We start from the raw sequence: 57,671 nt of genomic DNA on the forward strand, positions 1-57,671 counted from the left end.
CAAGTGATTATTTTCAGAAGTTTTCAAAGTTTCCCTTGTAACTTCAACCACTTGCGCTTCAGATCTCTCATCAGCGGGAGGCGAATTCTACAGCGTTACACGCTGCTGTCAACACCTCTTTTTCAACCCCCTTTCGGCTTCGATGAACTGAAGCGACCCACTGTCGAAAACTGCGTAACTCGTTGTTTACCAAGGAGTTTTCCGTTTCGACTGCGCCGGAAGTGGGGCGAATTATAGACATCTGAAATCTGCCGTCAAGCAGTGATTTAGGTTTTCTATCGAATGTACAAAAACACTGCTTATATATAGACGCGCTCGCGGTGAATGCGCAGTATATTGCCCAACACAATTAGAAACGACCTTGATTCCTATATTTCGGACGATGCCACGTAATGAATGACCAGCCTCGCAGCCTAGCCTCCACACTGTTCTCGGTCGGGCTGCTACTCATAGCCATGGCGTCGATCCAGTCCGGAGCCTCCCTGGCCAAAAGCATGTTCTCTGTCGTTGGCCCCCAGGGGACGACAACGTTACGACTGATTTTCGCCTGCGTGATCATGATGCTGATACTGCGTCCATGGCGGGCAAAGCTCACCGCCAGATCTCTGCGCACCGTCATCGTCTACGGGATGGCGCTGGGTGGCATGAACTTCCTCTTCTATATGTCATTGCAGACAGTCCCGCTGGGTATCGCGGTGGCGCTTGAATTCACCGGCCCATTGGCCGTGGCAATCTACGCCTCTCGTCGCGCGATCGATTTTTTGTGGATCGCCCTGGCTGCCGTCGGCTTGCTGCTACTGATACCGACGGGAGAGGCGACTGCGGGGATCGACCTGGTAGGCGCCGGTTATGCCTTGGGTGCAGGGGTCTGCTGGGCACTGTACATTTTGTTCGGTCAAAAAGCCGGGGCCGACAATGGCGTGCAAACCGCCGCACTGGGGGTAATGATCGCTGCACTCTTCGTAGCCCCTATCGGCATCGTCCATGCTGGCTCCGCTTTGCTGACGCCTTCATTGATCCCTGTGGCCCTAGGCGTCGCCGTCTTGTCCACAGCCCTCCCCTATACCCTGGAGATGGTCGCTCTGACCCGAATGCCGGCCAGAACCTTCGGCACGCTGATGAGCATCGAGCCCGCCTTTGGTGCCTTGTCGGGCTTGCTGTTCCTTCATGAATACCTCTCGCTGTCGCAGTGGATGGCAATCATGTGCATCATTCTGGCATCCGTCGGCGCAACCATGACCATGGGCACTGCCGCCAGACCAGCAGTAGCGGCAGATTGATATCGGACATAACGAAGGTCTGGTATTTGCCGATCAATTAGGCCATGTTTAGCCCCGCAACCCAAAGTCATACCATGGACGATTTCAGATAGGGATATCGGTAAGCTTCAAGCGAAAGTGAATGCAGCCAGACTCGGGCACAAGATCCGGGGACGCTATAAGGACAGTGATGAAACGATTTTTGATACTGGTCGCCGTACTTGCAATTGCGGGCTGCGCAGCGACCTCGAAAACACAGATCAAGCATGGCAAGAAAGGGCTACATATCAACTGTTCCGGACTGTCTTCGTCCTGGGACAAGTGCTACACCAGCGCCGCCAACTCCTGCGCACCCAAGGGATACAAGGTCGTTGCCAAGTCGGGAGATACCGTGGAAGAGCCCGGCGACTACCCGTTTGGCCTCAATCCTGCGGGCTATACCAGCCGCAGCATGATTGTCATCTGCAAATAGGCAGGGCCGTCGCGTCAGGTTCTCGGACGTGCGATCTGACGGCTAATTTCCTCGTAGCTGGACTTCAGCACTGTGCGCTGAATATCCGGGCTAGCCAGCATGCGCGCCACGACCAGCGCGCCAATGCATTGCGACAGAATTGCCCACGCCAGGCTGTCGCTTTGCAGAACACCCGCCCAACTTTCCTGTAGCCGACAAATCCAGTGCTCCGCCTGTTGACGGACAGTCTCGTCGGAGCGGGCAATTTCCGCCCCCAATGCCGGCAATGCACAACCGGATTGCGGATTCTCGACGTGAGACATGCTCAGGTACTGTTTCAAGCAACGTTCAAGCTTGTCACGGTCCTGCCCTTCCCCCAGTCGCGCCATGCTTTGGCACAACTCACGCTCGACGATGCTTGCAAACAACTCGTCCTTCGACGTGAAGTGGCTGTAGAAAGCGCCACCGCTCAAGCCAATCGCTTTCATCAGGCCGTCCACGCCCACCGTTGAAAATCCCGATTTCTTGGCCGATAGCGCACTGCTTTCCAGCAGCCTTTGCCTGGTTTCCAGCTTATGGCTCGCCGAATAACGCATTGTCCTTCTCCCCTATTTGCTCATCTTGACGCCTGCCGAATCATAGCATAACGTTCGTTTAGTTAACGATCGTTTACCAATAGGGATCTCCCCATGAATAACAACAAGGTCGTACTGGTCGTCGGTGCTGGTGATGCCACGGGCGGCGCCATTGCCAAGCGTTTTGCCCAGGAGGGTTTTGTTGCCTGCGTCACCCGCCGCAGTGCGGACAAGCTTCAGCCACTGGTGGATGCCATCAAGGCCGATGGCGGCGAGGCCCAAGGTTTTGCCTGCGATGCACGCAAGGAGGAAGACGTGATCGCGCTGGTCGAGCAGATTGAGAGCGAGATCGGCCCCATCGAGGCGTTTGTGTTCAACATCGGCGCCAACGTGCCGTGCAGCATTCTCGAAGAAACCGCCCGCAAGTATTTCAAGATCTGGGAAATGGCCTGTTTCTCGGGGTTTCTCAACGCCCGGGAAGTGGCCAAACGCATGGCCAAGCGCCGACGCGGCACGATCCTGTTCACCGGTGCCACCGCAGGCCTTCGCGGTGCCGCAGGCTTTGCCGCGTTCGCCGGCGCCAAGCACGGGATCCGTGCACTGGCGCAGAGCATGGCCCGTGAACTGGGGCCGATGAACATTCATGTTGCTCATGTCGTCGTCGATGGCGCCATCGATACCGACTTCATTCGTGAAAGCTTCCCGGAAAAATACGCGACCAAGGATCAGGACGGCATCCTCAACCCCGAACACATTGCCGAAAATTACTGGTACCTGCACAGCCAGCCCCGCGATGCCTGGACCTTCGAGTTGGACCTTCGCCCCTGGAGCGAACGCTGGTAAGCCCTCCCCCTACAACAATAAGCAGAGCGCACCGACCATGAGCAAAACCGTGGAATTCCTTTTTGACTTGGGCAGCCCCACCACTTACCTGGCATATACCCAGCTACCGGCAATCTGTGAGCAAACCGACAGCCAGTTGATCTACATCCCGATCCTGCTCGGCGGTGTGTTCAAGGCCACCGGCAACGCCTCCCCGGCGACCATTCCGGCCAAAGGCCGTCACATGATTCTGGACCTCGACCGTTATGCCCGGCGCTACGGTGTACCACTGAAATTCAATCCGCATTTCCCGATCAACACCCTCATGCTGATGCGTGCCGCGACCGGTATTCAGTTGCACCATCCCGAGCGTTTTATTGCCTTCATTGACTGCCTGTTCAGAGCCCTGTGGGTCGACGGCCGCAACCTCAATGACCCGGCAACCGTGGCGGCGGTACTGAGCGACAATGGTTTCGATCCCAATGAGGTGCTGGCATTGACCGCCGACGAAACAGTCAAGGCAACGCTCAAGGACAACACCGAGAAAGCAGTGCAGCGCGGCGTATTCGGCGTACCGAGCATGTTTGTCGATAATCAGCTGTACTTCGGCCAGGATCGACTGGACTTCGTACTCGAGGCCCTGAGTTAAATCCCGACCACCAACCGCCCCTTTACCGCTTCCGACATAGAGAAGTACTTGGGCGGTTTCTGCTGTTTGCCCCGGCTACACCAATCAAATAGCCGCAGTGCGGGTATTCAACCACTCCAGCGCTGCACCTTCGACCAACGGGCTCAGACGCTCACGCACTTCGGCGTGGTAGGCGTTGAACCACTGCTTTTCCTCATCCGACAGCAGCGACGTTTCCAGGCAACGCGTGTCGATCGGGCACAGGGTCAGGGTTTCGAACTTCAGGAACTCGCCGAATTCGCTTTTGCCCGCCTCACGGTTCATCGCCAGGTTTTCGATCCGCACACCCCAACGACCCGGACGATAGGTCCCCGGTTCAATGGACGTGATCATGCCGGGTTGCATCGCGGTTTGCGGTGCAGGCGCGGCCTGGTAAGCAATCACTTGCGGACCTTCGTGGACGTTCAGGAAGTAGCCAACGCCATGACCGGTACCGTGACCGTAGTCGACACTTTCCGCCCAGATAGGCGCGCGGGCGATGGCATCGAGCAGCGGCGACAGAATGCCTTTGGGGAACTGCGCGCGGGACAAGGCAATTACGCCCTTGAGCACGCGGGTGCAATCGCGTTTCTGCTCATCGGTCGGAGTGCCCACCGCGACCATCCGCGTGATGTCGGTGGTGCCGCCCAGGTACTGGCCGCCGGAGTCGATCAGCAACAGACCGTCGCCTTCGATCACCGCGTGTTCTTCTTCGGTGGCATGGTAGTGCGGCATCGCGCCATTGGCGTTGTACGCGGCGATGGTGTTGAAACTCAGCGACACATAGTCCGGACGGCGCTCACGGGCGGCGGTGAGCTTTTCATCGATGGTCAGTTCGGTGATGCGCTCGCGCCCCAACGCCGAGTCCAGCCAGGCGAAGAATTCGCACAGCGCTGCGCCGTCCTGCTCCATGGCCTGACGGATGTGTTCGGCATCGGCCAGGCTTTTTTGCGATTTGGCCAGGGTGGTCGGGTTCAGGCCTTCAATCACTTTCACCCCGCTATCGAGGTTGTCCAGCAATCCCGCCGTGACCCGCGCCGGGTCGACTTGCAGGCTCGCGCCGCTCGGTATGGCGCGCAGTGCAGCGGCGACTTCGCTGTAGTCGCGCAAGGTCACGCCGTCCTGTTCGAGGATGGCACGCAACTCGGCGCTGACTTTGCTCAAGGCCACGAACAGCGTGGCCTGTTGCTGATTAATCAAGGCAAAGGAAACGAATACCGGGTTGAACGACACGTCACCGCCACGCAGGTTGAACAGCCAGGCGATGTCATCCAGCGTGGCGATGAAATGCCAGTCGGCACCTCGCGCCTGAAGGGTTTCGCGCAGTTTGGCGAGTTTTTCCCCACGACTGACGGTCGCTTGCGGTGGCAAGTGCTGATAGATCGGCTCGTTCGGCAGGCCTGGGCGGTCGCTCCAGACGCCGCTCAACAGGTCAATGTCGGTGCGCAGGCGGGCGCCGCGCTCTTCAAGTTTGCCGCCCAGGGTCCGTGCCGATGCCACGGCCATGACCGCGCCATCGACTGCCACAACGCCACCTTCGGGTGTTTGCTCGGCCAGCCACTCCAGTGGCCCAGGCTGACCCGGTTGCAGCTTGACCAGGTCAATGCCGCTGCCCTTGAGTTCCTTGGTTGCCTGCTCCCAATAACGGCTGTCGGCCCACACGCCGGCAAAATCCGGGGTCACGATCAGGGTGCCGACCGAGCCATGGAAGCCCGACAACCACTGGCGCCCCTGCCAGTAACCCGGCAGGTATTCGGACAGGTGCGGGTCGGCCGACGGCACCAGCAAGGCATGAATACCTTCCCGGCTCATCAGCTCGCGGGTTTGCGCCAGGCGCTGGGGCACCGATCCATTGATCGAAAGCTGCGTATTCATCGTGTCTCCTGCTAACCACTTCATCATTATTGTTGAGTGCCGATCAGCGTCGGCGCTTCGTCGCCCTACTGCCAGAATGCCGGAGCACTGGCGCAGGCCGCCTTGATCAGTTGAACCGCCTGGTCGATGTCCTGCTCGGTGGTAAAACGCCCGAGACTCAAGCGGATGGTGCGACTGGCCGAGCGGGCATCATGCCCCAGGGCCAGCAGTACATGGGATGGGGTATTGCTCGCGGAATTGCAGGCCGAGGTCGCGGAAAACGCGATCGAGGCCTGCAACGCTGCCGGGTTGAACTCGCCCTCACCGAAGGTCAGGCTCAGGGTATGGGGGATGCGCCGGGTCGGGCTGCCATTGAGCCGCACGCCGGGAATGCTCGACAACTGCTCGAGCAAGCGCTCACGCAAATGCACGATGACCGCTTTCTCTTCATCAAAAGAGTCTGCCGCCAGGGCAAAAGCCGAACCCATGGCGACGATCTGATGGGTCGCCAGAGTACCGGATCGCAAACCACCCTCATGCCCGCCGCCATGGATCTGCGCCTGCAAACGTTGCTGGGCACGCGGACCGACGTACAACGCACCGATGCCTTTGGGGCCATAGAGCTTGTGCGCGGAAAACGACATCAGGTCCACTGGCCACTGCGCGAGATCGATCGCCACTTTGCCCGCGCCCTGTGCGGCGTCGACATGAAACAACGCCCCGCGATCACGCACGACCTGACCGATGGCGGGAATGTCGTTGAGGGTGCCCAGTTCGTTGTTGACCAGCATCAGCGACACCAGGAAGGTGTCCTCGCGCATGGCTTCGCTGACCGCTTGCGCGCTGATCAAACCCTCGGCGTCCGGCACCAGATAAGTCACGGCTACGCCGGCATCCTGCAGTTGCCTGGCGGTATCGAGAATGGCTTTGTGTTCGATCTGGCTGGTGATGATATGGCCACCGCCAGCGCCGCGGGCCTGGGCCACGCCTTTGAGCGCGAGGTTGTTGGATTCGGTGGCGCCTGAGGTCCAGACGATCTGCCCGGGTGTCGCGCCGACCAGTTCGGCAACCTGGCGTCGTGCCTGTTCCACCGATTGCCGGGCCTGCTGGCCGAAGGCGTGGGAGCTTGAGGCCGGGTTGCCGAAATTGCCGGTAAAGCCCAGACACTCGACCATTACCTTGATGACCCGCTCATCCACCGGCGTGGTGGCGGCGTAATCGAAATACAACGGACGTTTATTCATAAAAGACTCGCAGAGCGTGTTCCGGGATCAGGAAGCTCGTGACTGCAAACGGCAAAGCGCAGCCTTGTGAGCTGCGCGCTGTTTTCAGAACGTACCAATACCTGATCGGATGCCGTTAAAGAAGAACTACTTCATTTAATAGTGCGTAGGAACGCTCCTGAAAAGTCAGCTTAACAGGCATCGGGCAACCGGTTGAAGCAATGCGTCAGCTAACGCTTTCGAGCATCAGCGGATACAGCGAGACCACGAGCAACGCGGCCATGCCCCAATTGAACAGGCGTAGCCAGCGACGGTCCTTCAGGACATTGCGCAACAACGTGCCGCAAGCCGCCCAGACACCAACGCTCGGCAGGTTGATGATGGCAAAAACGGCCGCGATCACGATCACATTAGTGAAGTAACCCTGCATCGGCGTGTAAGTGCTGATGGCGCCAATGGCCATGATCCAGGCCTTGGGATTGACCCACTGGAACGCGGCGGCGCCCAGATAGCTGATCGGTTTCGCCTCGCCCTGCTGACTCTCCGACACCGGCCCGGAATGGGCGATTTTCCACGCCAGATACAGCAAATACGCCGCCCCCACATAACGCAGCACGGTATAGAGCAACGGGTAAGTCTGAAACACCGCGCCAAGGCCAAATCCGACCGCCACCACCAGTGCAAAGAAGCCACAAGTGATACCGAGCATATGCGGAATCGTGCGGTTGAAACCGAAGTTCACCCCGGATGCCAGCAACATGGTGTTGTTCGGGCCGGGCGTGATCGAAGTGACGAGGGCAAACAGGGCGAAGCCCAGCAGCAGATCGAGTGAGAGCGTCATGGGTGGCAGTCCGTCAGGGTCGGTCAGGTATTGACCCTACCGCACACCTTGGGCGAAACCCATGGACAGTTACGCAAAACTTGGAGCAGTACAGTTTTGCCTCAGCTCGGACGACCGTGCAGCTGTACAGATCGCCCGGCGTTCATTTCACCCTGGTTGTCGAAGCCGAACGCCTTCTGCGGCTGGCCGAGCAGTTCGGCTTTCTTCGCGTGGTATTCGTCAAAAGACAATCCGCGGCGGTTCAACGCCTCCAGCGCCAGTTCCTTGCTTTCTTCAGCCGTGTAGGGACGAAGCTCCGGGGAAACATGGCTGGCACATCCGGCGAGTACAGAGACGGCGAGCATCAGCAAAGTGGCAATCATCGGTTTCATTTCTGGCGTCCTGGCGACTGGGTTCGAGGCAATGAACACAGGCTACCCGCGCCTCCCGGGCAGCAGAAATCAACGCTTTCAATAGTGGCTATCAGCAAATGGCGATCTTTGTCCTGCCAGCATCAGCCCACCAGGCTGCAATGCAGTGCGTTGTCGTGGCTGCGCTGCAGACTGTGCAGCACCTGAAACGATCCGAAGGTCACCGCCTTCGCCTGATGGGCGCGGATCAACTGCCAGAAATCCTGTTCGCCATTTTCAAAGGCCCGGAACGCGGCCTCCCCTGCTTCTCGGGTTTGCCATTGCAGATAATTGAGTACGCGCCGGCCATCGTCGCTGGCCTGGATACTGGCACTGAGAAAGCCGCGGTGCTGCCGGGCCAGATGCTCGGTCTGTGCCGACAAGGCCAAAACCAGCGCGGGTTGTTGATGCGGCTCGATCTCGAATTCGATCAGTTGGGCAAAGCTGCGATTGTTCTCTGAGGTTTGCATGAAATGTCCCCACTCACATGTAAGGCGAATCTTGCGATCCGAAGGTGTGCAGGGTAAAACCTCTAGTTAACTAGAGGTCAATAGGCAATTTTTAAATGATCACCCCGGAAAACCTGCACAAGGAACTCACCGTCGGCCAGGTCGCAGCGCGCAGCGGCGTCGCGGTCACGGCGCTGCATTTCTATGAATCCAGGGGGCTGATCAAAAGCAATCGCAATCAGGGCAACCAGCGCCGCTATCCGAGGGAAGTGTTGCGACGGGTAGCGTTGATCAAGGTTGCCCAGCGCCTGGGGATCCCTTTGGCGGAGATTGGCGAAGCGCTGAAGAGGCTGCCTGACAATCGGGCGCCGACGGCGGCGGACTGGAAAACCCTGTCGGCGCAATGGAGTCTGGAGCTGGATGAGCGCATCAACCAACTGACCCTGCTGCGCGATCGCCTCAACGGCTGTATCGGTTGTGGTTGCCTGTCGATGGAGGCTTGTCCATTGCGCAATGCCGGCGATGTGCTGGGGGAACGCGGGCCGGGGGCGCACTGGCTGGGGCCGACCTGATGGCATTTGTGTGGCGTTGCTGCTCGTCGGGCGCTCGGTGAGGCGAAAGAGGCTGGCCTATATTTACCCGGTCGTATTGCGGCACAGGCACTTTCCATTCACACAACAAGAACAGGGAGATCCATCATGAGTGTCAAACCCATTCCTGAGGGGTATCACAGCATCACCCCCTACCTGGGCATCAATAAAGCCGCCGAAGCCATCGCCTTCTACAAAAAAGCCTTCGGTGCCATCGAAGTCATGCGCCTGAACATGCCCGATGGCGGTGTCGGTCACGCCGAACTGCGTATCGGCGACTGCCCGATCATGCTGGGCACACCGTGCGATCAAGGACCACTGAACAATCCGGACAATTCGCCGTCCGTGGGCCTGCATTTGTACGTGACGGATGTCGACAAGTCCTACAAACAGGCCATCGATGCCGGTGCAACCGTTGTATCCGAGGTCAAGGATCAATTCTACGGCGACCGTTCAGGCACCTTGAAAGATCCCTACGGTCACCTGTGGTTCCTGGCCACGCGCAAGGAAGACCTGACCCAGGAACAGATTGAGCAACGGGCGAAGGAGATGTTTGCGCAGGGTTGAAATCCTAAGGGTTGGAGCGGGCCTCTTCGCGAGCAGGCTCGCTCCTACAGTAATCCCTGTTGCTGTACACGGTTCATGAACAAACACACCACACTTTGAGCCTTGCTCTCGGCCTCCGAGGATTTCAGGATGGCGGCAACCATCACAGGGAGTCACCCATGTTTGCCGGATTCAGCAAAGACCAGCGCCACGTCAACGGTGTGGACATCGCCTACCGCATTGGCGGTAACGGGCCTGCCCTGCTGTTGCTGCACGGCCATCCACAGACCCATGTCATCTGGCACAAGGTCGCCGGGCAACTGGCCACACACTTCACAGTGGTAGCCGCCGACCTACGCGGTTACGGCGATAGCGGCAAGCCGTCGGCCGACGAGCAGCATGACCACTATTCAAAACGGGAAATGGCCCGGGACGCCGTCGAGTTGATGAAGGCCCTGGGGTTCGAGCAATTCTCGATCCTCGCCCACGATCGTGGTGCCCGGGTCGCCCATCGCCTGGCGCTCGACCACCCCGATGCCGTGCAGCGCATGGTACTGCTCGACATCGCCCCGACCCTGTCGATGTACGCGCAAACCAACGAAGCCTTTGCCCGTGCCTATTGGCACTGGTTCTTCCTGATTCGCCCGGCACCACTGCCGGAAACCCTGATCGAAGCGGATCCGGAGTCCTATCTGCGCAGCGTCATGGGTAGCCGTAGCGCCGGGTTCAAACCCTTTACCGACGAAGCCTTCGGCGAATACCTGCGCTGCCTGAAACAGCCGGGGGCTGCACGCGGCATCTGCGAAGACTATCGCGCCAGCGCCAGCATCGACCTGGACCACGACCGCGCCGACATCGAGGCCGGTCATCACCTGAATCTGCCCCTGTTGGTGTTGTGGGGCGCCGAAGGTACAGTCGGGCGCTGCTTCGAGCCGCTCAAGGAGTGGCAACACGTGGCAACCGACGTGCGTGGCAAAGCCTTGCCGGCCGGCCATTACATTGCCGAAGAAGCCCCTGAACTGTTGCTTGCCGAGGCGCTCGATTTCCTGCGCTGATACTTCGCTCCCGCGCGGGCTCACCGTGCGCGGGTAGCTCCGTCCTCTCCCTCTCTGCCTTGCCCTCGACAACTGCGCGGCCCCTCAAAGCACTTTCGCAAGCAAGCCCTTTCGAGGCTTCGGATAATGCGAAACATTTTCTTTCATTTCCCCCTTCGGGATTTCCCTCGCTCATCCGTCCTACCTAGATGCAGTCCTTTCGCGTAGGCAAAAGCCACGACTGGACTTTCAGGGCGCTCAATCCTGCGAAGCCCGCAGCCGAGCAGCCTCTCATCCAGGCAAGACCTCCAATATGTCAAAGAAGTCCCGTTCAAAAATCTGGTTCCTGGTCCATAGCTGGCTGGCGCTGCCGATCTGGTTTTTCGTGCTGATCGTCTGCGTGACCGGCACCCTGGCGGTACTCAGCCAGGAAATCGTCTGGCTGGCCAACCCGCCCATGCGTGCCAGCCAACCCTCGGACGATGCACCGCTGCTCAGCTACCAGCAGGTCATCGAGGCCATCAACAAGGCCGAGCCGCAGACCGTGGTGCAGAGCATCAGCCGGCCCGACGAGTCGCACTTCGCGCTGGATGTCGAAGTCAGCTATCCCGACGGGCGTTCGGTGGTGATTTATGTCAATCCGTACAGCGGCGTGATCCAGGGTGTCGCGCCGGAGTTCAACTTTCGTGCGTTCACCCGCGCCCTGCACGGTTGGTGGCTGGTACCGTTCACCAATGGTTATAGCTGGGGCTGGTACCTGGTGTCGTTTCTCGGCTTGCCGCTGCTGGCTTCGCTGGTCACGGGGCTGGTGGTCTACAAACGTTTCTGGAAAGGCTTTTTCCGCCCGACCCTGCGTATCCGCCACGGCGCGCGAATTTTCTGGGGCGACTTCCACCGCTTGAGCGGCATCTGGTCGATCTGGTTCATCGCGGTAATTTCCATCACCGGTACCTGGTTCCTGATCCAGGCACTGCTGTTCGATAACCATATTTCCATATCCACGGAAAAGATCATTCCGGCGATGTCCCGTGAAGCGGTGCCGCTGTCGCCAGATGGTTCGCCTGCGCCGCGCATCGACCTGGACCGCGCGATTGCAATTGCCTCGCAGAAGATTTCCGGGCTGGAAGCCAGTTTCGTCAGCCTGCCAGGCAATGCCTACAGCCATCTGGATGTCGGCGGACGCGGCTGGTATCCGCTGATGTTCCAGACCGCGACCATCAACCCGTATAACGGCGAAATCGCCGCCACGCGTCTGATTTCGGACCGCTCGACCCTGGAGTTCGTCACCGAGTCCATGCGCCCGCTGCACACCGGGGACTTCGGTGGTCTGTGGATCAAGCTGATCTGGGCGTTCTTCGGTCTGCTGCTGAGCATGATGGTGCTCAGCGGCTTGCTGATCTGGACCAAGCGCACGGCGCTGGCCACCGCCAATGCCTTCAAGCGCAGCAACAAAAAACCGCGTGGTACCGCTGCGCAACCGGCCACGAACAATGAACCGTCGGAGGTCAACCTGTGAGCAAAGTCATTGCGGCCTCACAGCCCTCGCGCCTGAGCGTTTTCTGGCACAAATGGCGCTTTCACCTGAATGTCCTGTTGCTGCTGATTCCACTCGGTTTCATGCCCAAGTACTTCGCTGACGAAGCGCTGATGCGTGGCGACAGTGGCCTGGGCGAACGCGAAATCGGCGAAGTCCAGGTCGGCCCCTGGAGCCTGCGCCTGGCGGAGCTGCGCAACGCCGCGCCCACGCTCGATGGCCCGGCCGGCTATATGAAGGGCTTCAACGCCGCGCTGTGCGATACCTGCATCGCACAGGTCAAGGCCACTTACCTGCGCATCGGCAAGCCCCGCAGCCTGCGCGCCGCCGGGGTGATTTTCTTCGGCGCCCCGTATCGCATGGGCGCTTCGCTGCCCGTCCCGGAAAAAACCACGGCCGACGCCGAGCTGTGGATCACCATGGAAGGCTGGGACGGCACGATGCATCAGGCATTCATTCCTTTGCGCCAGGCCTCCCCCGCCACCATCGCCTGGCTGAACAAACAAGGAGGCAAACCATGATCCCCCCTCTTCGTCCACTCAAAGCCCTGTTGCTGGTGCTCTGCGCCGGATTCAGCGCCAGCGCCCTGGCCCATAACCCGATGTGCGAATGCAAGGCCATCGACGCCGAGCAGATCAAATGCACCGGCGGTTTTTCCGACGGCAGCGGCGCGCCGGGCGTGACCCTCGATGTGATCGGCTATGACGAAACCATTCTGGTGCCGGGCAAACTCGGCGCCGATTCGACCCTGACCTTCAAGAAACCCGGCGCCGAGTTCTACGTGCTGTTCGACGCAGGCCCCGGTCACGTGGTGGAAATCGACCAAGCGGACATTGAGGCACCATGAGCACTTCAACGACCCAAGTCGTACGCCCGGCCGGTGCCGGTCACGAAACCCTCTACGTTTTGCTGCTATGCCTGGTGATCCTGGCGGTCGCAGGGACTGTGGTGCTCTGGCGCGGTGAATCCCATGAGGTGAGCAGCGTCAACAGCCACCAGCTGGATGCCCGCCGCGACCTCAGTGCGTCCGAGCAAGGCATCTACGCCGATTTGCGAGTGACGCTGGACGAGATTCATTTGCTGCGCCAGGAACAGCAAACCCTGCCGACTCCCCAGGTTCTCGCTGAGGAAGGTTTTGCCCCGTTTGCCCAGGACGCCAGTTCCGTCAGCCGTGGCGGCCATGCCTGGCAATTGCTCAACGCCAAGGCCTACTTCGGTCAGAGCCAGGCGCCGACGGTCGCCGGTTCATTCCTGATGCGCCTGACCGCAGGCGATGACGCTCCGGACATCTGGCTCAACCGCACCGGCACGCTCACGGCTCCGGCCGACCTCAGCGATACCGCGCTCGAAAGCACCGGTTGGCAACAGATCGTCGCGCAATTCGATGCCGGCGTAACCCGCCAGCACCGGCACTGAACCCTCGCCCCACTCGAGAGAAGACCGCTTTCCCATGCCCATTTCATCTCAACGTTCTATCTTGCGCTTGCTACTGGTCGGCCTGCTCGCCTGCCTGCTGCCATCCCTGGCCAGTGCCGACGAAGCCAAGCGCCTGCGCATCGGCATCACCCTGCATCCTTATTACAGCTACGTGGCGAACATCGTCGGCGACAAGGCCGAAGTGGTGCCGCTGATTCCGGCCGGTTTCAACCCGCATGCCTACGAACCCCGCGCCGAAGACATCAAGCGCATCAGCGGGCTGGACGTGATCGTGCTCAACGGCGTAGGCCATGATGATTTCGCCGACCGCATGATCGCGGCCAGCGAAACGCCGAACGTGCCAGTGATCGAAGCCAATGAAAACGTGCCGCTGTTGGCGGCCACCGGCGTTGCCGCCCGGGGTGCCGGCAAAGTGGTAAACCCGCACACCTTCCTGTCGATCAGCGCCTCGATCGCCCAGGTCAACAACATCGCCCGGGAGCTGGGCAAGCTTGATCCGGCCAATGCCAAGACCTACACCGACAACGCCCGCGCCTACGGCAAGCGTCTGCGCAAGATGCGCGTCGATGCCCTGGCCAAACTGACCCAGGCGCCGAACGCCGAGTTGCGGGTGGCCACGGTGCACGCGGCCTACGACTACCTGCTGCGTGAGTTCGGCCTGGAAGTCACGGCCGTGGTTGAACCGGCCCACGGTATCGAGCCGAGCCCGAGCCAGCTGAAAAAGACCATCGACCAACTGCGTGAACTGGACGTGAAGGTGATCTTCTCGGAGATGGATTTCCCCTCCACTTACGTCGAGACCATCCAGCGTGAATCAGGCGTGAAGCTGTATCCGCTGTCGCATATTTCCTACGGCGAATACACCGCCGACAAGTACGAAAAGGAAATGACCGGCAACCTCAACACCGTGGTACGGGCGATTCAGGAGTCCGGCGCATGACATCGAAAGAAACCATCCTGGCCGATGCAGAATCCCCTGTGGGAGCGGGCTTGCTCGCGAAGGCGTCCGGTCAGTCAACATCATCGTTGAAAGACACACCGCAATCGCGAGCAAGCTCGCTCCTACAGGGTTCGGGGCCGACGCTGGAGTTTGCCGATGTCAGCCTGACCCTCGGGCGCACAACGATCCTGGACAAGGTGACCTTCCAGGTCCGTCCCCGCAGCGTGCACGCGCTGGTTGGCCCCAATGGCGGCGGCAAGAGTTCGCTGATCAAGACCCTGCTCGGGCAAATGCCCCATCAGGGCCGCTTGAGCCTGCAATGGCTGGGCGAGCCTGGAATCATCGGCTATGTGCCACAGGCACTGGAGTTCGACCGGGGTTTGCCAATGACCGTCGACGATTTCATGGCCGCCATGTGCCAGCGTCGCCCGGCTTTTCTCGGTTTGAGCAAACACTACGCGGCGGCGATTGGCGAGGCCCTTGAACGGGTCGGTATGCAGGACAAACGCAAGCGCCGCATGGGCGCGCTGTCCGGCGGTGAGCGCCAACGGGTGTTGCTGGCCCAGGGGCTGATTCCGCCTCCTCAATTGCTGGTGCTCGACGAGCCGATGTCGGCCCTAGATGAGGCCGGCATTCAGGTGTTCGAGCGCTTGCTCGGCGACTGGCGAGCGGCGGGCATCACCGTACTGTGGATTGAGCACGACCTGGAAGCGGTCGGGCGCCTGGCCGATCACGTCACCGGGCTCAATCGCCGGGTGCTGTTCGACGCCACGCCGCAACAGGCGCTGACACCGGAGCGCCTGTTGACGCTGTTCTCGACCCACCCACGGAGCCTTGCCTGATGAGTTACGAAGCTTTTCGCCTGATGGTCCAGGGCTGGGCATCGTCGGGTTATCTACCCGAGGCGCTGGCGTATGGATTCGTGGTCAATGCGCTGCTCGCCGGTCTGCTGATCGGCCCGGTGCTGGGCGGCCTGGGTACGCTGGTGGTGGTCAAGCGCTTCGCGTTTTTCTCCGAGGCGGTCGGTCACGCAGCGCTGACCGGCGTGGCCATCGGCATTTTGCTCGGCGAACCCTACACCGGCCCCTACGGCAGCCTGTTCGGTTACTGCCTGCTGTTCGGCATTTTGCTCAACTACCTGCGCAACCGCACCGGCCTGGCGCCGGACACCTTGATCGGCGTGTTCCTCTCGGTGTCGCTCGCCCTGGGCGCCAGCCTGCTGTTGATTCTGGCGGGCAAGATCAACGTGCACATCCTGGAAAACGTGCTGTTCGGTTCGGTGCTGACGGTCAACGGCAATGACCTGCTGGTATTGGCCATCGTCGGTTCGCTGGTGATGGCCCTGGCTTTGCCTTTGTACAACCGCATCATGCTCGCCAGTTTCAATCCGCAACTGGCGGCGGTGCGCGGGGTGGCGGTGAAGACCCTCGACTATCTGTTCGTGATTCTGGTGACGCTGATCACCGTCGCCGCCGTGAAGGTCATCGGCGCGATTCTGGTCGGTGCCCTGCTGGTAATTCCGGCAGCGGCGGCGCGTTTGCTCAGCCAATCGCTGAAGGGCTTTTTCTGGTGTTCGGTGCTGATCGCCACCATCAGCACGCTGTGCGGGATTCTTGCGCCGATCGTCTTCGACCTGCCGATCCCGTCCGGCGCCGCGATCATCCTCGTGGCCGGTGTCGCCTTTGCTCTGGCCGCCCTCGCGCGCGGCGTTGTCCCCAGCCTGAAAGGGAACCTTGGATAAATGATTTTTTCACTGCGCCAACTGACCCTCGCCGTTGCCCTGTGCGGGCTGACTACCGCGACCTTCGCCGCTGACAGCGGCAAACCGCTGCGCGTACTGGCGTCTTTGCCGATTACTTATGGTCTCGGTGAAGTGCTGCTCAAAGGCACCGATGTCAGCCTCGAACGTGCCGCGCCGGCCAACCTGCCCGGCAGCCGTCAGACTGCCTACTTCACCGGGCGTGGTGCCCCGGCGCTGGCCAAACTGGCAAATGATGCCGATGCGGTGATCGGCCTGCGCTCACTGTGGCCGGACGACCCGCTTTACCCGATCTCCCGGCGCAGCAATATACGCATCGTCGAAGTCGACGCCGCCCGACCGGTGGACGGCGCCCTGCCCGGTATTGCCGTGCAACCTGGCAACAAGGTCGACGGGCTCAACAGTCAGCCATGGTTCTCCAGCAACAACATGGGGCGCATGGCCGATGTAATGGCGGCGGACCTCGTGCGCCTGGCCCCCGAGGCGAAGCCGAAAATCGACGCCAACCTGGCAGCGCTCAAGCAACGCTTGCTCAAGCTCAGCGCCACCAGCGAAGCGCGCCTCGCCAATGCGGACAACCTCAGTGTGATGAGCCTGAGCGATCATTTCGGCTACCTGATTGGCGGCCTCAATCTCGAGCTGATCGCCCAGGACCCGCGCCCCGATGCCGAGTGGACAGCCGAAGCGCTCAAGCAATTGGGCACAACGCTCAAGGACAATGATGTGGCGGTAGTACTGCATCACCGGCAACCGTCGGACGCACTCAAAGCAGTGATTGCCGGTTCGGGTAGCCGGTTGGTGGTGTTGAGCACCGATGCCGAGGACCCGGTGGCTGAACTGGAGGGGAATGTGGATTTACTGATCAAGGGGTTGAGCGGCGCGTAATTCTGTAGGAGCTGGCTTGCCAGCGAAGGACGTTAACGATGACGAGTACTTAGTGGTTGAACGCGGTGCCTATGAGTCCATCGCTGGCAAGCCAGCTCCTACAGGTTTTGCGTCACACACGCGCTTCCTGTGCACAAACTCCAGACCTGAAAAAGCCCGCTGACTGTCACCAGTCCAGCGGGCTTCTTTTTGCATGACGAATCAGTGCGCCACAGCCGCCTGCTCATCCATCTTCTGCCGCAAGCTCAACGGACGCATATCGGTCCAGGTTTCCTCGATGTAAGCCAGGCACTCCTTTTTCAGCCCGCTTTTGCCCACGGTGCGCCAGCCTTGTGGCACGGCTTTGTAATCGGGCCAGATCGAGTATTGCTCTTCGTGGTTGACCACGACCTGAAAGAGGATGTCCTCGCGGTCGAATACTGACGTCATGGTGTCTCTCCATCGTTGTAGGGCGGGCCGCGCTGTGTGCGCAGCCGTTATGTAGAAGGAACGTTCCCCGGGGTGGAAAATTTAAGGATTGGCGGTGGCAGCGGCCAGGGCCCGACCAAAAATCTCGGCCACGCGATCGATTTGCGCAGCGGTAATCACCAGGGGCGGCAGGAAGCGCACCACCGCGCCATGGCGGCCACCGAGCTCCAGGATCAAGCCACGCTTGAGGCATTCGCGCTGCACCAGCGGTGCCAGGCGGGCGAAGGCCGGCGGGTGACCCTGGGCATCCAGCGCCCCCGTCGGATCGACCAGTTCGACACCGAGCATCAAGCCACGCCCTCGAATGTCACCCAGTTGCGGGAAGTCCCGCTGCAGGATGCGCAAGTGCTCGGCCAGACGCTCGCCCATCGCGGCGGCATGCTCGCAGACCTTGTATTCGAGCAAATAACGCATCACTGCGGAACCGGCGGCCATGGCCATCTGGTTGCCACGGAACGTCCCCGCATGGGCGCCCGGCAGCCAGGTGTCGAGCCAGTCGCGGTAGACCACCACCGCCAACGGCAGGCTGCCGCCGATGGCCTTGGACATCACCACGACATCGGGAATGATCCCGGCGTGCTCGAAGGCGAACATCTTGCCGGTGCGGGCGAAACCGCTCTGGATTTCATCGACGATCAGCGCGACTCCCGCCTTTTCGGTGATCCGGCGTAAACCGCGCAACCAGTCCAGATCCGCCGGGATCACCCCGCCCTCGCCCTGCACCACTTCCACGATCACCGCCGCCGGCAATTGCACGCCGGCCTCGGGATCGTTGAGCAGGTTTTCCAGGTAACTCAGGTTGGCATTGACCCCTTGCGCACCGCCGAGCCCGAACGGGCAGCGGTAATCGTAAGGGTACGGCATGAACTGCACGCCGCTGCCGAGCAAGGCGCCCAGAGGCTTTTTCGGCCCGAGGCTGCCCATCAGGCTCAACGCGCCCTGGCTCATGCCGTGATAACCGCCCTGGAACGAGATCACAGTGCTACGACCCGTGGCGGTACGCACCAGTTTCAACGCCGCTTCCACGGCATCGGTGCCGGTCGGGCCGCAGAACTGGATCTTCGCTTCAGCGGCCAGGGCAGGCGGCAGCAGGCTGAACAGATCCTGGACGAACTGGTCCTTGACCGGCGTGGTCAGGTCCAGGGTATGCAGCGGCAGTTCATCGGTCAGCACCTGCTGGATGGCCTGGATTACCACCGGGTGGTTGTGCCCCAGGGCCAGGGTCCCGGCACCGGCCAGGCAGTCGATGAACGTACGGCCTTCGACGTCTTCGACGTGAATGCCCTTGGCGCGCTTGAGCGCCAGGGGAATGCGTCGCGGATAGCTACGGGCGTTGGATTCCTGCTGGCTCTGACGGGCGAGCAATGGCGATTCGTTGAACTGATAAAGCGTCTCGGCGGACGTCGCCGGCTGCTCTTCGTTAAGGCTGGTAGCGACTGACATCTCTCGACCCCTCAATAAGGTTTTCCTATTCTGGAAACGCATCAGCGCTTGAGGGATTTAGGCAGTCACACGGAAACCTTTGTAGGAGCGAGCTCTGCTCGCGATGGACTCAAGAACACTGCGTGCATTCAGAAAGCACGCGTTATCGATATCGACCATCGCGAGCAGAGCTGAACTGGCCTAATTATTCCGGACACCTCTTAAGGGCGATATGATTTCGCCAACTTGGAGGTTCCATGAACGAAAGAAAGGTCTACACCCGCGAGTTCAAGCTTCAGGCTGCCAGCATGGTGCTTGATGATAACTGTCCGGTTCCAGATGTTTGTGCATCGCTGGATATTGGGCCCACCGCTTTACGGCGCTGGGTCGATCAGGTTCGCAAGGAACGCGAGGGACAGCCAGTCAAAGGCACCAAGGCGATTACCGAGGATCAGCGCCAGATCCAGGAGTTAAAAGCCAAGATCAAGCGCATGGAGATGGAAGCCGAGATCTTAAAAAAGGCTACCGCTCTCTTGATGTCGGATCCCGATCGTTTTCGATGATTGCGGAGCTTAGAGAGTCATTCCCGACCGCCTTGCTGTGTCGTGTTTTCGATGTGAAGCGCAGCAGCTTTTATGAGTGGCTTCAGCGGCTCGCCAAGCCGCAGGTCAGACGCGAGGAGCTCAAGCTGAAAGTGGTTGAGCTTCACAGCGAAAGCCGTGAAGCCATGGGCTCCAGGATGATCAGCAAGGGCCTGAATTCGCAAAACATAGCGGTCGGAAGGAGTCTTGTCAGAGCGCTGATGAGGGAGGCAAACATTGTCAGTAAACAACGCCAGCCGCATCCATTCAGGTCCAAGGGGGTTGAAGCATTTGTTGCGCCTAATCGACTCAAACGCAACTTCAAACCGACTGCTGTTGATCAGGTCTGGTGTGGCGACGTTACCAGTTTGATGGTGGGCAAGCGCTGGGTTCACCTGGCCATCGTAATTGACCTGTTTGCTCGTCGAGTCATTGGCTGGGCATTCTCTCTAGTCAATGACGCCAACTTGGTCAGCAAGGCGCTACGCATGGCGACAGAGGTACGAACCTGCCCGCCGGGGCTGATGTTCCACTCGGATCAGGGCTGTCAGTACACCAGCCGCAAGTTTCAAGAAGAACTGGCCCGCCACGGCATTTTGCAAAGCATGAGTCATCGCGGACAGTGCTGGGACAACGCTCCAACAGAGCGTTTTTTCGGCACACTGAAATCAGAATGGGTTCCCCGCAGCGGCTACAGCATGGTCGAGGAAGCAAAAACCGACATGGTGCGCTTCTTCATGTACTACAACCGCACCAGGCTCCACAGCTATAACAACTACCTGTCGCCAATAGCTATGGAGCAAAAAGCGGCATAAACACCGTAATCGGTGTCCGGGATTACTTGACCAGTTCAAGCTCGCTCCTACAGGGGTTTGTGTTTGTTTCAGATAGATTGCAGCGGCATCGTCAGCTCGACCCGCAAGCCGTCCGGACGGCTATCGAAATGCAACGTGCAGCCGCAACGCTGGACGATGGCCTGGACAATCGCCAGCCCCAGACCACAACCGGTGCTCTGGCCGTTGCGCCAGAAACGCTGGGTCAGGTGTTGCAGATCCTCTTCGGCAATCCCCGGGCCATGGTCGCGCACCACGAACTGCACTCGATTGCCGGTGGTTTCCAGGCTCAACTCCACGGCTTTGTCGGCAGGGGTATGCCGCAGTGCGTTGTCGAGCAAGTTGCGCAGCGCGGCAATCGACAGCACGGCAGGCATTTGTACCGGCGCAGTGGAGACCTTGCCCGGCGCCTGGAATTTGATGCGTTGGCGATCGCCGCTCGCCGCGTCCTGGATCGCCAGTTTCGCCACTTGCTCGGCGTTGCACTGCACACCGTCGTCAAACGACAGACTGCCCTCGACTCGCGCCAGCAATAGCAATTGCTCAAGGGTGCGGTGCATACGATCCGCTCCCTCTTCGGCCCGGGCCAGGGACTGATCCCGGGCGTTTCCTTCGGTCATGCGCGCCACTTGCAGGTGGGTCTTGATCGCGGTCAGCGGGCTGCGCAGCTCATGGGCTGCATCACCAGTCAGGCGCCGTTCGCGCTCGATGGTCTTGCCGATGCGCTGGAGCAACTGGTTCTGGGTTTCCAGCAAGGGTTGCAGCTCGCTGGGCAGCGGCTGGATCTGCAAGGGCTCGAGGGAGTCGGCGCTGCGGCGCATCAAGGCATCGCGCATGCGGTTGAGCGGCGCCAGCCCCTGGCCGATGCCCAGCCAAAGCAGGCACAGGCATCCGAGCAAGGCCACGCCCACCGGTACCGAAGCGGCCAGCAGAATCGACATGTTCAACGCCTCACGTTCGATCTGCCGGTCGGCGGTGGTGATGCGCAGATCGCCCCGGGCCAATGTGAAACTGCGCCACGGCGCGCCGTCGATCATCTGATCGTGAAACCCCAGTTTCTCGGCCTCCAGGGCTTGTTGTGGATCGGAGTGGCTGCGGGCAAGGATTTCACCGCGCAACGAGCTGACCTGGCACGCCATGCCACCGGGAATGTTCAATTGTTCGGCACTGAAATGGGTGCCCTCGCCCTTGCTCGGCACGGGCGGCAGTTGCTCCATCAGGCCGGCGACCATGCGTGCCGACGCCACCAGGCGCTGGTCGAGGGAAAACATCATTTGATTGCGCAAATCGCTGAGCATCCAGGCCGCGGCCAGGGCCCAGATCAGCGCAAACGCGGCGCCGAGCGTCAGGCTCAGGCGCAAACGCAGACTCATCACTTCGATTCTTCTCCGCCATCAGCCGGCCCCAGGCGATAGCCCAGGCCGCGCACAGTCTCGACAATGCCATTGCCAAGCTTGCGCCGCAGGTGATGGATATGGACGTTGAGGGCGTTGCTCTCCAGTTCGTCGTTGAAACCGTAGACGCTGTCCTTCAGTTGCTCGGTGGACAGCACCCGGCCACGGTTGTGCAACAACGCTTGCAGCAGTGACTGCTCGCGGCGCGACAGATCCACCGGCTGCCCCGCAAGCGTGGTTTCGCGGCTGCTCGGGTCGTAAGTCAGGGCGCCATGTTCGATCAGGTTGACGCTGCGCCCCGCCACCCGTCGCAACAGCGTATGCAGGCGTGCAGCGAGTTCGCGCAAGTCGAACGGTTTGAGCAGGTAATCATCGGCGCCGGCTTGCAGGCCATCTACGCGGTCGGTGACCGAGTCCCGGGCGGTGAGGATCAAGACCGGCAACTCCAGGCCTTGATGGCGCAACTGCTGCAGCAGCTTGAGGCCATCCTCGTCCGGCAGGCCAAGGTCGAGCACCATCACGTCGAACTCCGCCACCTTGAGCATCGCCCGGGCGGCGGACGCCGTGGCGACGTGCTCCACGGTCAGGCCTTGGGCGGTCAGGCCGGCGACGATACCGCTGGCGATCAGCTCATCGTCTTCGCAAACCAGTACGTGCATGGGGAGCCTCGTAGAAATAAAGCTGATTAAGCCGTTGACCGATTAAGCCGACATTATGCTGCACGCGCTAGCGCCACAAGGCCGGGGCGGTTAATCATCGGTTAATCGCCACCCGCCACTGTGCACCTCACCAGCACAGGGCAAAGGCTTATCCATGCGTCGTCTGTTTTTACTTTTTACCCTTTTGATCGCGGGCCTGGCCCAGGCGGCTAGCAATCCGTTCGACACCAAACCAGAGTTTCTCCCGGTCGATAAGGCATTCACCTTTACCTCTGAACGCCTGGAATCCGGAGAAATCCAGCTTTATTGGCAGATTACCGACGGGTACTACCTGTACCAGAAACGCTTGAAGTTCGACGGTTTGCCTGTCGCGCAGCATCCTGCGTTGCCCGAAGGCGAAGCCCACAGCGACGAGTTTTTCGGTGAGCAACAAGTCTACCGCCAGGGTCTGGAACTGAAGATACCAGCGGGTGCCAGTGGCCAGATCAAGGTCAGTTACCAGGGTTGTGCCGATGCCGGTTTGTGTTATCCCCCGCAAACCAAAGTTGTGAACCTGGGCAACGTCAATGCGCAGAGCGCGGCCAATGAAGCACCAGACCAGGCACTGGCCAGCAGCCTGCAACAACGTGCGCTGGGCTGGAGCCTTTTGCTGTTCTTCGGCCTGGGCCTGTTGCTCGCCTTCACGCCGTGTTCATTGCCGATGCTGCCGATTCTGGCCGGGTTGATCGTTGGTAGTGGCGCCACGCCCAAACGTGGATTCGCTTTAGCCAGCAGTTATGTGGTCAGCATGGCGCTGGTGTATGCGGCTATGGGAGTAGTGGCCGCCTCCCTCGGGGCGAACCTGCAAGCCTGGTTGCAGAACCCCTGGCTGCTGGGCAGTTTCGCGGCGATTTTCGTGCTGCTGGCACTGCCGATGTTCGGCTACTTCGAACTGCAACTACCGGTGGCCGTGCGTGATCGCCTGGAGAACGTCTCGCGCAATCAGCGCGGCGGCAGCCTGATCGGCGCGGGTGTGCTGGGTGCCCTGTCCGGCCTGCTGGTCGGCCCCTGCATGACCGCACCGCTGGCCGGCGCCCTGCTCTACATCGCGCAAAGCGGTAATGCGTTGCATGGCGGATTGATTCTGTTCGCCATGGGCATCGGTATCGGCGTGCCGCTACTGTTGCTGGTGACCGTCGGCAATCGCTTCATGCCCAAGCCTGGGGCCTGGATGAACCTGGTCAAAGGTATTTTCGGCTTCCTGTTCCTCGCCACCGCGTTGCTGATGCTGCGCCCGGTGCTGGACGAATCCCTTTGGGTCGGTTTGTGTGGTGCGCTGCTGCTGATCTCGGCCTACAGTGCATGGAAACAGTCGGAAGGGTTCGACCGTATCGCACATCTGTTTGGCGCCAGTTCGTTGCTGCTCGGTTTATGGGGCGGCCTGTTGGTGATCGGTGCGGCCGGTGGCAGTGACGATCCGTTCAAGCCGTTGCAGGTTTTTCGTGCCGCGAACCAGGCTGTGGCCGCTGTGCCGGTTGGCCACGATGCCTTCACCACCATCAAGGATCCGCAGGCACTGCAACGGGAACTCGACACCGCGCAGGCTCAGGGCCAGTGGGTACTGTTGGACTACTACGCCGACTGGTGCGTGTCGTGCAAGGTCATGGAAAAACAGGTGTTCGGCAAAGCCAATGTCATGCAAGCCCTGAGTGACGTGCGCTTGCTCCGGCTGGACGTGACCGCTGACAATGCCGCCAGCCGCGAGCTGCTCGCTCGTTACAAAGTGCCGGGGCCACCGAGTCTGCTGTGGATTGGCGCTGATGGCGAGGAACGTCGCAGCCAGCGCATAACTGGCGAGGTCGATGCCGATACTTTCCTGCAACGCTGGACCGCTACCCGAGACGCCCGTTAATGCTGACCTTTACCCTCGGCACCTTTGCCATCGCGCTTAATCACCTGCTGCTGATCAGTGCGCTGGCGCTGGCCACTTTTGTCGGCTGGCGGGTGGCCAGGCGAGGGGGTGACAATCCTGAATCGGTGCTGTTCAGCCTGTTTCTACTGGGCATGCTGGCGGCCCGTATCAGTTTCGTGGCCGTCTATTGGGCGTATTATCGCAACGATCCGTGGCAGGTCATCGACCTGCGCGATGGAGGTTTCCTCGCCTGGCCGGGGGTGATCGTCGTTTTACTTGCCACACTGTATCGCGCCTGGCGTCGCCCGGGTTTGCGCCGTCCATTGGGCTTTGGCGTGGCCAGCGGCCTGGCGTTCTGGCTATTGGCAACGTTCTCCCTGTCGATTTATGAACAAGGCACACGCCTGCCTGAAATCGCCCTGCGCAACGCCGCTGGCGAAACCGTGCAATTGGCCGACTACAAGGGCGGCCCGTTGGTGATCAATCTCTGGGCCACCTGGTGCCCGCCGTGCCGCCGGGAGATGCCGGTGCTGGAAAACGCCCAGCAACAAAGGCCGGACCTGACGTTCCTGTTCGTCAATCAGGCGGAAAGCATGCAAAGCGTCGCGACCTTTCTGGAAACCCAGGGCCTGAGCCTATCCAACGTACTGTTCGACGGCGGTGGGCGTCTGAGCCAGGCCGTCGGTTCCATGGCATTGCCGACTACGCTGTTCTATAGCCCCGAAGGTCGCCTGCTGGGCAGCCATCTGGGCGAATTGTCGGACGCCAGCCTGGCGCGCGCACTGGAAAACTTCGACACCGTACCCGCCACTTCTTCAAGGAAACTGCCATGCCCCGCCTCCGCCACCTGCTGACCCTGAGCCTCGGTGCCGTCCTGCTGCACCTGCCGTCGGTGCAGGCCGAAGAGTTGCCCGATGCGATCAAGAAAATCGAGGCCAAGGGCGCGAAAATCGTCGGCCAGTTCGACGCCCCCGACGGTTTGCGCGGTTATGCCGCGCAATACCAGGGCCGCGGCATGGCTCTGTACCTGACACCAGATGGTAAACACGTATTGCTGGGCAACTTGTATGACGCCCAGGGCAATGACCTGAGCAGCGCACCGTTGCAGAAGCTGGTGTATGCGCCGATGGCCAAGGAAGTCTGGGCCAAGTTCGAAACCAGCAACTGGATCGGCGACGGCAAAAAGGATGCGCCGCGCGTGGTGTACCTGTTCAGTGATCCGAACTGTCCGTACTGCAACGTGTTCTGGGAACAGGCCCGGCCGTGGGTCAAGGCGGGCAAGGTGCAGTTGCGCCACATCATGGTCGGTATCATCCGCGAAGACAGTCCGGGGAAATCCGCGGCCCTGCTCGCCGCCAAAGACCCGGAAAAAGCCCTGCAGGACCACGAAGCCGCTGGCAAGGGCAGTTCGCTCAAGGCCTTGAAGGAAGTGCCACCAGCCGTTCAGGCGAAACTCGCGGCCAACATGCAATTGATGGAAGAGCTGGAGTTGCAGGCGACGCCGGCGATTTTCTACATGGATGACAAAGGGGATTTGCAACAGCAGCAAGGCGCACCGTCACCGGACAAACTGGCGAAGATTCTCGGGCCTATGTGACTTCACAGTCCCCCATCGCGAGCAGGCTCGCGATGGCGTCAGTACAAATGACTAATTTCTTGAAGCTAAAAACTTCAGCAGTTCGGCGGTGACGAACCCGGGGTTTTCCAGATTGGAAATATGCCCCGCCTCCGGCACCAGCAGCCATGGACAGCCAATCAACTCAGCCATTTCACGGGCTTCCGCCGGCGGACGCGGGGTATCCTGGTCGCCGCACATTACCAGCGTGCTGGCACCGTCGAGCTCACACAGCCGCGCCATGAAATCCTCGCGGCCAAAGGTAATGCGCCCCATCGGCACGATGCTTTGACGCAGGCGATCGGTAGGCAAAGCCGCCAGCGTCGTACGGAAGTTCTGGTACAGAGGCGACTGCGGGTCGATGCCGGGGCGAAAGAAGATCGGCACTACGATATCCAGCAGCGCTGGAGTGATGACACCCGCCTCTTCAATCTGCTTCAACAGTGAAAAGTAATACTGGCGTGTCGGCTCCGGTTCGGCGCCGACGTAGGTGTCCATCAATACCAGGCCATTGAGCCGGTGCGCTGCCGACAGCGCCAGGCGCGCGCCCCACATACCGCCCACCGACAGGCCAACCAGGGTGACCCGCTCGATGTCCAGATGATCTAGCAAGACCAGAGCCTGACGCGCAATGTCATCCAGCGACGTCGTACAGACAGGCAATGGCCCGGATTGGCCGTGTCCCCAGAGCTCCATAGCGATCACCCGATACTGTTGCGACAGCGCGGCAATCTGCGGCGCCCACATGGTCTGGTCCCACAGGTAGCTACCGGCCAGCAGCACAGCCGGGCCAGTGCCTTGATCGATGTAGTGAAGGGCTTGTCCGTCTATCGTTACGAAGGGCATCGATTGTCTCCGCGAGCCAAAAAAGGAGCCGGAAGACTGAGCGGCTGACCGATCGCGGTCAATCGCCAGAATGTATGCGTTTGTACAACCGCCAGCCCCTCGATGCCGGCCAGTTGCGCAACCTTGCTGCCATACCCAAGACAGTGGCCACACAAACATAACTATCCCACCGCCGCTCCATGCCCCACTTGCCTGCATGTTGGTTTGGGGAACTTGACTCTTGAACCCTAATTACCCCTTCACTACCACAGGTGTTTTCTTTTCGTCCTCGATCAGGTTATAGCGATAGACTCGACCCGCTTGTTTGTCGAACGCAAAATCATGACCTGGAATCACGTGTACTTTTTTGGTCGGTTTGCAATCGTCTTCGTTCTTGGCCGAGCAGTCCTTGAACGCGTCGATGACAACTACGCTATTGCCATTGTTTTTCAACTGGTAGCGACCAGCAGTGCTGTCTATTTTGGTATCAAAACGGGTAGTGGCCGGGCGAACAAAAAACACCATGCCATAACCGGCCATTACGTTGAAACCGGCAGACATTTCCTTTTCATAAGTTTCACGCTCGGTGTCCGAGACGGCGAACTTGTCTTCTTTTTCGGGAACGACGGGTAAAAAGCGAACCCGAAAATAGCGTTCCTTACTACGATCGCCGGTATACAGCAGGCGAGTACCCTGGGTTCCTTTGGCCGGTACGATCAGCCTGGCCGGGCTGGCGACCAGACCGTCACGGGTACTGCCATCGACACTCTTCAAGGGCTCTTCGCGAGAGTTTCCATTCTGCTGATAAAAGATCTCCTTGATCTCGATCTTGACGAATGCAGTCGAAGTACCACCGTTATGGATTCGTTTCAGATAATTACTTTGATTGCCCTTCATAAAATCATAGAAGGTACCAATTTGCAGGCTGGGGCCGGCTTGCGCGCACAGACTGAAAAAAAACGTGCACAACAACATATAAATGGATTTCATGAGATAAAGCCTCGTACTGGGACAACAGCCTGAGTCAGCCTCAGGCTTTGCTACTGCGATTAGATATCGGAATCAAAAGTTATGTTAACGGTTCCTCGATAACTGCTATCGTCATGCATCGTTGCAACTGAGTCTTGCGGCACTTCAAAATGCAGCTGGCTAGGCTGTCGAGTGGGCAAACCTGTAGGCATTAAACGCTCCAGGCCAGCACCACCTATCGTCAGCGGACGCCGTACTACCGACTGGCCTGTACCGTCCACCCAAGGACTTGGCAGGCTGACACTGATATCGACAGGTACTTCGTGGGAACCGTTGCTGATCAGACAGGTTCCAGCTCCCGCCTGACTGCAGCTGAGATCCATTTTAAACGGCGAAGAAGTCAAGATGAAAAACTGCAAGTCACCCAATATTTTCTCGGGTCGTCTTCCATGAGTGATCCACTCCATCCAGCCGCCCTTGGGTGCCAGGGCAACACTGTCGGCGGACATTCTGACGTTGACGTCCTGCTTTACCGCCAGGTTTAAATTGAAGGTCATGACAGCATCATTGGGGTTCAAGACCCCCATATCGAAATCACCGCTGGTGGAGTAAGTGTACGACCCTTGATAGTCGCCACTGATCAATTGTTCCGGTCGAACGGCTCGCAGCTCATAATGCACATCGAGCCTTTGCAAGGACATGCCGGGAATGTTGAATTTCGGACGCCTTGAGCAAGTGGTGACGTTCTGCGGTGTCAACCAGAATGCCGTAAAGTCTGTTCCATTATCATCTGCACCCTGGGTGGTATTATTCACTTGCTGGCATTGAGCAACTGCCTGAGCCCACGAAGGGCTCCAGAGATAGGCGTGATAATCAAACACAGGCACTCCTCCCGGATGTCCGATTATCGATTGCGCTGTATTATTCAAGCGATAACGGGTCCCCACTCCGGCAATGCGAATTTCGACCTCAGCCGTTGCGCCAGGAATCACCGCATGTGCCACAGTAAATCGGCGCCATGTCGCCGGAAAACCAAAGGGGATCACATGATCTATGGGAATCATCCCTGATGACGTAAAAACAATAGGAAAGCTGTTACTTCGAAATCCCTTATTGTTGCAAATACCCGGATATTCCGCGCAGTACCCCGTGACGGGTGTGTTATTGATAATCTGCGCGATTCCCGGATTAATCGGATCCGGCCTGATCTCGGCTTGTACGTCCAATACAGCGGCATTGGCTAAACTTGCAAACCCGCAAAGTGCTGATCCAAGCACCAGACGGTTGATTAACTTGTTCATTTGACTGTCCTGTGTACGCCATGTTCTCACTGCTGTTGTATAAGTGCCCATCAACTGGCTTTCTCAGACTTATAAGCAGCTTCGGCCAAGGTGTCCGGATGACACCGCAGATCCCCTACCATCAGCACATCATTCTCTCGACGCTGGGAGGCTGGATCGAGCCTGAACTGGCATAACAACTGACTGTCGTGCCGCACTTCAAGTGTAGGAGAGTTCTCACTAAGTTCCATTGAAAAGAATCCATCGACTTCGCTGACGCCACGACTGGCATGGTTGATGACGTGATGTCCTTTCAAAGGTTTTCCACTGGCATCCAACAGGCGTCCCATCACAGTCACGGTCTTCAGAATGCGCACCTGGCGATAATCCACCCCTCCCTTATTCAAGTGATAGGTGGTGCGCGCAGGCTGGATTGCCGCCGCGGGAACATCAGTGCCCTTGAAATCAAAATTCACCGTGCCGTTCTTGTACGCCGAAACGGGAATGAAATTACGCCCTGGCCGCAACGTGGCGTGGGTACCGGCAAAGTCGTCGGCCCGCAACTCGATATCATCGAGATCGCTTTCGACATCGACGATCATTCCCGCCTCTCCGGTCGAGACCTGGCTACTCAATACAAGTTTTTTGCCACTGACCGCCAAGGTACTGTCCAGATTCAAACCGCCGCTGATCTGACCGTTGTAGGAGGAACGTTGTGCATGCATCGAGCCGCTGACCTGGTCGGTCTTGAAATCAGCCGTGCCCGCCTGACCTGTCCCGTACACGTCTCTACTGACGGTTGCAGAAACGCTTTGCAGGACGTGATCCTTGAGGTCGCGACGATAGGTAACGGACGCGTTGGGGTCCCGTCCACCGTCACGTGATGTACGTTGACCGACGCTGCCGGTCACCTGGTGACCGTCGGAACCCAGAGCCATGCGCAGGCTGATATCGATCCCGCGGTTTCGCTGGTCGGCAGTACCCACCGTACCCGGTCGATCGAACACCGCCACGCGCCAGTCCGCGCTGTTGCCGAACAACTGTGCGTTGCGGGTCCAGCTCAGGTCGATGCCCAATCCTTCGTTATAACCCTGGCTCTGGGACACTTGCGCGCTAAGCGAACTCTTGCTGTTCAAGCGCTGATTCACCGACAGCGAGGTGTTGCTGGTCTGTCCGTTGTAGGTGTTGCGTTGACGGATGTGCGTCCCGTCCGGCAGCACTTCGTAAGTATTACGGGTGTCCAGCCAGCTGCGCTGATGGCGCAACACCACACTGCCGCCGTTGTAGCGATGCACACCTTGCACCTCCATCCCAGTGCCTTCACCCTTGGTCTGGGAAAGGCTGGTGTAAAGGGAGGTTTTCTCGCCCACCGTCCAGTCGGCGGAGGTGCCCAACTGCATCTGCTCCTTGACCTGACGGGCGGAAAGCCCCAGGACAACTCGCGGATGCAGCAAGAAGTTAAAGGCTGCACCTGCCGTCAGATCACCGTCATCGCGCTCCTGCCAATTGCTGAGCAGTTTGCTCTCGCGACCGGCGAACAGGTTGTAGCGCCAGCGATTTTCCGGGTTGCGCCAGTTGTTGGGCTTGTAAATTAGCTCTGAAGTGGTGGTAATCACTTGACCATCTTCGACCAAGCGTACTTCCACTTCGTAGATTCCGCCGGGCAGCGGACGCGTATCTAGCGTCTGCAGACCGCTCGCCACCTGCTGACTATTGATCAGCACACCGTTGCGATAGATTTCCACCATCGCTTGTCGGTTAGCGGTCACCGTAATGGGATAAAGACTAGGGTTGGCGTTGTCGATCGCCAGGCTATCGGAACTGCCGTACATCAGTCCCATGACCGTGTCGGGACCTCGCCCGATGGTGCGCACAGACCGAGTCAGACCCTGGGCACTGGGCGTGAAATAGCCGGCACGGATGAAGCGGCCCTCCAGTTCCCGTTGGGTATGCAATTCATGGACAGCATGCTTGATGCCCGTGTCCATCCCTGACATGCGCGACAATTGAGCATTGAACGTGTTCGTCCAGTTGCCCAGGCTCGCGGCAGCCTCCACGCCATAACGGCCGGCAATGTTCTGCTGCTGACCACCGCTGACATTCAGTTGATTGCGCACAATCATGCCGTGGCTGCCGCCCTCAGGCTGATCATGAAACAGTCGGGCTTGCGGATCGCGCTCGGCGTTCGCCGTCACCAACGACACCATGGAGTCTTCCAGGCTGTAGTGAACCGACTGCAGTTGCCGAGGGCAGCCACTGTTACAGGCACCCAACGCCGCGCCCTGCGTCATGAAAGCGGCCCACTCATCTCGCTCGCTCGACGAAAGGTCACTGTTGCGTGTGTCCGTAAAGTTGATCAGCGTCACTCGCTCATCGCGGGTCAACAGGATCATGGCTTCACCCAGAAACTGTCGATCGACTTCGACGCGAACAGCCAACGGAACATCAAAGAAAAATTCATGAAACTCTGCAGGCAAACCTTCAGCCTGCTGGAGCAAACTGACGGACTTGTTCGCAGGCTTGCTTTCACCGGCAAGCGCACCTGCGCAAATAAAAAGCGCAAGCGCTCCTGCGATAGGAGTCATCGAAAACATTGATCAACATCTCAAGTTAGCGCTTGCATGTGCAAGGAAGAATGCGACCGACCTGGTGTGCCGGCCACATAAAGGACATACAGGTAGTTGGAAATTATCCAGCAACCATCACGGCGCGTCGAACATCACACGAACGTTCCCGGTGTAGTTACCTTCCTTGTAACCGCCGCTCGGCTCGATTGGCATAATGCTCAGGGGTGCGATGGCTTCAGCAATCGCAGCATCAGCAGCGACAACTTCTGTTTCGTTGCCCAGGGTCAACGCAATGTTATTGAACCTGACTGCCAATTGAATATCTTCTGTGCCAGAGCTCATGACCGCCGGGTCCAGCAGAGTTGCCTTGATGGCCGGGCCTACGCTAGCGCTAACGCTGCTTTTCACCTTAAAGTCACGGCTGATGCCTTCCAACTTGGAAGTTGTATTATTCCAGAGCAATTGCTGAGGCATAGCTACAGTGTCGTGATTCACTGGCTGCACATAGAAGTCGGCGCTCGGAATATCAGCGAAAACTTGAATGTTGTGAGTCTGAGGAACAGCCAGGGCAGCCGAGGAAACAAAAGCCAAAGCAAGCACCGGGGCAGAAATTGCAATTTTCTTGAACATTGAAATCACCTTTAAACATCGGATTAATAGTGCGTGCTTCAGCCAAACGACAAAAGTCAGGCACCGGGTTATTGATCAACACCGGTAAATAGGGCGTTGCGTTTCAACGGCGCGCATCTTCTCGTTTTCTGTAGTACCGGTATGCAAGAACTATCCGAATATTTTGTAGGATAAATCCCTGCCACTTAAACATTATCGCGCGCGAATGATGAAAGCGGGGCGAGTGGCGCTGGCCTGTTGCGCAAGTGTTGTCGGGGGGGGCATCGAGGAGGCAGGGCGGTAGACGCCGGGGGCGTACTGGGGTTGAAAGAGGTCTTTTAGGTGAAAAACCAAGTGGACGATCATCAGCCGTTTGATGTGCCTCTACCGGCGCACAAAAAAATCCCGATGCACAGGCATCGGGACTTTGTTAACCAAATAGAAGCATCAGCATCGGAACGTTACGGTTTACCCTTCACAGAAATACCGAGCGCAGGATAATGGACTACGATTCGATTCGATTCATGACCAGCCTTATCGGTAGCCGTCACGCCGAATTCATATCGTCTCCCCAATTCCAGGCCGGTAACAGAAAACTCTGTTTCCTTTGTCGTCCCCAACTGATGGTCGACCCCCTGATCGACTATATAGGTAACATCTCCGGAACTGTCGTATGACTCATCCCAACTCAATGTCAGGCCTAGATTGCTGGTGCGCAGGCTCGAAGGGTCTGTGGGTGCGGTAAAATCTTCGAAGTTTACCGTAACACAAACTGGCTCCGAGTAATTGAACTCTCCGTCCAAGGTACGAATACAGTAAACATGGTCGCGACCTTGCTCAGGGCTGGTATCGGTAAACGGAGGTTGAGAAGCGACCTCAAGCAAGTGGCCGTCTCGGCGTAACTCATAACGCGGCTCGCCAAATTCGACCTCGCCAGGGTTCCAAAAAAAAGAGACTTCACTGTCTGTCTGATTGTAAGCAGTGAAGAAGGTCGGAGGAGAAACCATTCTAACTGGCGTCCGGACGGTGAAACGTGTAGGGCGAGTTCTATTATTTACATCCTTTTGCCCTGCGAGAACAAATTTGTATTCCGTATTTGGTTTAAGATCAGAAATCGTAACCGTATTACCAGGCCCCTTGTAGTACTGTTTACTAGGAGAATAGTCAGAGTCAAGAAAATACACAACGAGGTCACTCCTAGTTTCCCACGACACCTTTATAGAGGTACTCGTAACAAAATCCAAATCATAATTCAATGGCTCCGAATTAAAATTAATACTTCCCATCTTCATTCTCCATAAACATTAAAATAAAAACCACCTTTAACCGCCAAACTAGCGAAGCCACAATTAATCACGAAACAGAAATTAAAAACACTAGCAGTTCTATTAGAAATAAAACTTCGTATACGACTACAACCCCTGCTAGACACCTACACATTTCACATCAGTTAAAACCATCCCCACCTGTTATTTCTTACAGGTTTCAATCACCCCGAATCGCGCTATAAAAGAGTCATGGAGTTACTCACCGCCCTCCAAGGCGCCCCTACCCCGGGAGACCAGCCATGTACACTGCGAGCCCAACCCTGCTCCAACCCAAAACGCTACCCGCCAAGCCACACGGCTACGCGGATACACCCCACATCCCCCCGAAACTCTCCGCCAAAGAGCAGCAAATCCTCAAGTGGTGCGCCATAGGCAAGTCATCCTGGGAAATCGGACGGATCCTCAATTGCTCTGAAGCAGGGGTGAATTATCACTTCTGTAATATTCGCCGAAAATTCGGCGTCAGCTCGCGCTGGCTAGCGTTAGTCAAAGCATTGGAAATGGGAATAATTCATTTGGAGAGAGAAGCAGAACTTCATCTATCGGCTGGACAGAAAACTCGATGAGCATCGAGACGTTTGTAGCGCACCAACGTACAGAGGGTTGACTCGGCAGAGTCCGGCTCGCCACTCACCCGTGGTTGAGCCCGGACAGCTCCTCCACCACGCGGCACGAGTACATCGCCAGCAGCGGCACATCTCATTGCAGGGATTACCGCAGACTGGGGCGCCATCATAGCGCCCGATTGAAGTGTCCAAAATCCTCAGGCCAGTTCAGCTTTCCCGTGGAGAAGCCCCGCTAAAAAATCAAAACCCCTCCAACTCCGCCATCAAATCATTCAAGCGATCCACTTTCTCCTCGGTGATCTCACTCGCCGCCAATCCATCGATGTACCCGGCCAATTCCTCGACCGTACTGCATTCGAACATCGCCCGCAGTGGCACGTCCCGTTGCAGGGTTTTCTGCACCCGCGAGGCGATTTGCGTGGCCAGCAGCGAATGTCCGCCCAGCTCGAAGAAGTTATCGCGAACGCCCACCTGTTCGACCTTCAACACTTCGGCCCAAATGTCGGCAAGGGTCTGTTCCAGGTCATTGCGCGGCGCCAGGTAATCCTGACGCCCAATCTGGCCGATCTCCAGCGCCGGTAGCGCCTTGCGATCCAGTTTGCCGTTGGCATTGAGCGGCAGCTTGTCCAGCCACAACCAGTGCAGTGGCACCATGTACTCCGGCAGTTCGGCACGCAGTCGCAGCTTGATTCGCTCCAGTCGCTCGCTTGAATCAAGCGAAGCATCGGCCGCGACCAGATAGCCAACCAGGTGCTTGCCGTTGACGCCCTCCTGCACGCCGACCGCTGCGTCACGGATTTCCGCTTGCTCATGCAAGCGTGCTTCGATTTCGCCCAGCTCGATGCGGTAGCCGCGAATCTTCACCTGGTGGTCGACCCGGCCGACATACTCCAGCACGCCATCGCTGCGACGGCGGGCCAGGTCGCCAGTGCGATACAGACGCTCGCCCGGTGCGCCGAACGGGTTCGGCACAAACACCGGTGCCGTGCGCAGCGGATCGCTGACATAGCCACGGCCGACTCCGGTTCCTGCCACGCACAGTTCACCCACCGCGCCCAACGGCACCAGATCAAGCGCGTCATCGAGCACATACAAAAGGTTATTGTCAGTCGGCGTACCGATCGGCAAAAAGCTGCCGCGGGTCGAGGCCAGATCGACACGGAAGAACGCGACGTCATCCGAGCACTCCGCCGGACCGTAGGCGTTTACCAGGCCGATGTCCGGATAGCGCTGCAACCATTGGTGCGCCAGCTCCGGTGGCATCGCCTCACCGGTCGGCAGCATCCAGCGCAGACCGTCGAGGCTCATGCGCTCCTGGGCGAGCATGCCCTGGATCAGCGACGGCACGCTTTCCAGCACGGTGATGCCCTGGGTCGCGACATGCGCCAGCAAGCCCTGGGGATCGTGGGCGATGGTGTTTGGCACGATATCCACCCGCGCACCGAACAACGGCGCGGCGAGGAACTGCCACACGGAAATGTCGAAGCTTTGCGAGGCGGTTTGCGCAATCACATCAGCGTCGCTCAAGTTCAGGTACGGCACCTTGCTCAACTGGTTGTTGAGCATGCCGCGCTGTTCAACCATCACGCCTTTGGGCAACCCGGTGGATCCGGAGGTGTAGATCACGTAGGCCAGGTTGTCCGGACTGCTGTAAAGACCAGGATTGTCCGCCGAGAGCGCAAGGGCCTGGACTTCCTCCCAGACCAGCAGCCGTGGTCGGCTGGAGCAGCCGAACTCGTCAAGCAAGACCTGCGCCTGCTCACGGCACGCCTGCGTGCACACCAGCAATGGCGTGCGGCTCAGATCGATGATCCGGTTCAGACGCTGGCTCGGCAAACCCGGGTCCAGCGGCAGGTAGCCCGCCCCGGCCTTGAAGCTGCCGATGATCATGCCCAGCAATTCGAGGCTGCGTTCGGCCAGCAAGGCTACCGGCTGATCCCGACCGACTCCGGCGGCAATCAACGCATGACCGAGACGGTTGCTGCGCTCGTTCAACTCAAGATAGCTGTACTGCCGGTCAAGACAACTGGCGGCGATCCGCTGCGGGTGCCGGGCGACCCGGGTTTCGAACAATGCGACGTAGCTCTGCTCCAGTGGGTAGTCGTGTGCGCTCTGGTTGCAGCCATGAAGAAGGAAATCCTGCTCCTGCGCCCCCAGCAACGGCAGGTCGGCCATGTCGCCATGGAAGCCGTCCACCAGCGCCAACAGCAAACGCTTGAACTCGCCGAGCATGCGCTCGACCGTGGCCTCATCGAAGTAGCGCTGGTCGTAGGACAGGTGCAAGCCCAGATCATCACCTGGATAGCACACCGCCGTCAGCGGGAAGTTGGTATGCGTGCGGCCTGAATCCGAGGTCGCGTTGAGGCTCTGCGCACGGTCCAGCACCGAGGTTTCCACCGGGGCGTTTTCGAACACGAACAGGCTGTCGAACAGCGGCTGGCCTTTGGGCAGTTCGCTTTGCTCCTGGATGTTGACCAGCGGCAGGTATTCGTACTCGCGCAGTTGCATGTTGTTGTCGAGCAAACCGGTGAGCCACTGACGCACGCTGCAACGCTGACCGTCCTCCGGCATTTTCACCCGCAGCGCGATGCTGTTGATGAACAGGCCGACGGTGCGTTGCATCTGAGGCATGTCCACCGGCCGTCCGGCCACAGTGACGCCGAACAGCACGTCGCGATCACCGCTCAAGCGCCGCAACACCAGTGCCCACGCCGCCTGGGCGAAGGTGTTGATGGTCAGCTGATGGGCCTGAGCCAGTTCGCGCAATTGCGCACCGTCACGGGCATCGAGCCTTGTGTAGCAGTCACCGACGATCATGCCGCCGCTGTCGCCGGCGTGTTCGCGCAACAATGGTCGGTCGCTCGGGATCGGCGTAGTCCGCTCGAAGCCTTGCAGGTTGGTTTTCCACCATTGCCGCGCTTCGGCCAGGCTCTGGCGTTGCAGCCAGCCGATGTAGTCGCGATAACGCGGCGGCACGGCCAACTGTGTGTCCCGGCCTTCGCCGAGAGCGCTGTAGATTTCGAAGAAATCGTTCATCAACAGCGAACGGCACCAGGCATCGATGAGGATGTGGTGGTTGCTCATCATGAACCAGTAGCGCGCCGCACCGACCCGGATCAGGCGCAAGTGGAACGGCGCCTGGTTGAGCAAGTCGAAACCCGTCTCGCGTTCGGTCTTGAGCAGGGCTTGCAGCTTCGGCTCTTGCTCGGCTTCGGTAATGTCGCTCCAGTCGAGGTACTCGATCGGCGTACTGCCCGGTTTGTGAATCACTTGCAGCATGTCTTCGCCGACGTTCCAGCAGAACGACGCGCGCAACGCTTCGTGGCGGGCGATCACCGCTTGCCAGGCCTGGGCGAAACGCTGCGGATCAAGCTCGCTGTTGATGCGGTAACGGTCCTGCATGTAGTACAGGCCGGTGCCTGGCTCCAGCAAGGTATGCAACAGCATGCCTTCCTGCATTGGCGTCAACGGGTAGACGTCTTCAATGACGGCGGCCGGAACCGGCAGCGCATCCAGTTGCGTCTGGTTGAGCTGCGCCAGCGGGAAGTCCGACGGCGTCAGGCCACCGGCATCGTCACGCAGGCAATGTTCGATCAGGCTTTGCAACTCGCCCATGTAAGCGTCTGCCAGATCGTTGATGGTTTGCGCATCGAAGCGTTCGGCGCTGAAGGTCCAGCGCATCACCAGTTCACCGCCATACACCTGACTGTCGACGCTCAGCTCGTTGGGCAACGGTGCATTGGCATCGTGGGCCGCGCCGATGGCTTCATCCAGCGGATGGAACAGCGCATCGTCACCAAAGCTCTGGTCGAACTGCCCCAGGTAGTTGAAGGTGATCGGCGCCACCGGCAACCCGGCCATGCTTTGGCGACTCAGGTCATCGGCGAGATAACGCAGCACGCCATAACCCAGGCCTTTGTGCGGCACGGCGCGCAGTTGCTCCTTGATCGCCTTGATCGAAGCGCCCTGCCCGGCGGCTTCTTCAATGTTCGACGGGGTCAGGCGCAACGGGTAAGCGCTGGTGAACCAGCCCACGCTGCGGGTCAGGTCGATTTCCTCGAACAGCGCTTCACGGCCATGGCCTTCCAGTTGAATCAACGCCGATGCGTGACCGCTCCAGCGGCACAGCACCCGGGCCAATGCGGTCAGCAACAGGTCGTTGACCTGAGTGCGATAGGCACTCGGCGCCTGTTGCAGCAATTGCCGGGTGCGCTCGCTGTCGAGGCGCACGCTGACGGTTTGCGCATGACGATTCTGTCGGCCGCCGCCCAGGTGATCGCACGGCAGTTCGGCGCTCGGTCCGGCCAATTGCGTCTGCCACCAGCTCAGTTCTTCACGCAGGGATTCACTGCCGGCATAGGCCTGCAAGCGTGCGGCCCAATCCTTGAAGGCGCTGGTTTTTGCCGGCAGTTTCACCGACTGCTGCGCGTCGAGTTGGCGGTACACGGTTTGCAGGTCGTCCAGCAGCACGCGCCATGAAACACCATCGACCACCAAGTGGTGAATCGCAATGAACAGCCGTTGCTGGCCCTCGGGACCATCGACCAGCAACACGCGCATCAGCGGTCCCTCTTCGAGATCGAGACTGCGCTGGGCATCGGCGAACAGCGCGGGGCATTTATCCATCGACGAAACGCGTACCTGCCACAGCACCGGCGCGTCGGGAATTGTCTGATGCTGTGCTAGCCACTGACCGGTGATCCGGCTGAAGCGCAGGCGCAAGGCGTCGTGCTGTTCGATGACCGCCAGCAGCGCTTGCTCCAGTCGATGGGGCTCCAGAGGTGCGGTCGGTTGCAGCAACAACGCCTGGTTCCAGTGCTGGCGTTGCGGGATCTCCGTGTCGAAGAACCAGTGCTGGATCGGCGTCAGTCGCGACTCGCCCATGATCAGGCCTTGTTCGGCGCTGACCTGCTCGGTGCGGGTGGCCACGGCGGCGAGGGTCTGCACCGTCTGGTGCTGGAACAGGTCGCGCGGGCTGAAGTGAATACCCTGCTGCCGCGCCCGGCTGACCACCTGGATTGACAGAATCGAGTCGCCGCCCAGTTCGAAGAAGTTGTCGTTGAGCCCGACCTGTTCGACGTTCAGCACTTCGCACCAGATCTGCGCCAGCGTGAGTTCGAGCTCGTTGCTTGGCGCCACGTACTGCTGGCGGTTCAGCTCCGGGTCCGGTGCCGGCAGTGCGCGACGGTCGAGTTTGCCGTTGGTGGTCAGCGGCATGCTGGTCAGCAGGATCAGGTGCGTGGGCACCATGTAATCCGGCAGCTGCAATTTCAAGTGTGCCTTGAGGGCTTCGCGCAATGCGCTTTGCTGTGCTTCGCTCTGCCCGGCGATGTCACTGACGAGGTAACCGACCAGTTGCTTGCCGCTCGGAGCATCGAGGGCCAGCACCACCGCTTCACGGACCGATTCGTGCTCCAGCAAACGGGTTTCGATCTCGCCCAATTCGATGCGGAAACCGCGAATCTTCACCTGATGGTCAATCCGTCCAAGGTACTCCACCAGGCCATCGTCGCGCTGGCGTACCAGGTCGCCGGTGCGGTAGATACGCCCGCCATTGGCGACAAACGGATCAGCCACAAAGCGTTCTGCGGTCATGCCCGGACGCTGGTGATAACCCTGTGCCAGACCAGCGCCGCCCACGTACAACTCACCGGTCGCACCCTGCGGCACCAACGCCAGATCGGCATCGAGGATGTACGCCACGCGGTCGCCGATCACGCTGCCGATCGGCACACTGCCGGCGCCCTCTTCCAGCACTTCAGGCGCGAGGCTGGCCAGCGGCATGACCACGGTTTCGGTTGGGCCGTAGGCATTGAAGAACTGGCTCGGTTTGAACGCTGCGCGAATGCGCGCCAAGTGTTCACCGGTCAGCGCTTCGCCGCCGGTGATGATCATGCGCACCGGCAGGACTTCATTTTGCGTTGCCAGCCACTGCGCCAACTGGCTGCCGTAGCTCGGGGTGAACCCGAGGACGTTGATGTGATGACGACGGATCAGGCCACAGATTTCTTGTGCGTCCCACTGCCCTTGCGCCCGCAACACCACCTGCGCGCCGCTGAGCAGCGGCACCAGCAATCGTTCGGTGGCGGCGTCGAAGTTGATCGAATAGAAGTGCAGTTCACAGTCGTCCGGGCGCATACCAAAGCGCTCGATCACCGCGCGGCAATGCATGGCGATTTCGCCGTGGGACACCACCACGCCTTTGGGTTTACCGGTCGAGCCCGAGGTGTAAATCAGATACGCCTGATGCTGCGCCAGGCTGATCGACGGCAGCTCGGTGGCTGGGTAATTGGCAAGCGCGGCCGCGTCTTCTTCTACGCACCAGCGACCAACCGTTGACGGCAATTCACCAAGGGCCTTGAACATCGCGGCATCGCTGAGCAGTAGACCGATGCCGCTGTCTTCGATCATGTAATGCAAGCGGTCCAGCGGGTATTCCGGATCGAGCGGCACGTAGGCGCCGCCAGCCTTGAGGATCGCCAGCAGGCCGACGACCATTTCCAGCGAGCGCTCCAGTGCCAGGCCAACACGAACCTGCGGCCCGACACCGCGCTCGCGCAGCATCCAGGCCAGGCGATTGGCGCGGCTGTCGAGTTCGGCATAGCTCAGGGTCTGCCCGGCGAAGGTCAGGGCTGGAGCGTCCTTGCGCATCAAGGCTTGCTCGGCGATCAGGTGATGGATGCACTGATCCAGCCGATGCTCACCCGCTTCGACCCCAAGACTGTTGAGCAGATGTTGCTGTTCGCCAGCGTCCAGCAGTGGCAATTCGCTCAAGCGCTGCTGCGGATCGGCAATCAGCGCCTCCAGTAGGTTGCGCCAATGCGCGGCCATGCGGGCGATGCGCGGCTCGTCGAACAGATCGGTGCTGTAGGTCAGGCAGCAACCCAGGCGATGGTCGAGGTCGGTGACTTCCAGGTTAAGGTCGAACTTGGTCGCCCGTGCATCGTTGACCAGGTACTCGACCGTCATGCCGGCCAGGGTGCGGCTTTGCTGGAACTCCCAGCGCTGTACGTTGCACATCACCTGGAACAGCGGGTTGTAGGCAGCGCTGCGCGGTGGCTGCAAGGCTTCCACCAGATGATCGAACGGCAGGTCCTGGTGGGACTGGCCTTCGATCACCGTGTGGCGTACTTGCTCGAACAATTCGCCGACGGACATCTGCCCGTCGAGCTGGCAACGCAGCACCTGGGTGTTGAGGAACGCCCCGATCAACCCTTCGCTTTCCGGGCGAATGCGGTTGGCCACCGGCGCACCGATGCGCAAATCGTTCTGGCCGCTATAGCGGTACAGCACGGCAGCCAGGGCGGCGGTCATGGTCATGAACAGAGTCAGGCCATGTTGCGCATTGAAGGCACGGACCCGTGCTGCGAGGTCATCGCTCAGGTCGAAGCGGTACAACTCCCCCTGATGGCTTTGCACCGGCGGACGCGGACGATCAGCCGGCAATTCCAGCAGCGGGTGTTCGCGACCCAGTTGCGTGGTCCAGTAATCGAGCTGGCGCTGACGCTCGCCGGATTCCAGCCACTGACGCTGCCACACGCTGTAATCCAGGTACTGCACCGGCAACGGCGCGAGCGGCGATTCACGCTCGTCGACAAAGGCTTCGTACAGCGCGCTGAGTTCCCGGGCGAAGATGTCCATCGCCCAGCCTTCGGTGACGATGTGGTGCAAGGTCAGCACCAGGTAGTGTTCCTGCTCGGCGGTCTTGACCAGGCATGCGCGCAGCAACGGCCCGGTTTCCAGATCGAACGGCTTGTGCGCCTCGTCGTCGGCCAATTGCTGGACCTGCCACTCGCGGCCTTCGGCATCCAGCGCGGTGAAATCCTTCCACGCCATGCGCACATCGGATTGCGCGTGCACCTGTTGACGGGCGACGCCGTCGATGCTCGGGAAGGTGGTACGCAGGGTTTCGTGGCGCATGATCAAGGCTTGCAGCGCCGCTTCAAAACGCGCGACATCGAGCACGCCGCGCAGCCGCGCCATGCCGCCGACGTTGTAGGCCGGGCTGTCCGGCTCCATCTGCCAGAGGAACCACATGCGCTGCTGGGAATAGGACAGCGGCACCACTTGGCTGCGGTCGACTTTTTCAATCGGTGGTTGTTTGTTGGTGCTGCCGCTGGCCTGGATCAAGCGAACCTGTTCGGCAAACGCACCGAGTTCGCTGTGCTCGAACAGCGCCCGTAGCGGCAACTCGACGTCGCAGGCCTGACGGGTACGGGAGATGATTTGCGTGGCCAGCAGCGAGTGGCCGCCCAAGGCAAAGAAATCATCGCGCAGACCGACCTGTGCCAGGCCCAGCACCTCGCGCCAGATACCGGCGATATGTCGTTCCAGTTCAGACACCGGTTCGACATGTTCGCGCACCTGCCACTGCGGTTCCGGCAAGGCGCGGCGGTCGAGTTTGCCGCTTGGGCTGAGGGGCATTGCATCCAGGCGCATCAGTTGCGCGGGGACCATGTATTCCGGCAGTTCGGCGGCCAGTGCGCTTTTCAGCCTTGCGGTCTGCCCGGCTTCGTCCCCGGCATTGTCCGCACTGGTGTAGTAACCGATCAGCTGTGCACCGGCCACGGTTTCGCGCACCAGCACCACGGCTTGCGTAACGCCGTCCTGGGCCAGCAGCCGCGCTTCGATTTCCTGCGGCTCAACGCGGAACCCGCGCAGTTTGACCTGCTGATCGAGACGGCCCAGGTATTCGATCACGCCGTGCGCGGTCCAGCGCACCCGGTCGCCGGTGCGGTACAGGCGTGCGCCCGGCTCACCCAATGGGTCGACCACGAATCGTTCGGCGGTCAACGCCGGACGACCGAGGTAACCACGGGCCAAGCCAACGCCGCTGATGCACAGCTCGCCCGGCACGCCGGCCGGAACCGGATTGAGATCGCTGTCGAGCACACGACAGATCACATTGCCCAATGGCCGGCCAATCGGCGAGCGTTCGCCGTCGACGCTGGAGCAATGCCAATGGGTGACGTTGATCGCGGTTTCGGTCGGTCCATAGCGGTTGTGCAATTGCACCCCCGGCAGTTGCGCCAACACCCGGTTGCGCAGCTCCGCAGGCAAGGCTTCGCCACCGGAGAATACCCGGCGCAGGCTGGTGCATTCAGCGCTGAGCGGTTCGTCGATGAACAGCGAAAGCAGCGGTGGCACGAAGTGCAGTGTGGTCACGCCGTAGGCTTGCACAAGCTGCGCGATGCGATGCGGATCGCGGTGTTCACCGGAACCGGCAATCAACAAACGTGCGCCGGTGATCAGCGGCCAGAAGCACTCCCACACCGACACGTCGAAACTGATCGGCGCCTTTTGCATCAGCACGTCGGTTTCGTTCAGGCGATAGGTGGCCTGCATCCATTGCAGGCGCTCAGCCAGCGCCGCGTGGGTGTTGCCGACGCCTTTTGGCTGGCCGGTGGAACCGGAGGTGTAAATCACATAGGCGAGGTTGTCGCCATGCAGATGCAGCCCCGGCGCATGGCTTGGCCAGCTCTCCAGATGCAGGGCGTCCATGGCGATCACGCTGACCCCATCCGTCGCCGGCAAGCGCTCCAGCCATTGGGTTTGCGTCAGCAGCAATTCGACTCCGCTGTCGCTGAGCATGTAGGCCAGGCGCTCGGTCGGGTAATCCGGATCGAGTGGCACATAGGCGCCACCGGCCTTGATGATCGCCAACAGGCCGACCAGCAGTTGCGGCGAACGCTCGCAGGCGATCGCCACACAGACATCCGGACCGACGCCTTTGTCACGCAGGTAATGGGCCAGGCGGTTGGCCTGGGTGTGCAGTTCGGCGAAGTCCAGACTGCCGCCGTCCCACACCAGCGCGGTGCGCTGCGGCGTCTGACGCGCCTGTTCGTTGAGCCATTCGGGCAGCCATTGGTTGGCCGCTGCGCACGCCGCGGTCGCCCAGTTCGATTGCTGATGCTGCTCGGTGGCCGTCAACAATGGCAGGTCACCGATGGCGGTGGCCGGTTGCTCGCAGATGGCTTGCAGCAAGTTGCTGAAATGCTCGGCCAGGCGCTCGATGGTCGTGGTATCGAACAACTCGCTGGCGTAATCGAAGGACAAGGTCAGGCGACCATTACGGTCTTCTTCGCTGTGCAATTGCAAATCGAACTTGGCTTCGCGGCTATGCCACGGCAGCTCTTCGGCCAACAATCCCGGCAAACGGCGCAAGGCGCTCAGGTCCCGTTGCTGGTGGTTGAACATGACCTGGAACAGCCCCTGTTCGCGGGCCTGCGGAAAGGCTTCCAGCAGTTGTTCGAACGGCAGGTCCTGATGGGCCTGGGCATCCAGCGCGGTGAGTCGGGTTTGTGCCAACAATTCAACGAATGGCAGGCGCGAATCCACCTGCGCGCGTAGCACCTGGGTGTTGATGAAGAAGCCGATCAGTCCTTGGGTTTCCAGGCGCGGACGGTTGGCATTGGGCACGCCGATACGAATATCACGCTGGCCGCTGTAGCGGTGCAACAGGCCCTGAAACGCCGCGAGCAACAGCATGAACGACGTGGATTCATGGGCCTGGGCGGTCTGGCGAATGGCGTCGCTGAGGGTCGCGCCAAGACGCACCGTGTGGCGCGCAGCGCTGCGCAGTTGTTGTGCCGGGCGCGGATGATCGGTGGCCAGGCTCAACACAGGATGCTCGTCGCCCAACTGCGCTTTCCAGTAAGCCAGTTGCCGCTCGCCTTCCCCTTGCGCCAGCCATTGGCGCTGCCAGCTACCGTAATCGGCGTACTGGGTCGGCAATGGCGCCAGCAGCGCTTGCTGGCCCTGGGAGGCGGCCGCGTACAGGCGCGAGAACTCGTCGATCAGCACATTCAGCGACCAGCCATCGGCAATGATGTGGTGCAGGGTCACCAACAACTGGTGATCCTCGTCGTCGAGGCGCACGAGCGTCACCCACAGCAGCGGACCTTGCTCCAGATCGAACTGGGTACGCGCTTCGTCCTCGCGGATTTGCAGCGCTCGGGCTTCTCGCTCGGCAACCGGCAGGTCGCTGATGTCGATCATCTGCAGGTTGAACCCGGCGGCCGGATCAACCTGCTGCAACGCCACGCCGTCACGCTCGAAGAAGCGTGTGCGCAGGGATTCATGACGCTCGATCAACTGCTGGAAACTGACGCGCAAGGCCTCTTCATCCAGCTCGCCACGCAAGCGCAAGGCACCGGGAATGTTGTAGGCGCTGCTCCGCGGATCGAGTTGCCAGGTGATCCACAGACGGTTTTGTGCCAGCGATTGCGGCATCGGTTGCTGGCGCGACAGCGCAGTGATCGCGCCCTGGGCCAGGCCACCGTCCTGTTGCTGGCGGGCCACTCCATCGGCGAAAGCCGCCAGGGTCGGCGCTTCGAAGAGCAGGCGCAGGTTCAATTCCAGCCCCAGTTCTTCACGCAGACGCGCGACCACTTGCGTAGCCGCAATGGAGTTGCCGCCGAGCAGGAAGAAGTGATCGTCGGCGCCCACTTGTTTAACTTGCAACTGCTCACACCAGATTCGGCCGATCAGACTTTGCAGTTCCGAGCCCGACTCGATCTGACCCGCGCTTTCGGTGCTGGCCGATGGGTATACCGCGTAGCTGTCAAGGCTGCCGTCTACCAGGCGATTGCGGCACGCCGAGCGTTGCAGTTTGCCGCTGGAAGTCTTGGGCAGCGCACCCGGATTGAGCAGTACCACCACGCTCGGCGCTTCTTGATAAGCCTCGGCAACGGCCTGGCGAATGGCTTTGATCAACGCTTCGGGCGGCAGGATCTTCTGCACGCTGCGGCTGATTTCCGCGGCGATGCCGATACCTTCCTGACCGTCCACGTTGACGGCGAACGCGGCGACGCGCCCTTTGCGCACCACCTCCACTTCACGTTCGACGGTCAGCTCGATGTCTTGTGGGTACAGGTTGTGCCCGCGCAGGATCAGCATGTCCTTCAGGCGCCCGGTGATGAACAGCTCGCCGTTGCGCATGAAGCCCAGGTCACCAGTGCGCAGCCAGGTCTGGCCGGCATGCTGGACGAAGGTCTTGGCGGACGCTTCAGGGTTGCGCCAGTAGCCGTGGGCGATGCTCGGCCCTGCGGCCCAGACTTCGCCGACTGCGTTATCGCCCACCTCAGTGAGCGACGCCGGATCGACAATCAGCACGGCGTGATCGGGCTGACTGACGCCGCAACTCATGATCGGGCTGCCCTCGCCCGGTTCGGCGCGATTTTGCGTCAGGGCCAGATCGTCCACGCGCAGATTGCCGATGCCTTGGCCACGGGGTGTACCGGCCACGAACAGCGTGGCTTCGGCCAGACCGTAGGAGGCCATGAAATTGCCCGCGGTGAAGCCGCAGGTCGCGAACTTCTCGGCGAAGCGCTCCAGGGTGTCGAGGCGAATCGGTTCGGAACCGGAATACGCCACGCGCCAGCCACTCAGGTCGAGCCGTTCCAGGGCCGACTCGCTGACCCGCTCGCTGCACAGGCGATAGGCAAAATCCGGACCGCCGCTGATGGTGCCGCCGTATTCACTGATCGCTTCGAGCCAGCGCAACGGCCGGCCAAGGAAATACGCCGGCGACATCAACACGCACGGCACACCGCTGAAAATCGGCTGCAGCAGGCCACCGATCAGGCCCATGTCGTGGTACAGCGGCAGCCAGCTGACGATGACGTCGTCGGGGTTCAGGTCAATGCCGAAACCGTGGCGAATCAGTAACTCGTTGGCCACCAGGTTGCCGTGGCTGACTTGCACGCCTTTGGGTAGCGCGGTGGAGCCGGAGGTGTATTGCAGGAAGGCAATGTGATCCTTCTGCAAATCCGCCGCGACCCAGCGCTCGGCCAGCTCAGCGTCAAGGGTATCGACACACAGCAACGGCGGCGCCCCTTCTATTTGCAGCAAGGCGTCGCGCAGGCCGGCGCTGGTCAGCAGCAAGCGCGGCTGGGCATCGCTGATGATCGACAACAGACGATCCTGGTGATGACGGCGCGTCGACTCCGGCGGATAGGCTGGCACTGCGATCACGCCGGCGTACAGGCAACCGAAGAACGCCGCGACATAATCCGGACCACTGGGGAACAGCAGCACGGCGCGGTCGCCAACATTCGCCTGGGCCTGCAACGCGCCGGCAATCGTCCGCGCCCGTTGATCCAGCTCGCGATAGCTGAGCACCACAGCTTGTTCCGGGGTCTCGGCGAGAAACCGCAAGGCCACCCGATCCGGCGTCAGGGCCGCGCGGCGCTGAAGGGCTTGGACCATTGTGCTGGGGAGTTCGAACGCGTCGGTCATGAGGTTTCCTGCCTGATTTCGGCTTGGTAGGAGCGAGCCTGCTCGCGAAAATCCGGAGAACACCGCGGGGTGTCAGGCGCCCATCGTCATCGTTGACGACCATCGCGAGCGAGCTCGCTCCTACAGGGTGATGAAGGTTGCGCAGTGCAATTCACCAATGAGAACGGATGACGTCTGGAAATAATTAGTCGCCAGGCTGGAACACCAAGCGCGCTGAAGTGCGTCAGCGTGTCGCAGTTCTCACTCTGCACCTTTGTAGCGCATTAGTTCTTTTTCTCATTTGACAATCATTATCATTAAGCCTAATTTGTCGCTCGATTGTGCAGGACGGCCCCCCGGTTTATCCCCCGTCCCACTAACCTTTTGGCAGCAGGGTGATTTCCATGATGGAACCAGTGTCCACAAGCAGGTGCGATACACCGCTACTTCAGGCATTCGTCGACAATCGACTGATTCTGGTGAAGATCGCAGCCCGAATTACCGGTTGCCGTTCACGTGCCGAAGATGTTGTGCAGGACGCGTTCTTCCGACTGCAATCGGCCCCGCCCATCACCAGTTCGATCAAGGCTCAGCTCAGCTACCTGTTCCAGATCGTGCGCAACCTGGCGATCGACCACTACCGCAAGCAGGCGCTGGAGCAGAAGTATTCCGGTCCTGAAGAGGAAGGGCTGAATGTGGTGATCCAGGGTGCGTCACCGGAAACGTCGCATATCAACTTCTCGACGCTGGAGCACATCGCCGACGCGTTGACCGAGTTGCCGAGTCGCACCCGCTACGCCTTCGAGATGTATCGCCTGCACGGCGTACCGCAAAAAGACATCGCCAAGGAGCTCGGTGTCTCGCCGACCCTGGTGAACTTCATGATCCGGGATGCGCTGGTGCACTGCCGCAAGGTGTCGGGCAAGCGTGGGGATACGGTTTCCCGGCATTAAGGTCCGGTACTTCAGCGCCTCCATCGCGAGCAAGCTCGCTCCTGCATTTGCCCTGTGTACGCAGGACCCTTTGGGAGCGAGCCTGCTCGCGATGGGGCACTCAAGACCACCAAGGATCTTGAGCCTCAAGCATCAGGCCAAACGGCACCGATCAAAAAACCGCTCCCGCCCCAACACCATCAAGGCCGCGCGCTTATGCGGAAAGTCGAACTCTTTCTCGCAGTGAAAGCACTGGTTCTGCATGTACCCGATCATCTTCGCGTTATCGGCACGAGGCTCGGCCACCACGCGCTGCGTGCGCGGATCATCGAGAAACAGGTAGTGCACCAGCGCCGATAACCAGCTTGCCACCTTGTGCGGACCGCGATGGTTTTCCTCGCCCACCAGCATGTGGATGCCACGGTCGTAATCGCCGGCGTCGTAGAACGGTGCGATGCGATCTTCCTTGGCCCAGTAGGCTTCGAAGTAAGCGAATGGTTGATCATCGAAACAGCCGATCAGCGTCAGGGTGTGCGGGTCGGCCTCGAGTTTGCTCAGGTACTCGCGATGCTGTTCGAGGCTGCCCTCTTCCTGCCAGAAACTGGCGACCCGCGGGCTGTTCTGCCAGCGATTGAAACGCGCCAGGTCTTGCTCGATTTCCAGCGTGCGCAAAGAAACCCAGGCCCCCAGCCGCGCATCGAAACGTCGATACACTTCACCCCGGGGTTTGACCGGTCGCAGCGGATGACGCTTGCCGCCGGTGATGACCATTTGCTGCGGATAGCTGCCAGTCAGGGAGTGCCCCAGCCACGGCTGCGGCAACTGCCAGAACAAGGTGCGCTCACAGTGATACTGGCCGCTGACGGGGGTCGGGACCAGCAAGCCGCTGAGCACGGCTTCGGTCGGCACGTCCTGCAGTTGCCAGACCAGGCGCAGACAGTCCGGGTCGCGGGCAAACAGCCAGTAACAGGCCGCCCAAAACGCCTGTCCTTCAGAGCGGTTGAATCGCTCTAGCAGGTGCACGTGCAACTCGGGGCCACGAACCAGCCGCAGAGTGAGCAGCGGTTGCCCTTCCAGGCTGAGGCTCAGGCGGCATTCGGTTTCATCAGCGGCAAGACGACTGCCATTGGGCAGGCACAGGGCAGTCAGGTCATTCAGATTGGACATGGGTCGGGCTCACGATAATCGTCGACAGTTCAACGAGGTGACGTGAGCCACGGCGGGAAATTTAGGCAAAGACCGTCAATTGGCGACGTGTGACGCCGGTTCGCTGTGCGGGACAGGCACCACCGCAATCTTGTACGGGTCGAAAATCCTCAGCATCTGGCCGTTGTCCCGCAAGCCTTGCAACAGCTTGCCGAAGGCTTCACCACTGATGGGCGCGGCCGGACGCAGAATGGCATAGTGGTGATAGATCTGATCGATGCGATCGGACACCAGTAACTCGCTGGCGACTTTCAGATTGCGCAGAAAGTAGTCGCTCAGATAAGAGCGCGTGACCAAGGCGATGTCGGCCCGGCCGCGCAACACCATCAGCAAATTGCTGTCATGGGAATAGGTCACGGTGGCGTTGTAGTTTTTCGCCAGGTACTGGGGTTCGGCGTTGAAGTTGGCGAACTCGTAGTGATAGCCACTGAACAGTGCCAGGCGCTTGCCGCTCAGGTCGGCAAAATAGTTTTGCTGCCGGTCGGGCAGTCGTTGCGCGACAAAAATCTCGGCGTCTTCCAGCCCCATGTCGACAGTGGTATGAGGAATGTCTTCCCAACCCCAGGCAGGATTTTCGAAGATGGCCATGTCGATCCGGCCCTGCTTGAGGTCACCGAAGCGACGGGGTATGGACGTGGGCACCAGGACAAACTGGTAATCGCTTTGCGATGCGTTCAGGGCCTCGACCAGTTGCGGCAGCAACCCGGTATCGGCTCCGGATTCCGGGCGCACGGTGTAGGGCGGAAAGTGCGCAGCACCTATACGCACCAGTTGTGCAGCCTGGGACGGCATCATCACTGACACTGCAAGCATCGCCAGCAAAAGCCGCGAGGCTGTCCGAATTGGCGAACCCATCAAAACAACCCCACTCCCCAATAAAACGGCATCAATGCCTTCAAGCTAGGCGCTTTTGTCCAGTTAGCCAGTTTAATGCAGGCCAATACAAGCTTATTGCCGGTCTCCCAGCACCAGAATCAACGCTTCATCGGCCAACTGATCAAGGCTCATGCTACCGCCGGCGCGAAACCAGGTGGTGGTCCAGGACAATGCGCCGGTCAGGAAGCGTCGGGTAATGAACACATCACCGCGGATAAACCCGGCGGTCTTGGCTTCGCCCAGGATTTGCAGCCAGATGTCTTCGTAGATATCGCGCAGCGCCAGGACCTTGGCCTGGCCGTCTTCGGACAGCGAGCGCCATTCGTAGACCAGCACCGCCATGGCCTCGCCGCTGCCGCCCATGATCGACTGCAATTCACAGCGGATCAGCGCCAGCACCCGCTCGCGCACATTGCCCGCCTCGGCGATGGCTGCACGCATCAACGCGGTGTTGTAGAGGATGGTTTCCTCCATCACCGCGCGCAGGATTTCGTCCTTGCTTTTGAAGTGATGGAAAATACTCCCGGACTGAATGCCCACGGCACCGGCCAGGTCGCGCACGGTCGTGCGCTCATAGCCTTTATTGCGGAACAGGTGGGCCGCCACTTGCAGCAGCTTGCCCCGGGCGCTGTCCGGATCGGTCAATTGGCCGTCGTCCACCAATTCGCGCATGACCCTCAGGGCTTTTTGCTCGTCCACCCGTTCTCTCCTACAGTCGATCAATCAATAACGCCGATCCCCCCGAAAACAGCGGGGTTGCGCGGGCAATTTAAGCTCATGGATGCAACCAAGCAAGCGCTTGGGCAGAAGATAATCAAGTCATTTACAAACCAAGCGCTTGCTTGGTAATGTCGATGCACTTCGGTTGGAGGTGGCTATGGAACGGACTGCGCCAAAAACAATTCGCATCGGTTGCGCCAGCGCCTTCTGGGGCGATACCTCGACCGCTGCCGCACAACTGGTGGAACACGGGCATCTGGACTATCTGGTCTTCGACTACCTGGCCGAGATCACCCTGTCGATCATGGCCGGCGCACGGATGAAAGATCCCCAGGCCGGCTATGCGGGCGACTTCATCGAAGTGCTCGCCCCCTTGCTGCCGCAGCTCGCTCAACACAACATCCGGGTCATCAGCAATGCCGGCGGGGTCAATCCCCAAGCGTGCGCCGCTGCCCTGCAAGCGGCCTGCGACAAGGCCGGGGTGGCGCTGAAGATCGCCGTGCTGCTGGGAGATGACCTGCAGCCGCAATTCAAACAGCTGGGCAACCTGGGCATTCACGAAATGTTCAGCGGCGCGCCCCTGCCATTGATGTGCGTCTCGACCAATGCCTACCTCGGCGCACCCGGCATCGTCGAAGCCTTGCGCTTGGGGGCGGACATCGTGATCACCGGGCGTGTGGTCGACAGTGCGGTGGTCAGCGCCGCGCTGGTGCATGAGTTCGGCTGGTCGTGGCACGACTACGACAAGCTCGCCCAGGCGGCATTGGCCGGGCACATCATCGAATGCGGCGCCCAGTGCACGGGCGGCAACTTCACCGACTGGCGCGACGTCCCCGACTACGAACACATCGGATTTCCCATCGTCGAAGTCAGCGCCGACAGCCAGTTCATCGTCAGCAAACCCGAAGGGACCGGCGGACTGGTCACGCCGCTGACGGTGGGCGAACAGATGCTGTATGAAATCGGTGACCCGCGGGCGTATCTGCTGCCTGACGTGGTGTGCGATTTCACTCAGGTCAAACTGCAGCAACAAGGCAAGAACGCGGTGCAGGTGCGCGGCGCCAAAGGCCTGCCGCCGACCGCACAATACAAAGTCAGCGCCACCTACCCCGATGGTTATCGCTGCACCGCCAGTTGCCTGATTGCCGGTATCGATGCCGTCGACAAGGCACGGCGGGTCAGCGACGCCATCATCAACAAGACCTCGGAAATGTTCCGCCAGCGCGGCTGGGCGCCGTACAGCGACGTGAGTATCGAGTTGCTGGGTAGCGAGGCCACCTACGGCCCTCACGGCCAGCGCCAGGACAGCCGCGAAGTGGTGATCAAACTCGCGGTGCGCCATCCGGACAAGCGCGCATTGATCGTGTTCTCCCGCGAAATTGCCCAGGCCGCCACTGGCATGGCGCCGGGGCTGACCGGCATTGTCGGGGGGCGGCCGACGGTGTATCCGCTGATCCGGCTGTTCTCGTTCCTGATCGACAAAACCGCCTGCACGCTGGACATTGAGTGCATGGGCCAGCGCCACCGGTGTGCCCTGCCCGCCCTCGATGTGCTCGACCCACTGGACCTGCCAGCCGCGCTCGCCCCACCGAAACCGACTGGCCTGGCCGACGCCAGCGTGGCCCTGGTCAAACTGGCGGTCGCCCGGTCCGGCGACAAAGGCAACCACAGCAACATCGGCGTCATGGCCCGCGCCCCCGAATTCCTGCCATGGATCGCCGAGGCCTTGACCCCGGAAGTGATCGTCGACTGGATGGGCCACGTCCTCGATCCAATCCACGGGCGAGTCGAACGCTGGTACTTGCCCGCCAGCCACAGCCTGAATTTCCTGCTGGAAAACGCCCTCGGCGGTGGCGGTGTCGCCAGCCTGCGCATCGATCCGCAAGGCAAAGCCTTCGCCCAGCAACTGCTGGAAATCCAGATTCCGGTGCCGCAGCGCATCGCCGACCAGTTCAACTAGAGGATTGCCGCCATGGCCTACGATTCGATTTTCAAAGCCGATTTGTTTGCCGGCCAAAACATCATCGTCACCGGTGGCGGCAGTGGCATCGGCCGCTGCACCGCCCACGAACTGGCGGCCCTTGGCGCCCATGTGCTGCTGGTCGGGCGCAAGGCCGACAAGCTGAAAACCGTTGCGGCGGAGATCGCCGACGACGGCGGCAAGGCCGATTGGGCGGTTTGCGACATCCGCGAGGAAGAAGCGGTAGTACATCTGGTCAGCGAACTGATCCGCAAGCATGGCCCCCTTCACGGCCTGGTCAACAATGCGGGCGGGCAATACCCGTCGCCCTTGGCCTCGATCAACCAGAAGGGTTTCGAAACCGTGTTGCGCACCAATCTGGTGGGCGGTTTCCTGATGGCCCGGGAAGTGTTCAACCAGTCCATGAGCAAGCACGGCGGCGCCATCGTCAACATGCTCGCCGACATGTGGGGCGGTATGCCCGGCATGGGTCACTCCGGCGCGGCACGTTCGGGCATGGACAACCTGACCAAGACCGCCGCGTACGAATGGGGTCATGCCGGGGTGCGGGTCAACGCCGTGGCGCCGGGCTGGATTGCCTCCAGCGGCATGGACACCTACGAAGGCGCCTTCAAGGCCGTGATCCCGACCCTGCGTGAACACGTGCCGCTCAAGCGCATCGGCACCGAATCGGAAGTCAGCGCGGCGATTGTTTTCCTGCTCAGCCCGGCAGCGGCATTCGTCAGCGGCAGTACCCTGCGCATCGACGGCGCCGCCAGCCTCGGCGGGCGCGCCTGGCCGATTCACAAGGCGACCAACAGCGAGTCGTACAACGGTTTCCACCGCGCCTACATACCCGACGTATTGAAGGACAAGGAATAACCCATGCCGGTGATTCAGTCGCAACTCGATCCCCACAGCGAGCCGTTCACCCAGAACCGCGCAGCGATGCTGAACGCCATCGAGCAAGTCCGCGTGCTCGAACAGAACTTGTTGAACAAGGCTGACGAAGCCAAACCCAGGTTCGAAAAGCGCGGCCAGTTACTGCCCCGCGAGCGCCTCAATCTGCTGCTGGACGCCGGTGCGCCGTTTCTTGAACTGGCCAGCCTGGCCGGCTACAAGTTGCACGACGACAAGGATGGCAGCGCCGCCGGTGGCGGCTTGATCGCGGGCATCGGCTACGTGTCCGGCGTGCGTGTGCTGGTGGTCGCCAATAACAGTGCAATCAAGGGCGGGACCATCTCCCCCAGCGGCTTGAAAAAATCCCTGCGCCTGCAACAGATCGCCATGGAAAACAAACTGCCGGTGATCACCCTCGCCGAGAGCGGCGGCGCCAACCTCAATTACGCGGCGGAGATTTTCGTCGAAGGCGCGCGCAGCTTTGCCAATCAGGCGCGGATGTCGGCCATGGGGTTGCCGCAGGTCACTGTGGTGCACGGCTCGGCCACGGCGGGCGGTGCTTATCAACCGGGGCTGTCGGATTACGTGGTGGTGGTGCGCGGCAAGGCCAAGCTGTTTCTCGCAGGTCCGCCACTGCTCAAGGCCGCCACCGGCGAAGTCGCCACCGACGAAGAACTGGGCGGCGCCGAGATGCACGCACAAACCGCCGGCACTGCCGAATACCTGGCTGAAAACGATGCCGACGGTGTGCGCCAGGTGCGCGAAATTGTCGCTTTGCTGCCGTGGAACGAACAGTTGCCACCGCGCCCCGAACGTCGTTGGGAAGAACCGATCTACCCCATCGACGAACTGCTGGGCCTGATCCCGGATGATCCGAAAAAACCCTACGACGTTCGCGAGATCATCGCCCGGATTGCCGACGCTTCGAACTTTCTTGAATTCAAAGGCGAGTTCGATCAGCAAACCGTCTGCGGTCACCTGAAAATTCAGGGCCGCGCCTGTGGCTTTATCGGTAACAACGGCCCGATCACCCCAAAAGGCGCGAGCAAGGCCGCCCAGTTCATCCAGCTGTGCGATCAGAGCCAGACGCCGCTGCTGTTTTTCCATAACACCACCGGGTTCATGGTCGGCACCGAGTCGGAACAGCAAGGCGTGATCAAACACGGCGCGAAGATGATTCAAGCGGTCGCCAACGCCCGGGTACCGAAGCTGACCATCGTCGTCGGTGGCTCCTACGGCGCGGGCAACTATGCGATGTGCGGGCGCGGCCTCGATCCGCGTTTCATCTTCGCCTGGCCCAACAGCCGCACCGCCGTAATGGGTGGCGCGCAAGCGGGCAAAGTACTGCGCATCGTCACCGAGGCCAAACAGGCCAAGGACGGCCTGGTGCCCGATCCGAAAATGCTCGACATGCTCGAACAGGTCACCGCGCAGAAGCTCGACAGTCAGTCCACGGCGCTCTATGGCAGCGCCAATCTGTGGGACGACGGCTTGATCGACCCGCGCGATACAAGGACCTTGCTGGGTTACTTGCTGGACATCTGTCACGAGGCCGAGGTGCGGCCATTGCAAGCCAACAGTTTTGGCGTAGCCCGGTTCTAGGCCGGCTCAAGGAGAACAATAAAAATGATCTTCACCCAGGAACACGAAGCACTGCGCCGCACCGTGCGCCAATTCGTCGAACACGAGATCAATCCCCACGTCGAGGAATGGGAAAAGGCCGGACGCTTCCCCATCCACGACATCTTCCGCAAGGCCGGAGACCTCGGCTTGCTGGGGATTTCCAAGCCGGAAAAGTTCGGTGGCATGGGGCTCGACTACAGCTACTCGATCGTGGCCGCCGAAGAGTTCGGCACCATTCATTGCGGTGGCATCCCGATGTCCATCGGCGTGCAGACCGACATGTGCACCCCGGCCCTCGCCCGTTTTGGCTCCGATGAATTGCGCGACGAATTCCTGCGCCCGGCCATCAGCGGCGAGCAGGTCGGCTGCATCGGCGTCTCCGAAGTCGGTGCCGGCTCCGACGTCGCCGGGTTGAAAACCACCGCGCGCAAGGACGGCGACGATTACGTGATCAACGGCAGCAAGATGTGGATCACCAACTCGCCGAGCGCCGACTTCATCTGCTTGCTGGCCAACACCTCGGAGGACAAGCCGCACATCAACAAGTCGCTCATCATGGTGCCGATGAACACTCCGGGCATTAGCCTGAGCTCGCACCTGGACAAGCTCGGCATGCGCAGTTCGGAAACCGCCCAGGTGTTTTTCGACAATGTGCGCGTGCCGCAGCGCAACCGGATCGGTCATGAAGGCGCGGGGTTCATGATGCAGATGCTGCAGTTCCAGGAGGAACGCCTGTTCGGCGCAGCCAACATGATCAAGGGCCTGGAGTATTGCGTCGACAGCACCATCGAATACTGCAAGGAGCGCAAAACCTTCGGTAACGCGCTGATCGACAATCAGGTGATCCACTTCCGCCTGGCAGAACTGCAAACCGAAATCGAATGCCTGCGGGCACTGGTCTACCAGGCCACAGAGCAATACGTCAAAGGCCGGGACGTCACGCGCCTGGCGTCGATGGCCAAGCTCAAGGCCGGGCGACTGGGCCGCGAAGTCAGCGACAGCTGCCTGCAATATTGGGGCGGCATGGGCTTCATGTGGGACAACCCAGTGGCCCGTGCTTATCGCGATGTACGGCTGGTATCGATTGGCGGCGGTGCCGACGAAATCATGCTGGGGATCATCTGCAAACTCATGGGCATTCTGCCGGGGAAAAAGAAATGAGTAGCCTGCCGGTTTGCCTGACTTTGCTGCTGGAGCTGCACAACGGCGTGTTGCACATCACCCTCAACCGCCCGGAATGCCGCAATGCGATGAGCTTGCAGATGGTCACCGAATTGCGCTCGGTGCTGGCTGCGGTACGCGATAAACCAGGGGTTCGCGCACTGGTGATCGGCGGCGTCGGTGGGCACTTCTGTGCCGGCGGCGACATCAAGGACATGGCCAATGCCCGCGCTCAAGGCTCAACGGCGCACAGGGATCTAAACCGAGTGTTCGGTGCGCTATTGCAAGAGGTGCAACACGCACCGCAAGTGGTGATTACCGTGCTGCAAGGCGCGGTACTCGGTGGCGGTTTGGGCCTGGCCTGCGTCAGCGATATCGCTCTGGCCGATCACCAGGCGCAATTCGGCCTGCCGGAAACCAGCCTCGGCCTGCTGCCGGCGCAAATCGCACCGTTCGTGGTGCAACGCATCGGCCTGACCGAGACCCGAAGGCTGGCCCTGACCGCGGCCCGTTTTGATGGCCACCAGGCACGGCGTATGGGCCTGGTGCATTTTGTCGAACATGATCCGCAGGCCCTGGCCGAGCGTCTCGATGAGGTCTTGGCCCATGTGTTGTGTTGTGCGCCGGGGGCGAATGCGGCGACCAAAAAGCTCTTGCTGGCGAGTGCGGGACAACCGTCGGATGCCCTGCTGGATCAGGCGGCGCAATGGTTCAGCGAAGCGGTGACTGGTGCTGAAGGTATCGAGGGGACGATGGCCTTCATGCAAAAACGCAAACCGGGGTGGGCCTCCTGAAAAGCATCGCTGGCAAGCC

General features: G+C 60.2%; 47 protein-coding genes. 27 read left to right on the plus strand and 20 right to left on the minus strand.

Annotated features, from left to right (window positions below; translation table 11 throughout):
• The first annotated feature begins 392 nt into the window (after positions 1–392).
• Positions 393–1,280 carry a threonine/homoserine exporter RhtA gene (gene rhtA, locus B0D71_RS29075; RefSeq protein ID WP_103397768.1) on the plus strand — a complete coding sequence of 296 codons (888 nt, stop codon included), beginning with the start codon at positions 393–395 and terminating at the stop codon, positions 1,278–1,280.
• A gap of 169 nt (positions 1,281–1,449) precedes the next feature.
• Positions 1,450–1,731, plus strand: coding sequence for a hypothetical protein (locus B0D71_RS29080; protein WP_103397769.1), 282 nt, complete (start codon positions 1,450–1,452; stop codon positions 1,729–1,731).
• A gap of 14 nt (positions 1,732–1,745) precedes the next feature.
• Here B0D71_RS29080 and B0D71_RS29085 read toward each other — a convergent pair whose 3' ends face one another.
• Positions 1,746–2,306, minus strand: coding sequence for a TetR/AcrR family transcriptional regulator (locus B0D71_RS29085; protein WP_103397770.1), 561 nt, complete (start codon positions 2,304–2,306; stop codon positions 1,746–1,748).
• A gap of 93 nt (positions 2,307–2,399) precedes the next feature.
• On the opposite strand from B0D71_RS29085, the gene B0D71_RS29090 reads away from it, so the two are divergent.
• Together B0D71_RS29090 and B0D71_RS29095 are read left to right on the plus strand one after the other, a co-directional pair.
• Positions 2,400–3,128 carry an SDR family oxidoreductase gene (locus B0D71_RS29090; RefSeq protein ID WP_103397771.1) on the plus strand — a complete coding sequence of 243 codons (729 nt, stop codon included), beginning with the start codon at positions 2,400–2,402 and terminating at the stop codon, positions 3,126–3,128.
• A 37-nt stretch (positions 3,129–3,165) separates the two neighbouring features.
• Positions 3,166–3,756 carry a 2-hydroxychromene-2-carboxylate isomerase gene (locus tag B0D71_RS29095; RefSeq protein ID WP_103397772.1) on the plus strand — a complete coding sequence of 197 codons (591 nt, stop codon included), beginning with the start codon at positions 3,166–3,168 and terminating at the stop codon, positions 3,754–3,756.
• 84 nt (positions 3,757–3,840) lie between these two features.
• Here B0D71_RS29095 and B0D71_RS29100 read toward each other — a convergent pair whose 3' ends face one another.
• From B0D71_RS29100 to B0D71_RS29120, 5 genes are all read right to left on the minus strand, one after another.
• Positions 3,841–5,649, minus strand: coding sequence for an aminopeptidase P family protein (locus B0D71_RS29100; protein WP_103397773.1), 1,809 nt, complete (start codon positions 5,647–5,649; stop codon positions 3,841–3,843).
• Positions 5,650–5,714: 65 nt separating this feature from the next.
• The gene (locus B0D71_RS29105; protein ID WP_103397774.1) at positions 5,715–6,872 is read right to left on the minus strand and encodes a cysteine desulfurase family protein; all 1,158 of its coding nucleotides are present in this window, start codon (positions 6,870–6,872) and stop codon (positions 5,715–5,717) included.
• A 205-nt stretch (positions 6,873–7,077) separates the two neighbouring features.
• On the minus strand, positions 7,078–7,692 hold the full coding sequence (locus tag B0D71_RS29110; protein ID WP_103397775.1) for a LysE family translocator: 615 nt from the start codon (positions 7,690–7,692) through the stop codon (positions 7,078–7,080).
• Between the two features lie 101 nt (positions 7,693–7,793).
• On the minus strand, positions 7,794–8,063 hold the full coding sequence (locus B0D71_RS29115; RefSeq protein ID WP_007993944.1) for a hypothetical protein: 270 nt from the start codon (positions 8,061–8,063) through the stop codon (positions 7,794–7,796).
• Between the two features lie 122 nt (positions 8,064–8,185).
• A complete protein-coding gene (locus B0D71_RS29120) occupies positions 8,186–8,551 on the minus strand; it encodes an antibiotic biosynthesis monooxygenase (RefSeq protein ID WP_103397776.1) in 366 nt (121 codons plus the stop codon).
• Positions 8,552–8,646: 95 nt separating this feature from the next.
• Between B0D71_RS29120 and soxR the strand changes: the two genes are divergently transcribed.
• From soxR to B0D71_RS29175, 11 genes are all read left to right on the plus strand, one after another.
• Positions 8,647–9,102, plus strand: coding sequence for a redox-sensitive transcriptional activator SoxR (gene soxR / locus B0D71_RS29125; RefSeq protein WP_103397777.1), 456 nt, complete (start codon positions 8,647–8,649; stop codon positions 9,100–9,102).
• Positions 9,103–9,228: 126 nt separating this feature from the next.
• Complete coding sequence (locus B0D71_RS29130; protein ID WP_103397778.1) at positions 9,229–9,687, plus strand: VOC family protein; 459 nt, start codon at positions 9,229–9,231, stop codon at positions 9,685–9,687.
• 158 nt (positions 9,688–9,845) lie between these two features.
• Positions 9,846–10,721: an alpha/beta fold hydrolase gene (locus B0D71_RS29135; RefSeq protein ID WP_103397779.1), complete on the plus strand. Its 876-nt coding sequence runs from the start codon at positions 9,846–9,848 to the stop codon at positions 10,719–10,721.
• A gap of 292 nt (positions 10,722–11,013) precedes the next feature.
• On the plus strand, positions 11,014–12,216 hold the full coding sequence (locus B0D71_RS29140; protein WP_103397780.1) for a PepSY-associated TM helix domain-containing protein: 1,203 nt from the start codon (positions 11,014–11,016) through the stop codon (positions 12,214–12,216).
• Positions 12,213–12,755: a thiamine pyrophosphate-binding protein gene (locus tag B0D71_RS29145; RefSeq protein ID WP_103397781.1), complete on the plus strand. Its 543-nt coding sequence runs from the start codon at positions 12,213–12,215 to the stop codon at positions 12,753–12,755. Before B0D71_RS29140 ends, B0D71_RS29145 begins: the two co-directional genes overlap by 4 nt.
• A complete protein-coding gene (locus tag B0D71_RS29150; RefSeq protein ID WP_103397782.1) occupies positions 12,752–13,081 on the plus strand; it encodes a hypothetical protein in 330 nt (109 codons plus the stop codon). The genes B0D71_RS29145 and B0D71_RS29150 overlap by 4 nt, the downstream gene beginning before the upstream one ends.
• Positions 13,078–13,650, plus strand: coding sequence for a DUF6162 family protein (locus tag B0D71_RS29155; protein WP_103397783.1), 573 nt, complete (start codon positions 13,078–13,080; stop codon positions 13,648–13,650). The genes B0D71_RS29150 and B0D71_RS29155 overlap by 4 nt, the downstream gene beginning before the upstream one ends.
• A gap of 34 nt (positions 13,651–13,684) precedes the next feature.
• The gene (locus B0D71_RS29160) at positions 13,685–14,611 is read left to right on the plus strand and encodes a metal ABC transporter substrate-binding protein (protein WP_103397784.1); all 927 of its coding nucleotides are present in this window, start codon (positions 13,685–13,687) and stop codon (positions 14,609–14,611) included.
• The gene (locus tag B0D71_RS29165; RefSeq protein ID WP_103397785.1) at positions 14,608–15,453 is read left to right on the plus strand and encodes a metal ABC transporter ATP-binding protein; all 846 of its coding nucleotides are present in this window, start codon (positions 14,608–14,610) and stop codon (positions 15,451–15,453) included. Before B0D71_RS29160 ends, B0D71_RS29165 begins: the two co-directional genes overlap by 4 nt.
• Entirely contained in the window at positions 15,453–16,352 is a 900-nt protein-coding gene (locus B0D71_RS29170; RefSeq protein WP_103397786.1) for a metal ABC transporter permease, read from the plus strand. Before B0D71_RS29165 ends, B0D71_RS29170 begins: the two co-directional genes overlap by 1 nt.
• Positions 16,353–17,255: a metal ABC transporter substrate-binding protein gene (locus tag B0D71_RS29175; RefSeq protein WP_103397787.1), complete on the plus strand. Its 903-nt coding sequence runs from the start codon at positions 16,353–16,355 to the stop codon at positions 17,253–17,255.
• 201 nt (positions 17,256–17,456) lie between these two features.
• On the opposite strand, the gene B0D71_RS29180 is transcribed toward B0D71_RS29175, so the two are convergent.
• Together B0D71_RS29180 and B0D71_RS29185 are read right to left on the minus strand one after the other, a co-directional pair.
• The gene (locus tag B0D71_RS29180) at positions 17,457–17,684 is read right to left on the minus strand and encodes an MbtH family protein (RefSeq protein WP_057713869.1); all 228 of its coding nucleotides are present in this window, start codon (positions 17,682–17,684) and stop codon (positions 17,457–17,459) included.
• Positions 17,685–17,765: 81 nt separating this feature from the next.
• Positions 17,766–19,166, minus strand: coding sequence for an aspartate aminotransferase family protein (locus B0D71_RS29185; RefSeq protein WP_103397788.1), 1,401 nt, complete (start codon positions 19,164–19,166; stop codon positions 17,766–17,768).
• 236 nt (positions 19,167–19,402) lie between these two features.
• Here B0D71_RS29185 and B0D71_RS32015 point away from each other — a divergent pair, with 236 nt between their 5' ends.
• Both B0D71_RS32015 and B0D71_RS29190 read left to right on the plus strand, forming a co-directional pair.
• Positions 19,403–19,708 carry a transposase gene (locus B0D71_RS32015; protein WP_240635653.1) on the plus strand — a complete coding sequence of 102 codons (306 nt, stop codon included), beginning with the start codon at positions 19,403–19,405 and terminating at the stop codon, positions 19,706–19,708.
• Complete coding sequence (locus B0D71_RS29190; protein ID WP_240635652.1) at positions 19,705–20,541, plus strand: IS3 family transposase; 837 nt, start codon at positions 19,705–19,707, stop codon at positions 20,539–20,541. Before B0D71_RS32015 ends, B0D71_RS29190 begins: the two co-directional genes overlap by 4 nt.
• Before the next feature lie 68 nt (positions 20,542–20,609).
• On the opposite strand, the gene B0D71_RS29195 is transcribed toward B0D71_RS29190, so the two are convergent.
• Positions 20,610–21,935 (minus strand): ATP-binding protein, encoded by a 1,326-nt coding sequence (locus B0D71_RS29195; protein WP_103397789.1) that lies wholly within the window; start codon positions 21,933–21,935, stop codon positions 20,610–20,612.
• Positions 21,932–22,612 carry a response regulator gene (locus B0D71_RS29200; protein WP_008020398.1) on the minus strand — a complete coding sequence of 227 codons (681 nt, stop codon included), beginning with the start codon at positions 22,610–22,612 and terminating at the stop codon, positions 21,932–21,934. The genes B0D71_RS29195 and B0D71_RS29200 overlap by 4 nt, the downstream gene beginning before the upstream one ends.
• A 154-nt stretch (positions 22,613–22,766) precedes the next feature.
• Between B0D71_RS29200 and dsbD the strand changes: the two genes are divergently transcribed.
• The 3 genes from dsbD to dsbG are packed head-to-tail and all read left to right on the plus strand — an operon-like array spanning position 22,767 to position 26,100.
• Positions 22,767–24,503, plus strand: coding sequence for a protein-disulfide reductase DsbD (dsbD, locus tag B0D71_RS29205; protein ID WP_103397790.1), 1,737 nt, complete (start codon positions 22,767–22,769; stop codon positions 24,501–24,503).
• The gene (locus B0D71_RS29210; RefSeq protein WP_103397791.1) at positions 24,503–25,357 is read left to right on the plus strand and encodes a TlpA disulfide reductase family protein; all 855 of its coding nucleotides are present in this window, start codon (positions 24,503–24,505) and stop codon (positions 25,355–25,357) included. The genes dsbD and B0D71_RS29210 overlap by 1 nt, the downstream gene beginning before the upstream one ends.
• On the plus strand, positions 25,333–26,100 hold the full coding sequence (gene dsbG, locus B0D71_RS29215) for a thiol:disulfide interchange protein DsbG (protein WP_103397792.1): 768 nt from the start codon (positions 25,333–25,335) through the stop codon (positions 26,098–26,100). Before B0D71_RS29210 ends, dsbG begins: the two co-directional genes overlap by 25 nt.
• Before the next feature lie 51 nt (positions 26,101–26,151).
• On the opposite strand, the gene B0D71_RS29220 is transcribed toward dsbG, so the two are convergent.
• From B0D71_RS29220 to B0D71_RS29245, 6 genes are all read right to left on the minus strand, one after another.
• Positions 26,152–26,964 (minus strand): alpha/beta fold hydrolase, encoded by an 813-nt coding sequence (locus B0D71_RS29220; RefSeq protein WP_103397793.1) that lies wholly within the window; start codon positions 26,962–26,964, stop codon positions 26,152–26,154.
• Positions 26,965–27,195: 231 nt separating this feature from the next.
• Positions 27,196–27,933 carry a pilus assembly protein gene (locus tag B0D71_RS29225; protein ID WP_103397794.1) on the minus strand — a complete coding sequence of 246 codons (738 nt, stop codon included), beginning with the start codon at positions 27,931–27,933 and terminating at the stop codon, positions 27,196–27,198.
• Between the two features lie 59 nt (positions 27,934–27,992).
• On the minus strand, positions 27,993–29,213 hold the full coding sequence (locus B0D71_RS29230; RefSeq protein WP_165798766.1) for a hypothetical protein: 1,221 nt from the start codon (positions 29,211–29,213) through the stop codon (positions 27,993–27,995).
• 50 nt (positions 29,214–29,263) lie between these two features.
• Positions 29,264–31,786: a TcfC E-set like domain-containing protein gene (locus B0D71_RS29235; RefSeq protein WP_103397796.1), complete on the minus strand. Its 2,523-nt coding sequence runs from the start codon at positions 31,784–31,786 to the stop codon at positions 29,264–29,266.
• A 108-nt stretch (positions 31,787–31,894) separates the two neighbouring features.
• Positions 31,895–32,389: a CS1 type fimbrial major subunit gene (locus B0D71_RS29240; RefSeq protein ID WP_103397797.1), complete on the minus strand. Its 495-nt coding sequence runs from the start codon at positions 32,387–32,389 to the stop codon at positions 31,895–31,897.
• A 440-nt stretch (positions 32,390–32,829) separates the two neighbouring features.
• Entirely contained in the window at positions 32,830–33,654 is an 825-nt protein-coding gene (locus B0D71_RS29245) for a fibronectin type III domain-containing protein (RefSeq protein ID WP_103397798.1), read from the minus strand.
• Positions 33,655–33,935: 281 nt separating this feature from the next.
• Between B0D71_RS29245 and B0D71_RS29250 the strand changes: the two genes are divergently transcribed.
• The gene (locus tag B0D71_RS29250; protein ID WP_103397799.1) at positions 33,936–34,262 is read left to right on the plus strand and encodes a LuxR family transcriptional regulator; all 327 of its coding nucleotides are present in this window, start codon (positions 33,936–33,938) and stop codon (positions 34,260–34,262) included.
• 240 nt (positions 34,263–34,502) lie between these two features.
• On the opposite strand, the gene B0D71_RS29255 is transcribed toward B0D71_RS29250, so the two are convergent.
• Positions 34,503–47,501 (minus strand): non-ribosomal peptide synthetase, encoded by a 12,999-nt coding sequence (locus B0D71_RS29255; protein ID WP_103397800.1) that lies wholly within the window; start codon positions 47,499–47,501, stop codon positions 34,503–34,505.
• A gap of 383 nt (positions 47,502–47,884) precedes the next feature.
• Here B0D71_RS29255 and B0D71_RS29260 point away from each other — a divergent pair, with 383 nt between their 5' ends.
• Complete coding sequence (locus tag B0D71_RS29260; protein ID WP_103397801.1) at positions 47,885–48,433, plus strand: RNA polymerase factor sigma-70; 549 nt, start codon at positions 47,885–47,887, stop codon at positions 48,431–48,433.
• 132 nt (positions 48,434–48,565) lie between these two features.
• Here B0D71_RS29260 and B0D71_RS29265 read toward each other — a convergent pair whose 3' ends face one another.
• From B0D71_RS29265 to B0D71_RS29275, 3 genes are all read right to left on the minus strand, one after another.
• Positions 48,566–49,579, minus strand: a complete 1,014-nt coding sequence (locus B0D71_RS29265) for a GNAT family N-acetyltransferase (RefSeq protein ID WP_103397802.1) — start codon at positions 49,577–49,579, stop codon at positions 48,566–48,568.
• Between the two features lie 75 nt (positions 49,580–49,654).
• A complete protein-coding gene (locus B0D71_RS29270; protein ID WP_103397803.1) occupies positions 49,655–50,473 on the minus strand; it encodes a substrate-binding periplasmic protein in 819 nt (272 codons plus the stop codon).
• A gap of 93 nt (positions 50,474–50,566) precedes the next feature.
• Positions 50,567–51,193, minus strand: coding sequence for a TetR/AcrR family transcriptional regulator (locus tag B0D71_RS29275; protein ID WP_103397804.1), 627 nt, complete (start codon positions 51,191–51,193; stop codon positions 50,567–50,569).
• A 178-nt stretch (positions 51,194–51,371) separates the two neighbouring features.
• Here B0D71_RS29275 and B0D71_RS29280 point away from each other — a divergent pair, with 178 nt between their 5' ends.
• The 5 genes from B0D71_RS29280 to B0D71_RS29300 are packed head-to-tail and all read left to right on the plus strand — an operon-like array spanning position 51,372 to position 57,652.
• Positions 51,372–53,174 carry an acyclic terpene utilization AtuA family protein gene (locus tag B0D71_RS29280; RefSeq protein ID WP_103397805.1) on the plus strand — a complete coding sequence of 601 codons (1,803 nt, stop codon included), beginning with the start codon at positions 51,372–51,374 and terminating at the stop codon, positions 53,172–53,174.
• Between the two features lie 12 nt (positions 53,175–53,186).
• On the plus strand, positions 53,187–54,056 hold the full coding sequence (locus B0D71_RS29285; protein WP_103397806.1) for an SDR family oxidoreductase: 870 nt from the start codon (positions 53,187–53,189) through the stop codon (positions 54,054–54,056).
• A gap of 3 nt (positions 54,057–54,059) precedes the next feature.
• Entirely contained in the window at positions 54,060–55,676 is a 1,617-nt protein-coding gene (gene atuC, locus B0D71_RS29290) for a geranyl-CoA carboxylase subunit beta (RefSeq protein ID WP_103397807.1), read from the plus strand.
• Positions 55,677–55,700: 24 nt separating this feature from the next.
• On the plus strand, positions 55,701–56,858 hold the full coding sequence (atuD, locus tag B0D71_RS29295) for a citronellyl-CoA dehydrogenase (protein WP_103397808.1): 1,158 nt from the start codon (positions 55,701–55,703) through the stop codon (positions 56,856–56,858).
• Complete coding sequence (locus B0D71_RS29300; RefSeq protein WP_103397809.1) at positions 56,855–57,652, plus strand: enoyl-CoA hydratase/isomerase family protein; 798 nt, start codon at positions 56,855–56,857, stop codon at positions 57,650–57,652. The genes atuD and B0D71_RS29300 overlap by 4 nt, the downstream gene beginning before the upstream one ends.
• Positions 57,653–57,671 lie beyond the last annotated feature (19 nt).

It is taken from the genome of Pseudomonas laurylsulfativorans, from assembly GCF_002906155.1.
Classification (GTDB): domain Bacteria; phylum Pseudomonadota; class Gammaproteobacteria; order Pseudomonadales; family Pseudomonadaceae; genus Aquipseudomonas; species Aquipseudomonas laurylsulfativorans.

Excerpts from the sequence above, each read along its gene's own strand:
- B0D71_RS29240 (WP_103397797.1), bottom strand. The coding sequence starts at position 32,389 with ATGTTCAAGAAAATTGCAATTTCTGCCCCGGTGCTTGCTTTGGCTTTT.
- B0D71_RS29250 (WP_103397799.1), top strand. The coding sequence starts at position 33,936 with ATGTACACTGCGAGCCCAACCCTGCTCCAACCCAAAACGCTACCCGCC.
- B0D71_RS29130 (WP_103397778.1), top strand. The coding sequence starts at position 9,229 with ATGAGTGTCAAACCCATTCCTGAGGGGTATCACAGCATCACCCCCTAC.
- B0D71_RS29210 (WP_103397791.1), top strand. The coding sequence starts at position 24,503 with ATGCTGACCTTTACCCTCGGCACCTTTGCCATCGCGCTTAATCACCTG.
- B0D71_RS29180 (WP_057713869.1), bottom strand. The coding sequence starts at position 17,684 with ATGACGTCAGTATTCGACCGCGAGGACATCCTCTTTCAGGTCGTGGTC.
- atuD (WP_103397808.1), top strand. The coding sequence starts at position 55,701 with ATGATCTTCACCCAGGAACACGAAGCACTGCGCCGCACCGTGCGCCAA.
- B0D71_RS29230 (WP_165798766.1), bottom strand. The coding sequence starts at position 29,213 with ATGAACAAGTTAATCAACCGTCTGGTGCTTGGATCAGCACTTTGCGGG.
- dsbG (WP_103397792.1), top strand. The coding sequence starts at position 25,333 with ATGCCCCGCCTCCGCCACCTGCTGACCCTGAGCCTCGGTGCCGTCCTG.
- B0D71_RS29225 (WP_103397794.1), bottom strand. The coding sequence starts at position 27,933 with ATGAAATCCATTTATATGTTGTTGTGCACGTTTTTTTTCAGTCTGTGC.
- soxR (WP_103397777.1), top strand. The coding sequence starts at position 8,647 with ATGATCACCCCGGAAAACCTGCACAAGGAACTCACCGTCGGCCAGGTC.
- B0D71_RS29155 (WP_103397783.1), top strand. The coding sequence starts at position 13,078 with ATGAGCACTTCAACGACCCAAGTCGTACGCCCGGCCGGTGCCGGTCAC.
- B0D71_RS29120 (WP_103397776.1), bottom strand. The coding sequence starts at position 8,551 with ATGCAAACCTCAGAGAACAATCGCAGCTTTGCCCAACTGATCGAATTC.
- B0D71_RS29105 (WP_103397774.1), bottom strand. The coding sequence starts at position 6,872 with ATGAATAAACGTCCGTTGTATTTCGATTACGCCGCCACCACGCCGGTG.
- B0D71_RS29165 (WP_103397785.1), top strand. The coding sequence starts at position 14,608 with ATGACATCGAAAGAAACCATCCTGGCCGATGCAGAATCCCCTGTGGGA.
- B0D71_RS29135 (WP_103397779.1), top strand. The coding sequence starts at position 9,846 with ATGTTTGCCGGATTCAGCAAAGACCAGCGCCACGTCAACGGTGTGGAC.
- B0D71_RS29280 (WP_103397805.1), top strand. The coding sequence starts at position 51,372 with ATGGAACGGACTGCGCCAAAAACAATTCGCATCGGTTGCGCCAGCGCC.
- B0D71_RS29185 (WP_103397788.1), bottom strand. The coding sequence starts at position 19,166 with ATGTCAGTCGCTACCAGCCTTAACGAAGAGCAGCCGGCGACGTCCGCC.
- B0D71_RS29260 (WP_103397801.1), top strand. The coding sequence starts at position 47,885 with ATGATGGAACCAGTGTCCACAAGCAGGTGCGATACACCGCTACTTCAG.
- B0D71_RS29085 (WP_103397770.1), bottom strand. The coding sequence starts at position 2,306 with ATGCGTTATTCGGCGAGCCATAAGCTGGAAACCAGGCAAAGGCTGCTG.
- B0D71_RS29150 (WP_103397782.1), top strand. The coding sequence starts at position 12,752 with ATGATCCCCCCTCTTCGTCCACTCAAAGCCCTGTTGCTGGTGCTCTGC.
- B0D71_RS29220 (WP_103397793.1), bottom strand. The coding sequence starts at position 26,964 with ATGCCCTTCGTAACGATAGACGGACAAGCCCTTCACTACATCGATCAA.
- B0D71_RS29255 (WP_103397800.1), bottom strand. The coding sequence starts at position 47,501 with ATGACCGACGCGTTCGAACTCCCCAGCACAATGGTCCAAGCCCTTCAG.
- atuC (WP_103397807.1), top strand. The coding sequence starts at position 54,060 with ATGCCGGTGATTCAGTCGCAACTCGATCCCCACAGCGAGCCGTTCACC.
- B0D71_RS29170 (WP_103397786.1), top strand. The coding sequence starts at position 15,453 with ATGAGTTACGAAGCTTTTCGCCTGATGGTCCAGGGCTGGGCATCGTCG.
- B0D71_RS29190 (WP_240635652.1), top strand. The coding sequence starts at position 19,705 with ATGATTGCGGAGCTTAGAGAGTCATTCCCGACCGCCTTGCTGTGTCGT.
- B0D71_RS29115 (WP_007993944.1), bottom strand. The coding sequence starts at position 8,063 with ATGAAACCGATGATTGCCACTTTGCTGATGCTCGCCGTCTCTGTACTC.
- B0D71_RS29160 (WP_103397784.1), top strand. The coding sequence starts at position 13,685 with ATGCCCATTTCATCTCAACGTTCTATCTTGCGCTTGCTACTGGTCGGC.
- B0D71_RS29100 (WP_103397773.1), bottom strand. The coding sequence starts at position 5,649 with ATGAATACGCAGCTTTCGATCAATGGATCGGTGCCCCAGCGCCTGGCG.
- B0D71_RS29080 (WP_103397769.1), top strand. The coding sequence starts at position 1,450 with ATGAAACGATTTTTGATACTGGTCGCCGTACTTGCAATTGCGGGCTGC.
- rhtA (WP_103397768.1), top strand. The coding sequence starts at position 393 with ATGAATGACCAGCCTCGCAGCCTAGCCTCCACACTGTTCTCGGTCGGG.
- B0D71_RS29175 (WP_103397787.1), top strand. The coding sequence starts at position 16,353 with ATGATTTTTTCACTGCGCCAACTGACCCTCGCCGTTGCCCTGTGCGGG.
- B0D71_RS29265 (WP_103397802.1), bottom strand. The coding sequence starts at position 49,579 with ATGTCCAATCTGAATGACCTGACTGCCCTGTGCCTGCCCAATGGCAGT.
- B0D71_RS29300 (WP_103397809.1), top strand. The coding sequence starts at position 56,855 with ATGAGTAGCCTGCCGGTTTGCCTGACTTTGCTGCTGGAGCTGCACAAC.
- B0D71_RS29235 (WP_103397796.1), bottom strand. The coding sequence starts at position 31,786 with ATGTTTTCGATGACTCCTATCGCAGGAGCGCTTGCGCTTTTTATTTGC.
- dsbD (WP_103397790.1), top strand. The coding sequence starts at position 22,767 with ATGCGTCGTCTGTTTTTACTTTTTACCCTTTTGATCGCGGGCCTGGCC.
- B0D71_RS29245 (WP_103397798.1), bottom strand. The coding sequence starts at position 33,654 with ATGGGAAGTATTAATTTTAATTCGGAGCCATTGAATTATGATTTGGAT.
- B0D71_RS32015 (WP_240635653.1), top strand. The coding sequence starts at position 19,403 with ATGAACGAAAGAAAGGTCTACACCCGCGAGTTCAAGCTTCAGGCTGCC.
- B0D71_RS29090 (WP_103397771.1), top strand. The coding sequence starts at position 2,400 with ATGAATAACAACAAGGTCGTACTGGTCGTCGGTGCTGGTGATGCCACG.
- B0D71_RS29095 (WP_103397772.1), top strand. The coding sequence starts at position 3,166 with ATGAGCAAAACCGTGGAATTCCTTTTTGACTTGGGCAGCCCCACCACT.
- B0D71_RS29110 (WP_103397775.1), bottom strand. The coding sequence starts at position 7,692 with ATGACGCTCTCACTCGATCTGCTGCTGGGCTTCGCCCTGTTTGCCCTC.
- B0D71_RS29200 (WP_008020398.1), bottom strand. The coding sequence starts at position 22,612 with ATGCACGTACTGGTTTGCGAAGACGATGAGCTGATCGCCAGCGGTATC.
- B0D71_RS29285 (WP_103397806.1), top strand. The coding sequence starts at position 53,187 with ATGGCCTACGATTCGATTTTCAAAGCCGATTTGTTTGCCGGCCAAAAC.
- B0D71_RS29270 (WP_103397803.1), bottom strand. The coding sequence starts at position 50,473 with ATGGGTTCGCCAATTCGGACAGCCTCGCGGCTTTTGCTGGCGATGCTT.
- B0D71_RS29140 (WP_103397780.1), top strand. The coding sequence starts at position 11,014 with ATGTCAAAGAAGTCCCGTTCAAAAATCTGGTTCCTGGTCCATAGCTGG.